Source organism: Christiangramia fulva (assembly GCF_003024155.1).
GTDB lineage: Bacteria > Bacteroidota > Bacteroidia > Flavobacteriales > Flavobacteriaceae > Christiangramia > Christiangramia fulva.
In genome coordinates this window covers 2881421-2938212 of record NZ_CP028136.1, presented here as the reverse complement: position 1 = coordinate 2938212, position 56792 = coordinate 2881421, and the positions used below count along the sequence as shown (strand labels likewise).

The 56792-nt window shown below is 39.6% G+C and carries 61 protein-coding genes (1 of these 61 cut by a window edge); 35 read left to right on the top strand and 26 right to left on the bottom strand.

Features of this window, described 5'->3' with window-relative positions; genetic code table 11:
- Window positions 1-271 precede the first annotated feature (271 nt).
- The 3 genes from C7S20_RS13115 (at window position 272) to C7S20_RS13105 (ending at window position 3856) form a co-directional block, all read left to right on the top strand.
- Window positions 272-694, top strand: coding sequence for a response regulator (locus C7S20_RS13115; protein ID WP_107012893.1), 423 nt, complete (start codon window positions 272-274; stop codon window positions 692-694).
- Window positions 695-792: 98 nt separating this feature from the next.
- On the top strand, window positions 793-3471 hold the full coding sequence (locus C7S20_RS13110; RefSeq protein WP_107012892.1) for a PAS domain S-box protein: 2679 nt from the start codon (window positions 793-795) through the stop codon (window positions 3469-3471).
- On the top strand, window positions 3458-3856 hold the full coding sequence (locus C7S20_RS13105; RefSeq protein WP_107012891.1) for a response regulator: 399 nt from the start codon (window positions 3458-3460) through the stop codon (window positions 3854-3856). Before C7S20_RS13110 ends, C7S20_RS13105 begins: the two co-directional genes overlap by 14 nt.
- Before the next feature lie 136 nt (window positions 3857-3992).
- Here C7S20_RS13105 and C7S20_RS13100 read toward each other — a convergent pair whose 3' ends face one another.
- Complete coding sequence (locus C7S20_RS13100) at window positions 3993-4637, bottom strand: gluconate 2-dehydrogenase subunit 3 family protein (RefSeq protein WP_107012890.1); 645 nt, start codon at window positions 4635-4637, stop codon at window positions 3993-3995.
- Between the two features lie 10 nt (window positions 4638-4647).
- Window positions 4648-6351: a GMC oxidoreductase gene (locus C7S20_RS13095; protein ID WP_107012889.1), complete on the bottom strand. Its 1704-nt coding sequence runs from the start codon at window positions 6349-6351 to the stop codon at window positions 4648-4650.
- A 146-nt stretch (window positions 6352-6497) separates the two neighbouring features.
- Between C7S20_RS13095 and C7S20_RS13090 the strand changes: the two genes are divergently transcribed.
- The 9 genes from C7S20_RS13090 (at window position 6498) to C7S20_RS13050 (ending at window position 15278) form a co-directional block, all read left to right on the top strand.
- Complete coding sequence (locus C7S20_RS13090; RefSeq protein WP_107012888.1) at window positions 6498-7505, top strand: sugar phosphate isomerase/epimerase family protein; 1008 nt, start codon at window positions 6498-6500, stop codon at window positions 7503-7505.
- A gap of 12 nt (window positions 7506-7517) precedes the next feature.
- Entirely contained in the window at window positions 7518-8756 is a 1239-nt protein-coding gene (locus C7S20_RS13085; protein ID WP_107012887.1) for an MFS transporter, read from the top strand.
- A gap of 12 nt (window positions 8757-8768) precedes the next feature.
- Complete coding sequence (locus C7S20_RS13080) at window positions 8769-9908, top strand: Gfo/Idh/MocA family protein (RefSeq protein ID WP_107012886.1); 1140 nt, start codon at window positions 8769-8771, stop codon at window positions 9906-9908.
- 14 nt (window positions 9909-9922) lie between these two features.
- A complete protein-coding gene (locus C7S20_RS13075; RefSeq protein WP_107014237.1) occupies window positions 9923-10984 on the top strand; it encodes a sugar phosphate isomerase/epimerase family protein in 1062 nt (353 codons plus the stop codon).
- A 2-nt stretch (window positions 10985-10986) separates the two neighbouring features.
- The gene (locus C7S20_RS13070) at window positions 10987-11748 is read left to right on the top strand and encodes a 3-keto-disaccharide hydrolase (protein WP_107012885.1); all 762 of its coding nucleotides are present in this window, start codon (window positions 10987-10989) and stop codon (window positions 11746-11748) included.
- A 165-nt stretch (window positions 11749-11913) separates the two neighbouring features.
- The gene (locus C7S20_RS13065; protein ID WP_107012884.1) at window positions 11914-13134 is read left to right on the top strand and encodes a bifunctional alpha/beta hydrolase/OsmC family protein; all 1221 of its coding nucleotides are present in this window, start codon (window positions 11914-11916) and stop codon (window positions 13132-13134) included.
- Window positions 13135-13242: 108 nt separating this feature from the next.
- Window positions 13243-13860: a superoxide dismutase family protein gene (locus C7S20_RS13060; RefSeq protein ID WP_107012883.1), complete on the top strand. Its 618-nt coding sequence runs from the start codon at window positions 13243-13245 to the stop codon at window positions 13858-13860.
- Window positions 13861-13945: 85 nt separating this feature from the next.
- Window positions 13946-14485, top strand: coding sequence for an RNA polymerase sigma factor (locus tag C7S20_RS13055; RefSeq protein ID WP_107012882.1), 540 nt, complete (start codon window positions 13946-13948; stop codon window positions 14483-14485).
- Entirely contained in the window at window positions 14478-15278 is an 801-nt protein-coding gene (locus C7S20_RS13050) for an anti-sigma factor (RefSeq protein ID WP_107012881.1), read from the top strand. The genes C7S20_RS13055 and C7S20_RS13050 overlap by 8 nt, the downstream gene beginning before the upstream one ends.
- A 54-nt stretch (window positions 15279-15332) precedes the next feature.
- On the opposite strand, the gene C7S20_RS13045 is transcribed toward C7S20_RS13050, so the two are convergent.
- Genes C7S20_RS13045 through C7S20_RS13035 form a run of 3 tightly spaced genes read right to left on the bottom strand, consistent with a single transcriptional unit; the run spans window position 15333 to window position 17711 of the window.
- Window positions 15333-16085, bottom strand: a complete 753-nt coding sequence (locus tag C7S20_RS13045; protein WP_107014236.1) for a LytR/AlgR family response regulator transcription factor — start codon at window positions 16083-16085, stop codon at window positions 15333-15335.
- Entirely contained in the window at window positions 16085-16378 is a 294-nt protein-coding gene (locus C7S20_RS13040) for a 2TM domain-containing protein (RefSeq protein WP_107012880.1), read from the bottom strand. Before C7S20_RS13040 ends, C7S20_RS13045 begins: the two co-directional genes overlap by 1 nt.
- 1 nt (window position 16379) lies before the next feature.
- Window positions 16380-17711 (bottom strand): 2TM domain-containing protein, encoded by a 1332-nt coding sequence (locus C7S20_RS13035; RefSeq protein ID WP_107012879.1) that lies wholly within the window; start codon window positions 17709-17711, stop codon window positions 16380-16382.
- Between the two features lie 180 nt (window positions 17712-17891).
- Between C7S20_RS13035 and C7S20_RS13030 the strand changes: the two genes are divergently transcribed.
- A complete protein-coding gene (locus tag C7S20_RS13030) occupies window positions 17892-18326 on the top strand; it encodes a hemerythrin domain-containing protein (protein WP_107012878.1) in 435 nt (144 codons plus the stop codon).
- A gap of 12 nt (window positions 18327-18338) precedes the next feature.
- Here the strand turns inward: C7S20_RS13030 and C7S20_RS13025 are convergent, their stop codons facing one another.
- Window positions 18339-19646, bottom strand: a complete 1308-nt coding sequence (locus C7S20_RS13025; RefSeq protein ID WP_107012877.1) for an NAD(P)/FAD-dependent oxidoreductase — start codon at window positions 19644-19646, stop codon at window positions 18339-18341.
- A gap of 123 nt (window positions 19647-19769) precedes the next feature.
- Between C7S20_RS13025 and C7S20_RS13020 the strand changes: the two genes are divergently transcribed.
- Complete coding sequence (locus C7S20_RS13020) at window positions 19770-20264, top strand: RNA polymerase sigma factor (protein ID WP_107012876.1); 495 nt, start codon at window positions 19770-19772, stop codon at window positions 20262-20264.
- Between the two features lie 5 nt (window positions 20265-20269).
- Window positions 20270-20908 carry a hypothetical protein gene (locus C7S20_RS13015; protein ID WP_107012875.1) on the top strand — a complete coding sequence of 213 codons (639 nt, stop codon included), beginning with the start codon at window positions 20270-20272 and terminating at the stop codon, window positions 20906-20908.
- 43 nt (window positions 20909-20951) lie between these two features.
- Here C7S20_RS13015 and C7S20_RS13010 read toward each other — a convergent pair whose 3' ends face one another.
- Window positions 20952-21758: a lysophospholipid acyltransferase family protein gene (locus C7S20_RS13010; RefSeq protein ID WP_107012874.1), complete on the bottom strand. Its 807-nt coding sequence runs from the start codon at window positions 21756-21758 to the stop codon at window positions 20952-20954.
- Window positions 21759-21821: 63 nt separating this feature from the next.
- Window positions 21822-22460 carry an NUDIX hydrolase gene (locus tag C7S20_RS13005; protein WP_107012873.1) on the bottom strand — a complete coding sequence of 213 codons (639 nt, stop codon included), beginning with the start codon at window positions 22458-22460 and terminating at the stop codon, window positions 21822-21824.
- On the opposite strand from C7S20_RS13005, the gene C7S20_RS13000 reads away from it, so the two are divergent.
- Window positions 22459-23232 (top strand): peptidylprolyl isomerase, encoded by a 774-nt coding sequence (locus tag C7S20_RS13000; RefSeq protein WP_107012872.1) that lies wholly within the window; start codon window positions 22459-22461, stop codon window positions 23230-23232. The two genes, C7S20_RS13005 and C7S20_RS13000, sit on opposite strands and share 2 nt — an antisense overlap.
- On the opposite strand, the gene C7S20_RS12995 is transcribed toward C7S20_RS13000, so the two are convergent.
- Window positions 23233-23946, bottom strand: a complete 714-nt coding sequence (locus C7S20_RS12995; RefSeq protein ID WP_107012871.1) for an RDD family protein — start codon at window positions 23944-23946, stop codon at window positions 23233-23235. It abuts the gene before it with no gap.
- Window positions 23947-23980: 34 nt separating this feature from the next.
- Between C7S20_RS12995 and C7S20_RS12990 the strand changes: the two genes are divergently transcribed.
- The 8 genes from C7S20_RS12990 to C7S20_RS12955 all read left to right on the top strand — a co-directional run bounded on the left by C7S20_RS12990 (window position 23981) and on the right by C7S20_RS12955 (window position 31678).
- Complete coding sequence (locus C7S20_RS12990; RefSeq protein WP_107012870.1) at window positions 23981-24961, top strand: stage II sporulation protein M; 981 nt, start codon at window positions 23981-23983, stop codon at window positions 24959-24961.
- Window positions 24936-25793, top strand: a complete 858-nt coding sequence (locus C7S20_RS12985) for a hypothetical protein (RefSeq protein ID WP_107012869.1) — start codon at window positions 24936-24938, stop codon at window positions 25791-25793. Before C7S20_RS12990 ends, C7S20_RS12985 begins: the two co-directional genes overlap by 26 nt.
- A gap of 3 nt (window positions 25794-25796) precedes the next feature.
- A complete protein-coding gene (locus C7S20_RS12980) occupies window positions 25797-26552 on the top strand; it encodes a DUF4129 domain-containing protein (protein ID WP_107012868.1) in 756 nt (251 codons plus the stop codon).
- Window positions 26549-27754: a DUF4350 domain-containing protein gene (locus tag C7S20_RS12975; RefSeq protein ID WP_107012867.1), complete on the top strand. Its 1206-nt coding sequence runs from the start codon at window positions 26549-26551 to the stop codon at window positions 27752-27754. The genes C7S20_RS12980 and C7S20_RS12975 overlap by 4 nt, the downstream gene beginning before the upstream one ends.
- Window positions 27735-28736, top strand: a complete 1002-nt coding sequence (locus C7S20_RS12970) for an AAA family ATPase (protein ID WP_107012866.1) — start codon at window positions 27735-27737, stop codon at window positions 28734-28736. The genes C7S20_RS12975 and C7S20_RS12970 overlap by 20 nt, the downstream gene beginning before the upstream one ends.
- Window positions 28736-30067, top strand: a complete 1332-nt coding sequence (locus tag C7S20_RS12965; RefSeq protein WP_227009009.1) for a DUF58 domain-containing protein — start codon at window positions 28736-28738, stop codon at window positions 30065-30067. The genes C7S20_RS12970 and C7S20_RS12965 overlap by 1 nt, the downstream gene beginning before the upstream one ends.
- Before the next feature lie 103 nt (window positions 30068-30170).
- A complete protein-coding gene (locus C7S20_RS12960; protein ID WP_107012864.1) occupies window positions 30171-30593 on the top strand; it encodes a DUF2141 domain-containing protein in 423 nt (140 codons plus the stop codon).
- Between the two features lie 125 nt (window positions 30594-30718).
- A complete protein-coding gene (locus C7S20_RS12955) occupies window positions 30719-31678 on the top strand; it encodes a hydrogen peroxide-inducible genes activator (protein WP_107012863.1) in 960 nt (319 codons plus the stop codon).
- A 29-nt stretch (window positions 31679-31707) separates the two neighbouring features.
- Here the strand turns inward: C7S20_RS12955 and C7S20_RS12950 are convergent, their stop codons facing one another.
- From C7S20_RS12950 to C7S20_RS12940, 3 genes are all read right to left on the bottom strand, one after another.
- Window positions 31708-31905 (bottom strand): hypothetical protein, encoded by a 198-nt coding sequence (locus tag C7S20_RS12950; protein ID WP_107012862.1) that lies wholly within the window; start codon window positions 31903-31905, stop codon window positions 31708-31710.
- 131 nt (window positions 31906-32036) lie between these two features.
- Window positions 32037-32837 (bottom strand): TIGR00266 family protein, encoded by an 801-nt coding sequence (locus tag C7S20_RS12945; RefSeq protein ID WP_107012861.1) that lies wholly within the window; start codon window positions 32835-32837, stop codon window positions 32037-32039.
- 90 nt (window positions 32838-32927) lie between these two features.
- Window positions 32928-33383, bottom strand: coding sequence for a DUF4442 domain-containing protein (locus C7S20_RS12940; protein WP_107012860.1), 456 nt, complete (start codon window positions 33381-33383; stop codon window positions 32928-32930).
- Window positions 33384-33705: 322 nt separating this feature from the next.
- Here C7S20_RS12940 and C7S20_RS12935 point away from each other — a divergent pair, with 322 nt between their 5' ends.
- Genes C7S20_RS12935 through C7S20_RS12915 form a run of 6 tightly spaced genes read left to right on the top strand, consistent with a single transcriptional unit; the run spans window position 33706 to window position 38239 of the window.
- Window positions 33706-34518, top strand: coding sequence for a nuclear transport factor 2 family protein (locus C7S20_RS12935; protein WP_107012859.1), 813 nt, complete (start codon window positions 33706-33708; stop codon window positions 34516-34518).
- A 15-nt stretch (window positions 34519-34533) separates the two neighbouring features.
- Window positions 34534-35013, top strand: a complete 480-nt coding sequence (locus C7S20_RS12930; RefSeq protein ID WP_107012858.1) for a DUF4870 domain-containing protein — start codon at window positions 34534-34536, stop codon at window positions 35011-35013.
- A 53-nt stretch (window positions 35014-35066) separates the two neighbouring features.
- Window positions 35067-35411: a PadR family transcriptional regulator gene (locus C7S20_RS12925; protein ID WP_107012857.1), complete on the top strand. Its 345-nt coding sequence runs from the start codon at window positions 35067-35069 to the stop codon at window positions 35409-35411.
- Entirely contained in the window at window positions 35404-37185 is a 1782-nt protein-coding gene (locus tag C7S20_RS12920; protein ID WP_107012856.1) for a PspC domain-containing protein, read from the top strand. The genes C7S20_RS12925 and C7S20_RS12920 overlap by 8 nt, the downstream gene beginning before the upstream one ends.
- Window position 37186: 1 nt before the next feature.
- Window positions 37187-37339, top strand: a complete 153-nt coding sequence (locus tag C7S20_RS19565; protein WP_159039934.1) for a hypothetical protein — start codon at window positions 37187-37189, stop codon at window positions 37337-37339.
- A 60-nt stretch (window positions 37340-37399) separates the two neighbouring features.
- Window positions 37400-38239, top strand: a complete 840-nt coding sequence (locus C7S20_RS12915) for a GIN domain-containing protein (RefSeq protein WP_107012855.1) — start codon at window positions 37400-37402, stop codon at window positions 38237-38239.
- 187 nt (window positions 38240-38426) lie between these two features.
- Here C7S20_RS12915 and trxB read toward each other — a convergent pair whose 3' ends face one another.
- Complete coding sequence (trxB, locus tag C7S20_RS12910; protein ID WP_107012854.1) at window positions 38427-39419, bottom strand: thioredoxin-disulfide reductase; 993 nt, start codon at window positions 39417-39419, stop codon at window positions 38427-38429.
- 157 nt (window positions 39420-39576) lie between these two features.
- Between trxB and C7S20_RS12905 the strand changes: the two genes are divergently transcribed.
- Window positions 39577-40206, top strand: a complete 630-nt coding sequence (locus C7S20_RS12905; RefSeq protein ID WP_107012853.1) for a trimeric intracellular cation channel family protein — start codon at window positions 39577-39579, stop codon at window positions 40204-40206.
- On the opposite strand, the gene C7S20_RS12900 is transcribed toward C7S20_RS12905, so the two are convergent.
- The 4 genes from C7S20_RS12900 to dinB all read right to left on the bottom strand — a co-directional run bounded on the left by C7S20_RS12900 (window position 40203) and on the right by dinB (window position 45507).
- A complete protein-coding gene (locus tag C7S20_RS12900) occupies window positions 40203-40622 on the bottom strand; it encodes a YeeE/YedE family protein (protein ID WP_107012852.1) in 420 nt (139 codons plus the stop codon). The two genes, C7S20_RS12905 and C7S20_RS12900, sit on opposite strands and share 4 nt — an antisense overlap.
- 2 nt (window positions 40623-40624) lie before the next feature.
- Entirely contained in the window at window positions 40625-41182 is a 558-nt protein-coding gene (locus C7S20_RS12895; RefSeq protein ID WP_107014235.1) for a YeeE/YedE family protein, read from the bottom strand.
- Between the two features lie 126 nt (window positions 41183-41308).
- Window positions 41309-44284, bottom strand: a complete 2976-nt coding sequence (locus C7S20_RS12890) for a DNA polymerase III subunit alpha (RefSeq protein WP_107012851.1) — start codon at window positions 44282-44284, stop codon at window positions 41309-41311.
- 2 nt (window positions 44285-44286) lie between these two features.
- The gene (dinB, locus tag C7S20_RS12885; RefSeq protein ID WP_107012850.1) at window positions 44287-45507 is read right to left on the bottom strand and encodes a DNA polymerase IV; all 1221 of its coding nucleotides are present in this window, start codon (window positions 45505-45507) and stop codon (window positions 44287-44289) included.
- A 151-nt stretch (window positions 45508-45658) separates the two neighbouring features.
- Here dinB and C7S20_RS12880 point away from each other — a divergent pair, with 151 nt between their 5' ends.
- Both C7S20_RS12880 and C7S20_RS12875 read left to right on the top strand, forming a co-directional pair.
- Window positions 45659-45952 (top strand): type II toxin-antitoxin system HigB family toxin, encoded by a 294-nt coding sequence (locus tag C7S20_RS12880; protein ID WP_107012849.1) that lies wholly within the window; start codon window positions 45659-45661, stop codon window positions 45950-45952.
- Between the two features lies 1 nt (window position 45953).
- Window positions 45954-46310, top strand: coding sequence for a helix-turn-helix domain-containing protein (locus C7S20_RS12875; protein WP_107012848.1), 357 nt, complete (start codon window positions 45954-45956; stop codon window positions 46308-46310).
- A gap of 8 nt (window positions 46311-46318) precedes the next feature.
- On the opposite strand, the gene C7S20_RS12870 is transcribed toward C7S20_RS12875, so the two are convergent.
- From C7S20_RS12870 to C7S20_RS12855, 4 genes are all read right to left on the bottom strand, one after another.
- Window positions 46319-47221, bottom strand: a complete 903-nt coding sequence (locus C7S20_RS12870; RefSeq protein WP_227009008.1) for an NAD(P)-dependent oxidoreductase — start codon at window positions 47219-47221, stop codon at window positions 46319-46321.
- Window positions 47222-47464: 243 nt separating this feature from the next.
- Entirely contained in the window at window positions 47465-49006 is a 1542-nt protein-coding gene (locus C7S20_RS12865; protein ID WP_107012847.1) for an acyl-CoA carboxylase subunit beta, read from the bottom strand.
- A 24-nt stretch (window positions 49007-49030) separates the two neighbouring features.
- Entirely contained in the window at window positions 49031-50479 is a 1449-nt protein-coding gene (gene accC / locus C7S20_RS12860; RefSeq protein WP_107012846.1) for an acetyl-CoA carboxylase biotin carboxylase subunit, read from the bottom strand.
- A gap of 43 nt (window positions 50480-50522) precedes the next feature.
- A complete protein-coding gene (locus C7S20_RS12855) occupies window positions 50523-51008 on the bottom strand; it encodes an acyl-CoA carboxylase biotin carboxyl carrier protein subunit (RefSeq protein ID WP_107012845.1) in 486 nt (161 codons plus the stop codon).
- 59 nt (window positions 51009-51067) lie between these two features.
- Here C7S20_RS12855 and C7S20_RS12850 point away from each other — a divergent pair, with 59 nt between their 5' ends.
- The gene (locus C7S20_RS12850) at window positions 51068-51322 is read left to right on the top strand and encodes a hypothetical protein (protein WP_159039933.1); all 255 of its coding nucleotides are present in this window, start codon (window positions 51068-51070) and stop codon (window positions 51320-51322) included.
- 205 nt (window positions 51323-51527) lie between these two features.
- Here the strand turns inward: C7S20_RS12850 and C7S20_RS12845 are convergent, their stop codons facing one another.
- Window positions 51528-52865 (bottom strand): MBL fold metallo-hydrolase, encoded by a 1338-nt coding sequence (locus tag C7S20_RS12845; protein WP_107012843.1) that lies wholly within the window; start codon window positions 52863-52865, stop codon window positions 51528-51530.
- 27 nt (window positions 52866-52892) lie between these two features.
- Window positions 52893-53771, bottom strand: a complete 879-nt coding sequence (locus C7S20_RS12840; protein WP_107014233.1) for a sterol desaturase family protein — start codon at window positions 53769-53771, stop codon at window positions 52893-52895.
- A 176-nt stretch (window positions 53772-53947) separates the two neighbouring features.
- Here C7S20_RS12840 and C7S20_RS12835 point away from each other — a divergent pair, with 176 nt between their 5' ends.
- On the top strand, window positions 53948-54946 hold the full coding sequence (locus C7S20_RS12835; protein ID WP_107012842.1) for an aldo/keto reductase: 999 nt from the start codon (window positions 53948-53950) through the stop codon (window positions 54944-54946).
- On the opposite strand, the gene C7S20_RS12830 is transcribed toward C7S20_RS12835, so the two are convergent.
- The 3 genes from C7S20_RS12830 to C7S20_RS12820 form a co-directional block, all read right to left on the bottom strand.
- Window positions 54943-55356: a hypothetical protein gene (locus tag C7S20_RS12830; protein WP_107012841.1), complete on the bottom strand. Its 414-nt coding sequence runs from the start codon at window positions 55354-55356 to the stop codon at window positions 54943-54945. The two genes, C7S20_RS12835 and C7S20_RS12830, sit on opposite strands and share 4 nt — an antisense overlap.
- A 116-nt stretch (window positions 55357-55472) precedes the next feature.
- On the bottom strand, window positions 55473-56162 hold the full coding sequence (locus tag C7S20_RS12825; protein WP_107012840.1) for a nitroreductase family protein: 690 nt from the start codon (window positions 56160-56162) through the stop codon (window positions 55473-55475).
- 23 nt (window positions 56163-56185) lie between these two features.
- Window positions 56186-56792, bottom strand: the 3' end of a protein-coding gene (locus C7S20_RS12820) for a coniferyl aldehyde dehydrogenase (RefSeq protein WP_159039932.1). 794 nt of this gene lie beyond the right edge of the window; 607 of the gene's 1401 nt are visible here — the last part of the coding sequence; the start codon falls outside the window, past its right edge — the gene reads right to left on this strand; it ends in the stop codon at window positions 56186-56188.

Genomic DNA, 56792 nt, shown 5'->3' with positions numbered 1-56792 from the left:
TTGGGTATCATACCATAATCCTTAATTATATTTAATTAAACAATTCTTAAATAAAAAATACATTTTATTAAATTATTTTTAATAAAAACCCTCAAACACATATTTTTATATATATTTATTTAAATAAAAGCTGACCCAACCAGTTTTTTTTGATTAAAATAATGGTTTATAAAGGAAATTTATTTTTAAAATTACCTTTTTTTGAATCCCCAATCTGATAATAGTCAAAAATGATTATTACAAATTATGATTAAAGCTTAACCTATTTGTTATGGCTATACTTAAATTATATGTTATCGATGATGATGAAATCTTTCATTTCATGATAAAAAAAACTCTTTCATCATTAAACCAGGATTTACAGCTTGAAACATATAACAACGGCAAAAAAGCACTAAAGGCCCTTGAAAAAGATTGTCTCAATGAAAATACCCCAGATATCATCCTGCTGGATATAAATATGCCCATTATGGATGGGTGGGAGTTTTTAAAGATTTATGAACGCTTCAGTTCTAAGATTAAGAATGACATCTTCATTTATTTAATATCTTCTTCCAAAGATCCCGAGGATATTCACAAAGCCCAGGAAATCATGCACCTTGCAGGATATATCACCAAACCAATTAATAAGGAAGAATTAACCACAATCCTTAAAAAAACTCCAAAAGACTATTGGATGGTTTCTACCGCATAACGAAATTCACAGAAGCAAATTCAATTAAGACTATACCTAAATAATCTAAAACTACTTTAAGGATTAAAAAACCTTAAGGCTGAAAAAATTTAAGAACATTGTTGAAAAATACCCCCCAAAATGCATTTTATCAACTGATAAGTGAAGACATTTCAGCTTTTTATTTTCTTCAGGAAAATGCAAAAGACGGCATGTTTATCTATGACCCTGACGCTCCTGATAATCTGCAAATAGACCCTAAATTAAGCAAAACATTAGGCCTTGATTTTAATGAATTAACCAGGATCCGGAACTGGCAAAATCTTCTGACAAAGGAGGGTTTAGATAAGTTAAATTCTCTGATTGACTCAAAAAATCAGGAAATTAATAAGATGGAATTTCCGCTAAGGTTCAAACGTACCGATGGCACTGCTATTTCAATGATATGTCGTTTTAAAACTATCAGTGGAGAAGTTGGCAATCTTAAACTAATTGCTGCTCTAAAGAAAGTTAATAATAACGAGGTCGATTCAAATCCTGAACTGGTGAGATACCGCCATATCATTGAAGGGACAAATATTGGTTTATGGGAATGGAATATTCAAACCGGAGAAATGATTTTCCATGAACAGTGGGCTAAAGTTTTGGGTTACTGTCTGGCAGATTTAATGCCTACTACCACTGAAACATGGAAGGTACTCACCCATCCGGAAGATAACCTCAAAAGAAAGAAACTTTTACAAGAGCATTTTGCCGGAGCAAAGCCGTTTTATGAATGCGAATTACGAATGAAGCATAAAAATGGCCAGTGGATTTGGGTTGAAGATAAAGGAAAAGTAGTTTCCTGGACCGATGATGGACAACCGGAATGGATGACAGGATTTCACGAGGAGATTACCGAAACAAAGCAAAGACTTCATCTTAAAAAAACCTTTATAGACAATGCTCCTAGTTCTATTGCCATGTTTAATAAAAATATGAACTATATCGCAACCTCTCTTCAATGGGTTAAAAATTATGGCTTAGAAAAACTGGACGTGATTGGAAAAAACCATTATGAAATCTTTCCAGATCTCGATCAAAAATGGAAAGATATATTTCAAAAAAGTCTGAATGGAGAAATACTTAAAAAGGAAGCAGATCTTTTAACTTTAAAAGACGGCAGCAAAATATGGATTAACTGGGAAGTAAGGCCCTGGTATACCAGAGAGGAAGAAATAGCAGGTATTATTGTACGTACTGCGAATATTAGCCACATTAAAAAACTCGAACAGGTAGCAGAAGAAAAACAGATTTTTTTAGAAACGATTTTAGAGAGCATCGATGTTGGTATAATTTCCTGTGATGCAGAAGCAAAACTTACGATTTTCAATAATACGCTTCGCGATTGGTATGGAATTCCTGAAAGAGATATTCCTCAGTCGGAATATTCAAAATACTACGGACTTTATAAAGAAGATGGAATCACCCCGTTAAAGACAGAAGAAATTCCCCTGATTAAAGCTCTTCAAAATAAAACTGTAAAGAATGAGGTGGTGGTCATTAAACCCAGGAACAGTTCAGATAAAATTGTTTCGGTAACAGGTTCCCAGTTAAAAGATGATTCAGGAAATATAAAAGGTGCTGTAGTTGCGATACATGATATAACCGAACGTAAAAAAGTAGAAGAAAAGTTAATAGAAACCATAGCGAAAATGGAAGCCGTTCTCAATGCAACCACAAGCACAATGCTTATTGGTACGGACGTAAATGGTATTATTACATTCTTTAACAAAGGAGCGGAAAAACTACTGGGCTATAAAAAAGAAGAGGTTGTGAATATAATGAAACCAGAGGTTTTTCATCATAAAGAAGAATTACTGGAATTAGGCAGGAATTTATCACCAAATTCCAAGCCTCTTAAAGGCTTTGAAATATTTAAGGAACTGGTTCAAAGAGAACAGTCGGTTCGGGAATGGAACATGATTAAGAAAGATGATACCCGGTTTCCGGTACATTTAGTTATAACTTCTATAAAAGAAAAGGGTGGAATTGTAGGTTATTTAGGTGTTGGGATAGATATAAGCGAATTTAAAAAAGCTGAAAAAGAACTAAAGTCTATTGTGAAGATCACTAAAAATCAAAATGAACGCTTAAAGAATTTTGCACATATTGTTTCTCATAACCTAAGGTCCCATTCTGGAAATATTGAGATGCTTCTTCAATTATATCTTGAAGAAAACCCAGATGCTGCGAAGGATAGCATGATGATTCACCTAAATAAAGCAAGTGACAATTTAAATGAAACGATTGCTCATTTAAATGAAGTGGTAGTAATGAATACCAGTATCAAAGAAAGTCTCACTGAATTGAAACTTTCACAATACGTGAATCATGCAATTGAGAATAATAAAATTTTAGCTGAAAAAAATTCTATTAAAATTGAAAATAAAGTACCAAAAAATTTAAAAATCCTTGGAATACCGGCTTATCTGGACAGCATCCTGCTGAATCTTATTTCCAACTCTATTAAATACAGTTCACCAAAAAGGGCCGGTTTTATACAAATTCGAGCTACCCGGCTACCAGATTTTGTTCTCCTTGAAATTGAAGATAACGGACTGGGAATTGACCTTAAAAAATACAGAAGAAAACTCTTCGGAATGTATAAAACCTTTCACAGTAAAAAAGATGCACGAGGCATTGGACTTTTTATCACAAAAAATCAAATCGAAGCCATGGGAGGAAAAATAGATGTGGAAAGTAAATTAAACAAGGGTACCACCTTTAAAATTTATTTTAGAAATGAAAAAAATTGACCTTGCCTGTATTATTGATGACGATCCTGTTTTTGTGTTCGGAGCTCAGAAAATAATGGAACTCGGGAATATTTGCAAAAACTTTATGATTTTCTCTGATGGTGAGGAAGCTTTAAATGGTCTTAAAGCTATTATTTCTTCAAAAGAAGTACTTCCCGATTTCATTCTTCTTGATCTCAATATGTCAAAAATGGATGGCTGGGAGTTTTTAGATGAGTTCATAAAAATTCCCATTCATAATCAAATAACAATTTTTATTACTACCGGATCAACAGATCCAATTGATATTGCCAAAGCTAAAACTTATACTCAGGTAAGTAATTATATGGTAAAACCAATTAGTATAAAAAGCTTAAAAGAAAGAATCCTCAAAACAGATAATTAAAACTTCCTATAAAAGAATAAAGAAGATTTGAAAAAGGCCATTTTGGCTTATTGCCAGAAATTCCATTTTCAGGTATAGCCAAAATATACTTAATTAAAAAAGGCTGTTTGAAAATTTTTTTAAACAGCCTTTTATTTTAAAGAGACATTGCTTTTCCGTTCCCTAATTCTGAAACAGGTCCACAAGGAATATATTCTCCTGGAATGGGATCATACCACATCACGTTTTCTCCAATCTCTTCACTGTTTTTCCAGGCCCAGATCCCCAGCTCCCTTACCGTGGTGAGATAGGCAAAAGCGCCGGCATCGGGATCTATATGCATTTTAGATTGCTGCTTTTGCGCATCCTGGGTTTCAGTATTCTTTTTGATATACTGATCCTGCTCTGCAGGTGTAGCTTTCAAATATTTTTCAATTATCTGGTCAAATTCTTCATCAGATCCTTCGTTGTTACTTTTATTGAACTTGTTCTGGAAAGCTTCAGCAAAAGCATCTGCAGATTGTTTGAATTTATCCCGTCGGTCTAAATCAGCAACCTCATCCATATAAGAATCTATAAACTGTGCGATATTAAGATCAGAGGCTCCCGGTGTTTCGGTTTTTGGAATAATCACATCGAGTATTCTCTTTAGAGCAAAACCCTGCCCGGCAGTTAAAAATACCGGTTGCCAGTCATATTCAGGTTCATTTTTGCAACTTTGAAGTAAACTTAGAGTGGTAGGGCCTACTACAAGCATTCCTGCACCCAATCCTAAGTTTTTTAATGCTTCTCTCCTGTTCATAATTCTTTAATTAAGCGTTAGATTTTTTAAAGTTCTTTGATGCATGGTCTGCCGCGCGTGCGGTAAGAGCCATATAGGTCAGCGACGGATTAACACATGACGAAGAAGTCATACAGGCACCGTCGGTCACATAAACGTTTGGAACAGCATGTAGCTGGTTATTACCATTGAGAACAGAAGTTTTTGGATCTCTTCCCATTCTCGCGGTTCCCATCTCATGGATCCCAAGTCCGGGCGCTCCTAACTGATCATAAGAAGTGATATCTTTAAATCCTCCTTTTTCGAGCATGGCTACGGCCTGTTCGCGCATATCCTTTCTCATCTTCAGCTCATTTTCCTTGAACTCAGCATCGAAGGTGATGGTTGGTAATCCCCAATCATCCAGTTTATCATAGTCCAGGGTCATTTTATTTTCATGATGTGGAAGTGTTTCTCCAAATGCAATAAGACCCATAGTCCAGCCACCCGGTTCGGTAAGTTTTTCCTTAAGTTCTTTTCCATAACCTAATTCAGCAATGGTATCAGACCAGTTTCCACGACTTGCTCCACCCTGGTAACCATATCCTCTGATAAAATCAAGATTATCATTATTGCCGGGAAGATTTCGGAAACGAGGAAGATAGATGCCATTAGGTTTTCTTCCTTTATAATAGGAATCCTGGAAACCATCATATTTACCAGATGCACCTACGCGGAAATGATGATCCATAATATTATGGCCAAGTTCCCCGCTATCATTCCCCAATCCGTCGGGAAAACGATCAGATTTAGACTGCATCAAAATGCTTGTAGAAGCCATTGAAGAGGCACAAAGGAAAATCACATTGGCATAATATTCAAATTCTTCTTTAGTTTCAGTATCAATAACTTTTACACCTTTAGCCCTTTTGGTATCAGGATCATAAATAACCTCTGATACAATAGAGTAAGGACGAAGATCCATATTTCCAGTCTCACTTGCCGCAGGTAAGGTGGAAGCATTACTGCTAAAATAGCCTCCATAAGGACAACCTCTAATACACCTGTTTCTAAACTGGCATTTGGTTCTACCTTCAAATTTCTTATCTCCGGTTATATGAGCCACTCTTCCTGAAGTCATTACACGACCATTAAAATTATCGGCAATGCTTCCACGCAAATAGTCTTCTACACAATTCAGCTCCATGGGAGGCAGAAAATTTCCATCAGGCAATTGGCTTAGTCCTAATTTCTCACCACAAACACCAATAAAAGATTCTACTTTGCTATACCATGGCTCAATATCCTTATAGCGTATTGGCCAGTCTACAGCGATTCCATCCCTTTTATTCGCGGTAAAATCGAGATCGCTCCAGCGATAACTATGCCTTCCCCACATGATAGAACGTCCTCCTACATGATATCCACGCATCCAGTCAAAGCGTTTTTCTTCATTATATGGATGTTTGATATCATCTACAAACCAGTGACTACTGGGTGCAGTGATGGTATAACCTGTTCTGGCCTGCTTATATTTTCTTTTAACTTCTTCCCTAGGAAGTTGTCCTTTATATTTATAATCCCACGGATCATCATTCATAGTAGGGTAGTCTTTGACATGCTCTACCATTCGCCCTCTTTCAAGAACAAGAGTTTTAAACCCTTTCTCGCATAATTCCTTAGCAGCCCAGCCTCCGCTGATACCGGTTCCAACAACTATGGCGTCATAATTGTCTTTTTCATAATAATTGCTCACAATAATTTATTTTATAGATGAAAATACAGTTCGAAGTATGTCAAATATATAAATTTATGGTTATAATTTTACATTCTTGAAAAAAAGGCTACATTTAAAATTCATTAATTTTCGCAGTAATAGTAACCAATCACCTAATCTTAAAAATGAAATTTATTTCTGGAAAAACAACTTTAACACTGATAGTCAGTGTTTTATTTTTGAATTTTTCTTTGATCTCCTGTAAAGACAACAGGGAAGAAAAAAATTCAAAAAAAATTGAAAAAATAAGCTCAAATTCAGAAGATTCGCTTTTTTTTAAAATTTCCCTGGCCGAATGGTCTCTTCATGAACCCATTCAATCTGGAGAAATGGATCCCATGGACTTTGCCAAAAAAGCCAATGAGATGGGTTTTCCTGCCATTGAATATGTCACCAGTTTTTATGCCGGCAGAATTAAAGAAGCTGAAGACCCTAAAGCCGAAATGCAACAGGTTCTGGATACCCTCCTTGCAAATAGCAAAAAATATAATGTAAGAAACTGGTTGATGATGGTTGATGATGAAGGTGATCTTGCCGTACAGGATTCTGTGGTGAGAAACAAAGCGGTTGAAAATCATAAAAAATGGGTAGATGCGGCGAATTTCCTGGGATGCAGTGCCATTCGCGTAAATCTTTTTGGAGGCGACGAGCCGCAGGTTTGGAAAAATGCTTCTGCAGATGCCCTTAAAAAACTCTCTACCTATGCCAAAGATAAAAACATCAATATTTTGGTTGAAAACCATGGTTATTTATCTTCCAACGCCGATTTACTTGCTGAAGTTATGGAAAAGGTAAATATGGAGAATTGTGGAACGCTACCCGATTTTGGAAATTTCTGTTTAAAAAGAAAAGATAATGCCCGTTGGGATGCCGAATGTATTGAAGAATATCCGCGCTATGAAGGTGTTCGAAAAATGATGCCCTATGCCAAAGCAGTGAGTGCCAAATCTTATAGTTTCAATGATGAAGGCTGGGAAGAACTCATAGATTATAAAAAAATGCTTCAAATAATTAAAAATGCGGGTTATGATGATTATATAGGGATCGAATACGAAGGAACCGGTCTCACTCCCGAAGAAGGGATCATGAAAACCAAAAATGTATTAATTAAAGCCGCCAATCAATTAAATTAACCTTTACTACCAATGAAAAAATTAGTTAGATTTCAGCTTTCCCTAATGATGTTTCTAGAATTCTTTATCTGGGGGGGCTGGTTCGTAACCCTCGGGACCTTTCTTGATTACAATTTAGAGGCATCAGGAGCACAAATCGCCACCGCTTTTTCAACCCAATCATGGGGTGCCATTATCGCTCCTTTTATTATAGGCCTTATTGCCGATCGTTTTTTTAATGCCGAAAGAATCCTCGGGGTGCTTCATTTAATAGGAGCAGTTCTTATGTATTTAATGTATACAAGTACCGATTTTGGGGCATTTTACCCATTGGTACTCGGATATATGATCGCTTATATGCCTACGCTCGCCCTGGTAAATTCGGTGAGCTTCAACCAAATGGATGATCCCGCGAAAGAATTCTCTTTTATCCGCGTATTTGGTACCATAGGATGGATTGTCGCCGGACTCGTGATCAGCTACATTTTCTTTTGGGATTCTCCCGGAGCACGGGAAGATGGAATGCTGAAATATACATTCCTTATGGTAGGTATTGCTTCGGCTTTTCTTGGCCTTTTTAGCTTTACACTGCCCAAAACACCTCCGAAAGTCGATCGTTCTAAAAAAGTTAGTATCTCAGAAACGCTGGGCCTTGATGCTTTAAGTCTATTAAAAGAAAAGAATTTTCTCGTTTTCTTCCTGGCCTCTATTTTAATTTGTATTCCACTTGCCTTTTATTACCAGAATGCGAACCTTTTCCTTTCAGAAATAGGTGTGGAAAATCCAACAGGACTTATGACCATTGGCCAGGCTTCTGAAGTATTATTTATGTTGCTCCTTCCCTTTTTCTTTAAACGCTTCGGCTTTAAATTAACAATTATCGCAGGTATGCTGGCATGGACGGTTCGATATCTTTTATTCGCTTTTGGAGATACCGGAGAACTTATTTTTATGCTTATTATCGGTATAGCCCTGCACGGGCTTTGCTATGACTTTTTCTTTGTTGCCGGACAAATTTATACCGACTTCAAAGCCGGGGAAAAATTTAAAAGTTCAGCCCAGGGACTTATCACTTTAGCCACCTACGGTGTTGGAATGCTGATTGGTTTTTATGTAGCCGGGCTTATTAGTGATATTAACCTTCTGGGAGAGAAACTCCATAATTGGAAATCGATCTGGATTTTCCCTTCAGCTTTCGCTTTTGGAGTAATGATACTTTTTGCCCTGTTTTTTAGAGATGAGAAAATTGACAAAAAGAATATTGAAATTTAAAATCCTTTATTTATGAGTAAAATAAAACTTGGAATTCTTGGTGGCGGGGAAGATTCCCTTATAGGTATTCTTCACAGAGTGGCTGCTTCCATGTTTGACAGGTATGAAATTGTTGGCGGAGTATTTGATATTGAACATGCCAGGAGCTTGTCTTTTGGAGAAAAACTCCAGCTGGATTCCAAAAGAATATATCGTGATCTTGACCATTTGATCAAAGAAGAAGCCCAACTCCCTGAAAATGAGAGAATGCAGGTAATTTCAGTTCTTACACCTAATTTTCTTCATTTTCCCATGGCCAAACAGCTTCTGGAGAATGGCTACAATGTAATTTGCGAAAAACCTCTCACCACGACTTATGAAGAAGCAAAAATTCTTCAGAAGACGCAGGAGAAATCAGGAAGTATTTTCGGCGTTACCTATACTTATACAGGATATCCCATGGTACGCCAAATGAAGACCATGATCTCTAATGGAGAAATAGGGGAAATACAAAAAGTAGATGTGCAGTATTACCAGGGATGGATCAATCCGCTGATACATGATAAAGAAAAAAGATCCAATACGTGGCGATTAGATCCTGAAAAATCGGGTATTAGCTGCTGTATTGGAGATATTGGTACACACGCTTTCAATATGGCCGAATATGTTACCGGCATGCGAATTAGTTCAATTCTTGCCGATCTTAATTACCTCTACGAAGACAATCCTATGGATATTGACGGCACGGTACTTCTGCGTTTTTCAGAAAAAGTAAAAGGTGTGATCCGCGCCAGCCAGATCGCCACCGGAGAAGAAAATAATTTTACGGTTAAGATCTACGGAAATAAGGGCGCGTTAAAATGGGAACAGGAAAATCCCAATTACCTGTATCTTTTAAAGGAAGATCAGCCTTTACAGGTCTTAAAACCGGGTCATAGCTATAATAGTGATTTTTCGCTTGAAGGCACAAAGCTTCCTCCGGGACATCCTGAAGGCATCTTCGATTCCATGGGAAATATTTACCTTGGAATTGCCAATGCCATAGAGAAGAATACGAAATTTGAGGGAGCCTTCCCTCCTCTGGCCGAAGGATTACGCGGAATGAGCTTTATTGAAAAAACCGTTGCCTCTCATAAAAAAGGAAATGTTTGGATAAAAATGAACGACAAATAAATAAAAAAGTACAAATGAAAACGATAAAAGGACCTGCAGTTTTTTTAGCGCAGTTCATGGATGACAAAGAACCTTTTAATTCACTGGAAGGCTTATGCAAATGGGCTTCAGAATTGGGCTATAAAGGAATACAGATCCCCACCTGGGAAACCAGGTTGATCGACCTTAAAAAAGCTGCTGAGAGTAAAACCTATTCTGAAGAATTAAAAGGAAAAGTTGAATCATACGGACTTGAGATCACCGAGCTTAGTTCCCATTTACAGGGACAACTGGTCGCGGTGCATCCTGCTTATGATATTATGTTCGATAATTTTGCGCCAGACGAGTATAAAAATAATCCGAAGGAGCGCACCAAATGGGCGGTACAGCAACTAAAATATGCAGCCAAAGCCAGTAGAAACCTTGGATTGGACGTGCATGGAACTTTTAGTGGAGCTCTGCTCTGGCATACAGCCCATCCATGGCCCCAACGACCTGACGGCCTCCTGGAATTAGGATTTAAAGAACTGGCCGATCGCTGGATACCTATTTTAAATGAATTCGATGAGTGGGGAGTAGATGTATGTTATGAAATCCACCCGGGGGAAGACCTTCATGACGGGGTGACCTTTGAGAGATTCCTTGACGCTACCAACCATCATAAAAGGGTAAATATTCTTTATGATCCCAGTCATTTTATCCTTCAGCAACTGGATTATATTCAATATATCGACTTTTACCACGATTATATTAAAATGTTCCATGTTAAGGATGCCGAATTCAACCCAACAGGAAAAAAAGGAATGTTCGGCGGATATGCCGATTGGCGTGACCGCGCCGGAAGATACCGACATCCTGGAGACGGGCAGGTAGATTTTCAGACAATTTTTTCAAAACTTACGGAATACGGCTGTGATGTTTGGGCGGTTCTGGAGTGGGAATGCTGCATAAAATCTCCAGAGCAGGGTGCTCGTGAAGGAGCTCCATTTATTCAGAAACACATCATAGAAGCAACTCAAAAACGCTTTGATGATTTCGCAGGCTCAGAAATTGACGAAAATAAATTAAAACGAATCTTAGGATTAAAAAAAGACTAATTATGAAAAAACAGTTCTTAATATTAGCGTGCTCAGTTTTGGCCCTTACCGCCTGTAAAAACGAGAATAAAGAAAAAGAAGAGGAGAAATCACCTAATGAAAACAAGGAAATGGCTCAGGAAAACAATGAAAATAATGAATGGATAAGCCTCTTCAATGGTAAGAACCTTGAAGGCTGGAAGGTTTATGGGAAAGACAGTATTTCAGATCAATGGCAGGTTAAAGATGGTGCTATTGTTTTTGTACCTTCCGAAAAAGAAAAATCTGCAGAAAATCTTATTACAAAAGAACAATTTACCAGTTTTGAACTTTCTCTTGACTGGAAGATTTCCGAAGGAGGAAACAGCGGTGTTATGTACGCCGTTCAGGATAATCCTGAAAAATATAGTGAACCCTATATGACCGGCCCTGAAATCCAGATCCTCGATAATCAACGTCATCCAGATGCCAAAAACGGACCAAATCGTACTGCGGGAGCCTTATATGACCTTTACCCGCCAAGTAAAGATGTTACTAAACCGGCAGGAGAATGGAACCACGAGGTCATTAGAATAGATCATGAAAATAACCAGGGATCTGTGACGCTTAACGGCACCAAAATAGTTGAATTTCCGGCGCATGGTCCAGATTGGGATAAGCAGGTAGAAAATTCAAAATTCAAAGATTGGGAAGGTTTTGGAAAAAACCGAACAGGACATATTGCCTTACAGGATCATGGCCACAAAGTGTGGTTTAAAGACATTAAGATCAAACCTTTAGATTAATTAAATAAGGTTTTAATCGCTTTGCCTCCAACGAGTTTGATACTTTTTGGAGGCATTTTTATTAGTAGAAAAACCAGATTAAATTTAAAGAGTTCGAAGTTCAAGAGTTCCTGAAATGAGCGATTTCTACAAAAAAAGCAGTATTTTCAGGCAAAGAATATTTCCATGAATAGAATTAACATCAGCTTCAAAAATAACCGGGATCAGGTTTTAAAAGGTATCCTGGAATTACCTTTACATCAAAAACCTGAAAATTTTGCAGTTTTCGCTCATTGCTTTACCTGTAATAAAAATTTTCATGCGCCGGTTAACATCAGTAAAAGCCTTGCCTCAAGAGGCTACGGCGTGTTGCGCTTTGATTTTACCGGATTAGGAGAAAGTGAGGGTGAATTTTCAAACAGCGATTTTTCGGCAAATATCAATGATATAATTGCAGCCGTAAATTATCTCACCGAAGAATATTCTGCACCTTCCCTTCTTATTGGCCATTCTTTAGGAGGAGCCGCCGCACTTCTGGCTGCCCTGCAATTACCTTCAGTCAAAGCTGTGGTGAGCATTAACGCTCCGTCAAATCTGGAACATGTGAAGAATCATTTTCAGGGTAATATTGAGGAAATTAAAAAGAACGGATTTGCAAAGGTGAAGATTGGGGGAAGAGACTTTAAAATCACTTCAAATTTCGTAGAGGACCTGGAAAACAACAATAACCTGAGTAAAATCAACAACCTTCATAAAGCCTTATTGATCATGCATTCTCCACAGGATAAAATTGTTTCAATAAAGCATGCTGAAAGTCTATATATGGCGGCAAAACATCCAAAATCCTTTATTTCGCTCGACGGAAGTGACCATATGATTTCTTTAAAAAATGATGCTTTATATGTTGGGAATGTCATTTCAGCATGGGCTGAAAAATATATCGAATTTGGCTTAGAAAAAGTTGAGGCGCATGAACACCAGATCACGGCAAACCTTGGAAAAGATGGATATACTACTCAAATTTCCACAGGAAAGCATCATTTTATTGCCGATGAACCGGAAAGTTTTGGAGGTGAAGACCTTGGACCCAATCCCTACGAATTCGTTTCTGCCGGACTTGCAGCCTGCACTTCCATGACCGTGCAAATGTACGCAAGACATAAGGGATGGCTTCTGGAAAATATTGAAACAAAGGTGAGTTATGCGAAAGAGCATGCTGAAGATTGCCAGCATTGCGAAGATAAAAACACCAAATTAGATACTTTTCGAAGGAAAATAAAATTGGAAGGAAAGCTTGAAAAAACACAAATGGAAAAATTACTGGAAATAGCAAACAGGTGCCCGGTACATAAAACATTGAGTTCAAGTTCACAGATTATAACTACAAGCTCAGAAGCGGAAACCTAATATTAACGGCATTTTCGCAATGTTAAGCTATACTTAAAACTTTGGTGTTGGGGAGTTTTAGACTTAATTTAGTCCTTTAATTATTGAATTAAAACTAATCGAAACACTATGAAAAAAATCAGTTTATCTCTTATTTTTTGTGCGGGCCTACTTTTTATGGGTTGCAAAAATGAGAACAAAGAGAACAACGGAATGGAAGATCAATCAGATGTCGAAATGTCGGCTACTGATATGACTGAAGGCGCAGGCGCTGAAGCTGAAGCCGAAGTAAAAAAGGCTACCGCAGACCTTCAGGCTAAAAGCGGTTCCAACTTAAGCGGAACAGTAACTTTTACCCAGCAAAACGGAGAAGTAACAATGAAAGCTACCGTTAAAGGATTAAAAGAAGGCAAACATGCCATTCATATTCATGAAGCAGGAGATTGTTCAGCCGATGATGGAACTTCAGCAGGAGGACATTGGAATCCAACCAACGAACAGCATGGAAAATGGGGAAGCTCTGAGGGTTACCACAAAGGAGATATAGGAAATATTGAAGTTGGTGCCGATGGAACAGGAACTATAACCAGAACTACAGATGAGTGGTGTATTGGTTGTGATGATCCTAATAAGAACATTGTAGGTAAAGCTATCATCGTTCACCAGGGTGTTGATGATTTCACATCCCAGCCTTCTGGGGCAGCTGGAAAACGCGTAGGTTGCGGAGTGATCAAAAAAACAGAATAACAAGAATTATTTAAAATGAGAAAGGCGGCTTTTTGCCGCTTTTTTTATTTGCTTTTATCGCATATCTTTATTTTAAATAACCTCTATGCAGCAGGACGGCCTTATTTTGGCACTACAAAATAAAAATGAAAAAGCTTTTGAGCGCATTTATGAATTATATTCTGAAAGTATTTTTGGAATTATTTACAGTATCGTAAATGATGAAAAAATAGCCGAAGAAATTCTTCAGGATGTTTTTCTAAAAATTTGGGAAAATGCTTCTTCTTATAATTCTAAAAAAGGACGCTTCTTTACCTGGATCCTGAATATTGCACGGAATGCTTCCATAGACCAGTTAAGATCAAGAGGACATAAAAATTCATTGAAAAACCTCAAAGCTGAAACTTTCGTAGATATTTTAGAAAGCAGAAGTCATTTTATGGGAAAAGCCGATGCTATAGGCCTCGAAAAATATATAAATATTTTAAAACCGATTTGTAAAAAATTAATTGACCTGCTTTTCTTTAAAGGTTTTACTCAAAAAGAAACCGCAGAAGAGCTTGATATCCCCCTGGGAACCATAAAGACAAAAAATCGGGCGTGTATTAATAAACTTCGGGAAATGCTGAATACTTCAAATGGATAATATAGAAGAATACATATCATCTGGCATACTCGAATTGTATGTGTACGGCGCCCTGGACGAAAAGGAAAGCCGCGAGGTCTCTGAAGCGCTGGAGCAAAATCCCCAACTTAAGAAGGAAGTAGAAGAAATAGAACGTTCTTTACAGCAACTTTCCGCAGGAGTGGCCCCTCACAATCCGGCATCCCTACTAAAAGAGATCAGGCGTAAGCTTTCAAAAAATGACGTAAAAACAATTCCGCCAGAAAGAAAAACCCCATGGCCTTCATATATTGGGTGGGCAGCCAGTATTTTATTGTTTGTAGGCCTGTTTTTTATGATTAAAGAGAACAATGAATTAAGAGAACAGCTGAATTCAGAGCAGATCAAAAACACAAGAATAGAGCAACAAATTGTGGATGCCCGCGAAGATGCAGAAAATGCGAAAAATCTGCTTGCAGCCATTCGCAGCCGGGAAATTAGCAGGATCTCTTTGCAGGGACAAAAAGCTGCGCCGAAGGCTTTTGCAACGGTTTACTGGAATAAAGAAGAAAACAAAGCTTTTATAGATGCGAAAGAACTACCTCCTCCTCCTCGAGGAAAAGTTTACCAGGTCTGGTCTTTAAAGCTGAATCCGCTTACTCCAACAAGCATTGGCCTGCTGGAGAATTTTCAGAGTGATGAAAACAAAATTTTCAGCCTTGAAAATCCAAATGAATCGGAAGCATTCGGAATTACTCTGGAACCGGAAGGTGGAAGTAAATCTCCCAGCATGGACCAGTTATATGTACTAGGTACGGTAGCTTCGAATCCCTGATCAACAAATCGAAAATGGGGGATTTTGACCAGGCCGGAGAAATCTATTCAGATTTCAGGAATCCAGCCATTTCTTAAAATCCTTTACCCTTTCCCGGCTAACGATAAGCTGAAAATCATTAAAATCGGCAAGTTTTATTTCCAGACGTGAATTGGTAAAATGAACAATGTCTTTTATCGCTTCAATATTAATGATACACTTTCTATTTATGCGAAAGAATTTAGAAGGATCCAGTTCTTTTTCTACATTTTCAAGTGATATTTCCACCGGAAAATTCCTCCCTGAAAAACTATGGATAAACGAAGATTTATTTTCAGAATAAAAACACGCAATTTCCCTGACTTCCACAAGCCGAATATGCTGCCCTACCTGGGCCATAAAACGGGTTTTATAGGTTGAGCCATTCTGAAGTTTAAGAAGTGAACGAAGTTCGGCTACGGGAATGCCATTCTGGTCCTTCTGCTGTTCCCTGAATTTGTTTACAGCGCTTTCAAGCTCTTCCTCATCAATAGGTTTAAGTAAATAATCAATGCTATTCAGCTTAAATGCCTTTAAGGCATATTCATCATAAGCAGTAGTGAAAATTATCGGACTTCTAACCTGTACAAAATCAAAGATTTCAAAAGAAAGTCCGTCGCCTAGCTGAATATCGAGAAAGATAAGATCAGGATCAGGATTTTTATGGAACCATTCCACAGCTTCTGCTACCGAATGCAACATGGTTCCCGCCGAAATATCTATTCGCTCCAGCATTCTTTGCAATCGTCTAGCTGCCGGCTTTTCATCTTCAATGATAACTACTTCCATTATTCCCAGCGTTCGCGATTCTCTTTTTCCATATATTCCCTGATCTTTCTTTCTTCCCATTCCTTATTATAAAAAGGATTTATCCTGAAGACCTTTAAAGCCGAGAATAACATACCTATTCCCCAGCCAAAAGTAACCCACAGAAACCAGGGATAGGCCCATTTATTTGTGTAGTAATTGAGACCTGCCAAAAATAGATTAATGATCACGAATGAGAATAAATGCGTATAGAATTCGCGTAGTTCCTCTACCCTTTTTTTAGCATTTGAATAAGAATCTTGTGAATTTTCCATTTTAAAAATTTTTTGAATGTTCTTTTTCTATGATTTCCTTTATTTTTCGTTCTTCCCATTCTTTGCTAAGGAACGGGTTCCAATCAAAAACTTGTACTGCATGAAGGGCAAGGCCTAATCCCCAGCCGATTGCAGGAAAGATTACCCATACAAAATCAACGGTAAGATAATTGAAAACCGCCAGCGCCGGAATGACAATGAGATAGGCGATGAGATTCCCGTAAAAACCTTTTTCCTTTTTTACCTGTTCCCGGGCCCGGAGATAGGCGTTGTTGGTAATTTCGTCTTCATGCTTTGTTTTGACCTCCCTGACCTTTTTTGTTAATAGGGGCAATCGAACTTTAAAAGCACTTTTTGTTTTCAGTATTTCCAGTTTTCTTTCAGTGACAAGTGCATAGCGCTGGGTAATGTTTTTTAAGCCAACACCGCTGCCGCCATTCAAAATTTCCCGTGCTTGAAGATTATTTTCGACGATCAGGAAATTTCCTTCCTCGTAAATGCTAACAATCAACGGATTCTCTTTAGACACGCGGTTGTGCTTGATAGTATTTTCCAGGAGCAGTTGTAAGGAGAGCGGTACAATTTTGGCTTCAGAATTTTTCACATTTTCAGGAATATTAAAGACCAGGCCTTCTTCAAAGCGCACCTGCAAAAGTTCAGCATAGATCCTGGCAAATTTCAATTCCTCTTCCAGAGAAACCAATTCTTTATCTTTCTTTTCAAGCACATAACGATAGATTTTTGAAAGTGACCCGGTAAATTTCTGGGCCATCATAGGATTCTCTTCAATAAGGGAACTAAGAACATTCAAACTATTGAAGAGAAAATGAGGATCGAGTTGATTCTTTAAAGCCTCAAATTTTGCCGAAGCCGTACCTGCAATGATTTTCTGTTCCTTTACCTCTTTTTCCTGTAATGCCTTATAGAAATAAACCAAATGGAAGAAAAGAGAAACTATGGTTGTAAAAAGAAGTGGAAACAGATAATAACTTATATGCTCATTTTCCAAAAAACTTTCCAAGCTCTTGCCCTGGAAAATGGTCTCATCGACCATTCGGCAAAAGAAAAAACCTATCATCGTGAGCACGATCGAGCCTCCGGAAGCAAAAAATACTTTTTTTAAATTGGCATTTTCCCAGCCTATTTTCCTGCCGAAAATTGAAAAGAAGGTAGAGTTGATGAGAGTGAGCACAAAGCAATAGAAAAAATAAACTCCCCAGTAAATGGGATCTAAAAACTGTCTGAATTTAATACCCTTAAAAAGCGTGTCAATAAAAATGACCACCAGACAAATTATGATACTTATCTTTAATATTTTCAGAAGCGTTTTCATACATTTTTAATTTCTATTTCAAATTTGCACCATTAAAGAAATCTTACAAAAAATTAGATTCTGAACTGTCAAAATCATTTTCTGAACTGTATTTTCCTTTCTTCAGAAATCCTTCTGAAATTTAAATAATCTTTAACATAAAAATGAATATCTTAAAGGCTAAACCTTAAATTAAAATTAATGACCATTTTTGAAGCCCTGAGACAGGAACATGAGATCCAGCGAGATCTGATTGATAAATTATTAAAAACAGAAGGTAAAACTGAAGAGCGGGATAAAATTTTTAAACATTTAAAACACGAATTAAAGATACATGCTGAAGGGGAAGAACGCTTTTTTTATATTCCACTTATGAAAAAAGACCGCACACAGGAAAAAGCACGTCATAGCATCGCTGAGCATCATGATATGGACGAATTGGTAGAAGACCTCGAAGATACCCAAATGGATGCATCAAACTGGCTTAAAATAGCAAAAGACCTGGAACACCAGTTAATACATCATCTTGATGAAGAAGAACATGAAGTGTTTCAAATGGCGGGAAAAGCCCTTACCGAAAATCAGAAAACCGAACTTGCAAGTCAGTATAATAAATATATAAAGGAGAACAGGTAATCAAACCTTAGTTTACACCTTATCTTTCTCTATTTCCATGACTTTTTCGTGGCCTTTAAACGGACGGATAATTAACCTTGCGGCTTTTTCAAAATTGATATAATTATAGGTCCAGTTGAAGAAAGTTACGATCCTGTTTCTAAACCCTATTAAGAACCAGAGGTGCACGAACATCCAAACAAACCAGGCAAAAAACCCGGAAAATCGCCACTTATGAAGGTCTACCACTGCTTTGTTACGTCCTACGGTGGCCATAGTACCTTTATCTCTGTATTCAAACGGTTCTAATTTTTCGCCCCTGATAAGGTGTTTTAAGTTTTTTGCCAGGTGTTTTCCCTGCTGAATGGCAGGTTGGGCGACCATGGGATGGCCTTTGGGATAAGCTTCTGTTTTCATCAGCGCAATATCCCCGATGGCAAAAATATTTTCATACCCATGTATTTGATTGAAAGCATTGACGTCATAGCGATTTGCCTTTGCCACAATAGCTGAATCCTCCAGCCCTACAACAGGAGATCCCGTTACCCCCGCAGACCATATAAAAGTTTCAGTTTTTAAGGAGAGATCGGTATTGGTGGTCACCAAATGGCCATCATAATGTTCCACCATAGTATTCAGGTGGATTTTAACGCCCAGCTCTTCCAGGAATTTATGAGCTTTTTTTGAGGCATGTTCGCTCATGGGCGGCAAAACACGACCTAAACCCTCCAATAAATGAATATTCATTTCATTGGGATCTAGGTCAGGATAATCACGAGGAACAATATTGTTACGCAGCTCCGCAATAGCACCGCTGAGTTCTACACCTGTAGGACCTGCACCAACAAGTACAAAATTCAGCAAAGCCTTCCGTTTTTCAGAATCTTCAGTAATTGTGGCCTGCTCAAGGTTCTCCAGAATAAGACTTCTAATGTTGAGTGCCTGTGGGACGGTCTTCATCCACATTCCATGTTCTTCAATACTTTTATTTCCGAAGAAATTCGTTTTGGATCCGGTGGCAATAACCAGGTAATCATATACAAGGTCTCCAATACTTGTATGAATGGTATTGATTTTTGGTGATATAGATTTTACTTCCGTAAGCCTGAAAAAGCATTTTTTGCTGTCGCGGGTGATCTTTCGCAGCGGATATGCAATTGAATCCGGTTCCAGGCCTGAAGTGGAAACCTGGTACAGCAGCGGTTGGAAAGTATGATAGTTATGCCTGTCAAGCAAAACCATTTGCATATCTTCCTTCATAATTTTACGGGCAAGGGCCATACCTGCAAACCCTCCTCCAATTATCACAACTCTCGGCAATTCGGTTTTTGGTATATTCATTATCGTCGGGTTTGTTTCAAATTTAAGATTAAATAAAGGAAAGCGTTTCTCCTTAACTTTATATTAAAGATTTTTGTAACATAGCGAAGTTTTCAGCTACCTATAATAGCCTAACTATTTTTTGTGGATAAGGAATTAGAACATCAGTTTGTTACAAATCTGGAGAAACACCAGAATATTGCTCACAAGATCTGCCGTATCTATACCAATGACCAGGACTCGCATAATGATCTTTTTCAGGAGATCACTATTCAGCTGTGGAAGGCCTATCCCAAATTTAGGGGTGATTCAAAATTCAGCACCTGGATGTACCGGGTTGCTCTTAATACTGCCATTACTCTGTATAGAAAGAAAAAGCGCGGAATTAAAACACAGGATTATGAGTCGGTTCATTTTAAAATAAAGGCTGAAGATTATAACGACGAGGCCGAACAGCATTTAAAGCTAATGTATGACGCCATTCGCGAGCTCAATGACATTGAAAAGGCACTTGTTTTCCTGTACCTGGAAGATAAAAATTATGCCGAAATTTCAGAAACATTAGGTATAACCGAGGTGAATGCCAGAGTAAAAATGAATAGGATAAAAACAAAATTGAAAAATATTATTAATCCCTGAGTGCTATGGATGAGTTAGATCTTTTAAAGAGGGATTGGAAAAAGCAGGAAAAAAACCTGCCTCATCTTTCCTATGATGAAATCTACCGGATGATATGGAAGCGGTCTTCTTCTATCGTTAAATGGATCTTCATTATAAGTATTATTGAATTTTTGCTGGGTACTGTTTTGAATATTGTACTGGCCGATGATGACTACTGGAAGCGCATTGAAGAATTTGACCTCAAGGAATTTACCATCTGGGGTTATGTGATCAATTATATCATTACTTTTTATTTTCTCTATATCTTTTACCGCAATTATCGCCGGATTTCTGCCAACGATACCGTAAAAGGTTTGATGAAAAATATCCTGCACACCCGTAAAACTGTAAAATATTATATAGGGTTCGTATTGATCTCCAGCGGTCTCACTTTCCTGGTGGGACTTTATATAATCTTACATCACCATGCACTTACGGCAAATACTGAAACAGTATCAAATATGCATTTTGATACCCTTCAATGGTTCCTTTTTATCGGTGTTGTTATCCTGATTCTAGGCTTGGTTTTAGGAATAATTTGGCTCATATACCGCGTGATATACGGAATTTTATTGAAAAAGCTTTTAAGAAATTACCGGGAACTCAAAAACCTGGAAATGTAAAGGAAGTTTTTAAAGAAATTACAGTATCAGAAATTTTACTATTCTAGTATCCTCCCCAGCGGCGTTGCTCGTTGAGTTCCTCCATTGCGTCAAGTTCTTCGGCTGGAATGACTTTTAGGAAAGATGGATGCTGTTCAATGGCGTATTCTAATTTTTCTACGATCTCTTCGATACTTTCGTTCTCGTAGTCAATATTTAGCGGCTCTTTGATCTGAAATGTCTGCAGAATTCCTCTTTTTTTTATGCGCAGGCCTTTTCTGTCAAAAGATCTCCTGAAGCCATCAATAACAATGGGGATCACAATAGGTTTATGATTTTTGATAATATGGGCAGTTCCTTTGCGTATAGGTTTAAAGGGCCTGGTAGTTCCCTGCGGAAAAGTAATGACCCAGCCATCTTCAAGGGCCATACCTATATTTTCAGTATCATTTGGGTTGACCTTTCTTTTTATTTCTTTACCTTTTTCCCGCCAGGTTCTTTCTACAGTAACCGCACCGGCATAGGCCATGATGCGCGCCAGGAGTCCAGCCCTCATCGTTTCTTTCGCGGCTACATAATAGATATTGAGTTTTGGGTGCCAGATGTAACCTATATTTTTAATACTGTCTACCCTGCCGCTAAGGCTGGCGTTGAACACATGGAACATTGCTGTTACATCGGCAAAATAGGTCTGGTGGTTAGAAACGAACAGCACATTGGTATCGGGAAGATTTTTGATGATCTCTGAACCTTCGATTTGCAGTTCATTAAAACCGCGGTAGCGCCTATGGGTTAACAACCCAAAAATGCGGATAAGCCATTTTTTTAAAATGAGATAATGGCCAAACGGATTTTTTCTGAACAAGCCCATATATTATCTACAGTTTTTTTGCTTTAGCTAAGGCAATTTGAAAACCGGCAGCAAATATAGCGATTAAATTTTCTTCAATAATTCCCTAATTTCGCTTAACATCATTCCGGTAGCTCCCCAAACGATATGACCGTTGAGCTTATAAGCCGGAACCTCAATATCCACGGCATATGAAGTGGTTAAATTTTGGCTTACAAGGTTAGATTCATCAAGAAAATCGCTCAATTTCACTTCCAGGATCTCTTCCACTTCGGCTTCCTGCGGAATAAGTTTGGGAGTTTCTTCCATGATCCCGAGAAAAGGCTGAACCCAAAAGTTGGAAGGCGGAATATACAACCTGCTGAGTTCCTTTATAATTTCAATTTGCTCTCTTGGAATTCCCACTTCTTCTTCAGTTTCTCTCAGTGCGGTTTCCGCAAGATCAATGTCTTCCGGCTCTACCCTTCCGCCGGGAAATCCCACCTGGTTGGAATGTACGCCGCGGTAGGTCTTCCTCAAAATTAAAACAAGCCGCGTTTCTCCCTGAAGCCCCGGATAAAAAGTCGCCATGACACCGGCTTTCTGCGGATTTCTCTCATTTATATTAATAGCTTCCAGTTCTTTTATACGCTGCATCGGTGCCATTTTTTGATGAGCGGCTTCTCCCGGTAGCTGCATTTTTTTTATTTTTGGAATCCTGGTCTTAAAAATTTCAAATTCCATGTTCAAACGTCTTTCTGTAATTGCAATATTGATTTTTTTGCTTTGCGCAAGCTGTGAAGATAAGGATTCTTCTTCAAAAAACGCTGCAAAACCTACTCCCGAAGAACTGGCCGCACAACGTAAACAGGATTCCATCAAAAGAGCCCGGGACAGTATTTTTGAGTTGAGAAAAAAGGAACTGCAAAAAGAAGAAAAAAAGAACAAATTTGAGGAAAATCCCATGTTTCCAATAAAGCAGGAAGAGCTTATTCCCACTTTAAAAGAATATGGAAAGAAAAATCCGGAAACCAAGATTCGCATCAGGACGAGATTTGGTGATATTATTGTCCAGCTTTATAAAGATACGCCCCTGCACCGGGCCAATTTCATCATGCTAACTAAAAATGACTATTTTGATGACACCTATTTTCATCGTGTAGCTGAAGGATTTGTGATCCAGGGTGGAAATTCTGACAACCAGTCCACCGCCAGCATGCGTGCCGACGTGGGCCATTATTTGATCCCCAGTGAATTTAGTGCGGGCCATAAACATGATTACGGTGCATTTTCAATGGCCAAATATTCAGAACAGAATGTAAGCAAGGCCTCCTCACCGTTCGAATTTTTTATCGTGATGGACAAAAATGGCGCTCATCATCTGGACAATGAACACACCGTTTTTGGGCATGTTATTGAAGGAATGGATGTCGCGGAAAAGATCTCGAAAGTGAAAACTGTACAATCTGAATGGCCGCTCAAAAATATTGAAATGGACGTTGATGTGATTGACTAACTACTGCTGTGTATAGTAATTGTAATCGGTGATCACGCGCTGCACAAAATCAAAGGGTTTTTCTTCAGCTGAAACATCCATCAGTTCTTCAAGTTTTTTTCCTAAAGAAATGATGATATGATGATGGCCTGAAATTCGGGCTTTTTGAAAAAGATTCTTCACCTCCTGCATATCATTATCATTTAAAATGGTGACCTGCGGATATTTGGGTTGGTAATTTTCCGGAAGATCCACCATCAGCGTATGTTGAATGCCGGTTTTGCGTTTTTCAGAAATAACCGTGGTGCCTGCTGCGATATCCCCGAGACGTTGCCCTTTTCCGTTAAAAAGAATAGTGACAACAGCCACTCCCCCGCTACTTAAGCTAATATCGATAATTCTTAAAATCCATCTTACCAGGTAACTCGAAAAGGAAGGCCTGCTGCCATCTAGTTTTACTACTCTTAATTGTAAAAGTGCTTTTCCCGGCGTACGTCCGTCCCAGAAAGTTTCCCATAGTAAAAAGTACAAAAATGTGGGCAGCCCCAACACCAGATAGTTCATCCATTCCGCACCACGGCTTCCCGTAATTCCGGCAAGGATCATCCCTGCGAAAATCATATAAACCACATTGATGGCAAGGTCAACAAGGAAGGCTAGTATTCGCTCCCCTATTCCCGCCGCATTCTGTTCAATATTTATATTTTGAGCGGTTTCAATTTGAAAGTTATTCATTAAATATGTTTCTTTGAGTATTAATCAAACAAGAATGCGCGAGGCTGCTTTTCTACGGCAAAATAAAGATAAATGGGTTAAGTATGAAAGCCTCCTGGAAAATTCTAATGCCGTCTCCCCGCAACAAATTTCTGATATTTATGTGGAACTAAGCGATCACCTGAGCTACTCCAGAACCTATTACGGCTCGAGTAATACCACAAAATATCTTAACGGACTTGTTTCTGCAGCGCATCAAAAAATTTACCGGTCCAAAAAAGAGCCCGGGCACCGGATCATCAATTTTTTCACCAGGGAATTTCCCAATGAATTTTATCATTATCAAAAACAGTTGTTATTAAGTTTCCTCATTTTTCTTCTTTTTGGGATAATTGGAGCTTATAGTTCAGCTACCGACGGTGCTTTTGTTAGGTCGATTATGGGGGATGCCTATGTGAATATGACCCTCGAAAACATCGCGAACAATGATCCCATGGCGGTTTATAAACAGGCAGCCAATACCGATATGTTCCTTGGTATCACCATCAATAACATCAAAGTTTCACTGATGGTCTTTTCATTAGGTGTTCTTGCCGGGCTGGGGACCGTCCTGCTGCTCATACAAAACGCGATCATGCTGGGAAGTTTTCAGTATTTCTTTTTCGATAAAGGATTGCTGTGGGAATCGGCCAGGACCATATGGATCCATGGAACCATTGAAATTTCGGTGATCATTGTGGCCGGTTGTGCCGGATTGGTGGTAGGAAAGAGCATTCTTTTTCCAGGTACCTATTCCCGGCTGAATTCTTTTACCCGTGGTATTAAAAGCGGGCTCAAAATAGTGGTAAGCACTATTCCTTTTTTTGTCATTGCGGGATTTCTGGAAGGCTTCGTGACCCGAATTACCAATATGCCGGACTGGCTGGCTATTTTGATCATCGCTGCTTCCATGGTTTTAATCCTTTTTTACTACGTATTCTATCCAATATATCTATTTAAAAAAAATAATAATGCACGGGGAATTTATTCAGTTTAAAAAAGAACGCGAACTTGGGGAGATCCTGAGTATTATCTTCAAATTTGTGAGGGAGAATTATAAAGAAATGGGCAAAATGCTGCTGAAGTTTTCGGGACCCGCGTTCTTAATTCTTGTTGCTGCCCTGGCATACTATTCCTGGTCTGCAGTAGGACTTTCCCTGTTCGCGATCTCTAACGAGGGCTCCGGATTTATATTTTCACTCATTATTCTCCTCATCGCTTATTTGCTATACGTCACTTCCATAACGGGCACTATTTACCATTCCATCCTTTCTTATATGAATAATGAAGGGCAAATTAAGAGTTCAGATGTTGCGATAGGAATGAAAAGCGATTTTGGAAAATTGCTGATACTTCTCCTGATCTCCTGGATCCTGATATTCGCAGGAATAATGCTTTTTTTAATACCGGGAATTTACATTGCAGTTCCTTTAAGCCTCGCCCCGGCAGTTCTGGTTTTCAGAAGACAAAGCCTTAGCGACAGTATCTCTGATTGCTTTCAGCTGGTAAAGAATAACTGGTGGATGACTTTTGCCACCATTTTATGCATAGGATTACTGGTGTATCTTATCGGATTGGTTTTTCAAATTCCGGCGATCATCTATTTTGTTATAAAAATGATCACCATGGCACAACAGGGTTCTGCAGCAGATCCTACAGCAATGTTGGGTACAGGTTACATCGTTATAAGTGTCATTTCTTCCATGATACAGTACATCGTTTACAGCATCATGCCAATCGGCTTCGCTTTTGTCTATTTTAATCTGAATGAAAAAAAGCATTTTACAGGCACTTATGAAAGCATTCAGAATTTGGGAAATAACCAGTAGATCTTGAGAAATTTTCTTTATATAAGTATTCTTTTTCTTTTTTTTCTTGATGCACATTCACAGGAAAAAGATTCCCTTGCTCCTGCTGAAATCAGAATCGACAAAACAGAAAATCTCTCGCCGGTAAGCTTTAATCAGGAAAAACTGAAAGAAATTAAAAAAGATAATGCTTTCAATTATCTGAATGCCCGGGAAAAAGAAAACTGGTGGACCCGTTTTAAAAGTTGGGTAAATGCAAAATGGAACCAGTTTCTCGGCTGGCTTTTTGGAGAATACAGCCCGGGAAGCTTTATGAGTGTTCTGTTTGAAATTTTACCTTATCTGCTTTTACTGTGCTTTTTTGCACTGGTAATCTGGTTGTTCTCAAGGTTAAATCCCGGCCGAAAAATGATGCAGACTTCTGAAAAAAATGAGGTTTTTTTATCAAAGGAAGAAGAACTTGTAAAAAGTAAAGATTTGCCTTCTTTGCTTAAAGAAGCTGTTAAAGCCGGCAATTTCAGACTTGCCGTAAGGTATTATTTTCTGAATGAACTTCGGAAAATGGATAATCTCGGCATCATTAATTATGAATTTCAGAAAACCAATCATGATTATTTCAAAGAAATTGAAGATCCCGCACTGAATGCCGAATTTGTTCTTATTACCCGATTTTATGAATTTATCTGGTACGGAAGTTTTAAAGTTACCGAGAAAGATTTCAGAATAGCTGAAAAAGAATTTCAGAAAATAGATCGAACGCTACAAACTTTCCGTCCTTGAGCAAAACCTATAAAATAGCGCTGGTCCTCTTCCTTTTACTGGTAATTTCCCTGGTATGGCTGGAAACAAGCGAGCCCGAACCGGTAAACTGGAATCCAAGTTATACTGCGGTAGACAAGATTGCCCTGGGCTCCTATGTGTTCTTTGAAAGCTGGAAAGAAGCAACAGACAGCCTGGAAAAGATAAACATTCCGCCTTACGAATACCTGAATAACAAACCTGATAACGGAACCTACTTTTTCCTCAATGATTTTATAGATTTTGATGATGCTGAACTCGATGATCTTTTAAACTGGGTTTCAAAAGGAAATAAACTTTTTATTGCTTCCAACGGATTTTCAACCAATCTTTTGGATACGCTTAAGTTGAAAGTTTCCAATTATTACAGTAAAGAAGGATTTACCTCCAGGCCGGCGCTTAACCTTTCCAATGCTCATCTTAAACTTGATTCGCCTAAACTTTTTGACCAGGATCTTTCGGGGATCTATTTTTCAAAAATTGATACCCTGAAACAGGTGGTTTTAGGAACGGCCAGTTTCGGAAAAAAAGAAAAGGAAGAAAAGGTCAATTTCATAAAAACCGGTTTTGGAGATGGGGAAATCTACCTGCATACAACTCCACAGGCTTTCAGTAACTATTTTTTACTGAAAAATTCAAATTTTGAATATGTGCAGTCTCTCCTTGCCTATCTTGCCGGGGATCACATACTCTGGGATGCCTACTATAAATCGGGGAAAACCTTTTTTACTTCGCCGCTTTACATGCTTTTGAGCAATCGTTCGCTTCGCTGGGCTTACTATTTTGTCATTATCGCGGCCATACTTTTTGTGCTTTTTGAAGGTAAACGCCGTCAACGGCCAATTCCAGTAGTCGAGCCTTTAAAGAACAAATCTTATGAGTATACTGAAACTATTTCGCAGTTGTTTCTTGAAAGAGGAAAATATTACGAACTGGGAATGAAAAAGATCAATCTGTTCCTTGAATTTATCAGGACAAATTACCAGATCAGCACCAGGGAGCTGAATGAGGATTTTTACAGGAACCTCGCTTCAAAAAGCGGAAATACCTATAAAGAAACACAGGCCCTTTTCGAAAGAATCTTTAATTTTCAGCAAAATACAGATGCTGATAAAGATGAATTTCACGAGCTAAGCAAAAGCATCAATAATTTTAAACAAAAAGATGGAAAAACAGGAGAATAGTCCTAAGGAAGAACTGAATTTCGAAAACAGAATTCCCCTTGACCAGTTAAAAGAATCTGTAAATAAACTCAAAGATCAGCTGGCAAAGATCATTGTTGGCCAGGAAGAGTTCGTGGAACTGCTAATTGCGGGGCTGCTTTCCAACGGCCATGTTTTGATCGAAGGAGTTCCCGGTGTGGCTAAAACAATTACGGCCAAACTTTTTGCTCGCTGTTTAAAAACCGGTTTCAGCAGGATCCAGTTTACCCCGGACCTCATGCCCAGTGATGTGCTTGGAACCTCTGTTTTTAATATGAAAACATCAGAATTCGATTTTAAATTCGGACCGATTTTTTCGAATATTATCCTCATTGATGAAATCAACCGGGCTCCTGCAAAAACACAGGCGGCACTTTTTGAGGTTATGGAGGAAAGGCAGATCACCATCGACGGCAAAATGTATAAAATGGAGCAGCCTTTTATGGTGCTTGCCACTCAGAATCCCATCGAGCAGGAAGGGACTTACGCCCTGCCCGAAGCGCAACTGGATCGTTTTCTCTTTAAAATAAAAGTTGATTATCCCAATAAAAAGGATGAAATTAAAATTCTGCAGACGCATCATGAACGAAAGGGCAGGCTTCCGGAAGAAGAGATCGGGGCGGTCCTGGATCCGCAAAAAATAGCTGAATTGCGCTCACAGATTTTCGAAATTGTCGTCGAAGAAAAGCTGCTGGGTTATATTGCCGAAATTGTGACAAAAACCAGGTCGCATCCACATCTTTACCTTGGAGCCAGCCCGCGTGCTTCAATTGCGGTTATGAATGCTTCCAAGGCTTTTGCCGCAATAGACGGCCGCGATTTTGTGATCCCGGAAGACATTAAAAAAGCTTTGAAACCGGTTCTCGCACACAGGCTCATTCTTTCCCCCGACCGGGAAATGGAAGGAATGACTACTGCAGGCGTGATAGATATGATTGTACAGTCAGTTGAAATCCCGCGCTAGTGATCAATTTCATCAAATCATTATATCTGGGAAAAAGGCTTTTTTATGCACTCTTTGGTATATCAATGCTCTTCCTTTTTTCCTTCTGGTTTGAAATTCTTTATAGCATTTCCTGGGTCTTAATTGTTGTTCTGGGACTTATTTTTCTTACCGATCTTGTCATGCTTTACCGCACTGGAGGAGTAACTGCCAGCAGGATTCTTCCGGAAAAATTCTCGAATTCTGATGAAAACCGGGTAGAAATTATCATTACGAATCTGTATGATTTTCCATTAAATTCTGAAGTAATTGATGAGATTCCTGTACAGTTTCAGAAAAGGGATTTTTTAAAACAATTATACCTTCCGGTCTCGAAAAGAGTTGTTTTTGACTATTATTTGAAGCCTCTGAACCGCGGGGAATATACTTTCGGAAATTTGAACATTTTTGTCTTCACAAAGATCAGACTGGTAAAAAGGCGTTTCGTTTTCAGTAAAGATCAGATGGTGAAGGTTTATCCTTCTTTTATCCAGATGAAAAAGCTCGATTTTCTGGCTCTCGACCGCAAAATTTCCCTTCAGGGACTTAAGAAAATCAGGCGCATTGGTCATACCATGGAATTTGAGCAGATCAAAGAATACGTGAGGGGCGATGATGTGCGCACCATCAACTGGAAAGCCACCGCCAAGAAAAAAGACCTGATGGTCAACCAGTTCCAGGATGAACGGGTACAGCCAATTTATTCGGTTATCGATGCGGGAAGGGTAATGAAAATGCCTTTTGCAGGCTTGAGTTTACTGGATTATTCTATTAACAGTTCACTGGCTTTTTCAAATGTTGCCCTTAAAAAGAAAGATCGTGTGGGACTGATCTCATTTTCGAGAAAAATAGATTCTTTTTTAAAAGCCAATGCCCGACTTCCGCAGCTAAACCGGATCATGGAAAGCCTGTATAATATCAATACCGGATTTTACGACAGTGATTTCGGAATGTTGTATGCTCAGCTTAAAAAGCATGTGACTCAACGAAGTCTTGTTATGCTTTATACCAATTTCGAACATATTTCGGCTTTGCAACGCCAACTGCCATTTTTAAAAGCCATTGCGAAAAATCATCTGCTTGTGGTGATCTTTTTCGAAAATACCGAGGTAAAAAAACTCACATTAAGCGATCCGAAGAATCTCAGCGAAAGTGCGCGTCAAACCCTTGCTGAGCAGTTTACCCATGATAAAATATTCATGGCACGGGAATTTCAGAAACACGGGATTCAGGCTGTTCTCACATCACCTCAGGAGCTTAGCGTAAGTGCAATAAATAAGTATCTTGAAATTAAAGCCAGGGGACTACTTTGACAATTTTACAGTTCAGAGAAAGAAAATTACAGTTCGGTTAGAATTTTTTTATTTATAACCGAACCGGGAATATGTTTGTTTCATAATCTTAAAACTAACACTTATGAAAACGCTTATTCTACTTCTGGCAATGTTAATGGGTTCCTTATTATACTCTCAGAATTCCGCAGAAAACACCGGAAATATTACCGTAAATGTTCCCAATGCTCAAACTGATGAAGGTGCAGTACTCTTTGCTTTATATTCCGAAGACAATTTTTTACAGGGAAAACCGGTTTATTCGGCATATTCAGAAATTACTGACGGAAAAGCAACCGGTATTTTTGAAAATGTTCCTTCAGGAACTTATTCCATTGTGTTCTTTCACGATGAAAACAACAATAAAAAAATGGATTTCGACGAAAACGGCATGCCTTTGGAAAATTATGCTACCAGCGGTGAAACAGCCTCGTATGGTCCTCCAAACTGGGACGAATCGAATTTTATTTATGACGGAAGTGATCGGCTTTTTGAAATAAGATTCTAAACTGAAAATTATTTTAATTCTTTTAAAAGATCCTCCAAAAGGATCTTTTTTGTATAGACAAAACAAAGAATAATTATGTTTTAAATAAGAAATATCTATACATTTGCAGGAGATAAAATCTTACAATGACGATAACACAGTTAAATTATGTCCTGGCTGTAGCCGAACATAAGAACTTTACCAAGGCCGCTCAAAAGGTTTTTGTGACCCAGCCTACGCTGAGCATGCAAATTCAAAAACTTGAGGAAGAGCTTGAAATAACGATTTTCGATAGAAGTAAAAAACCCATTCAACTTACTGAGGTGGGCCAAATGATCGTGCAACAGGCTCGAAATATTGTAAATGAAAGCGACCGGATCCAGGATATTGTTGATCAGCAAAAAGGATTTATTGGCGGTATCTTCCGCCTTGGCGTCATTCCAACGGTGATGCCAACCCTGCTACCGATGTTCATTGGGAATTTCATGAAAAAATACCCGAAGGTAAAACTGAAGATCGAGGAACTTCATACGGAAGCCATCATTGAAAAATTAAAAGAAGGCCATTTAGATGCCGCCATTGCTGCAACTCCTCTGGAAATGGAAGGAATCAAAGAAAATGCCCTTTATTACGAACCTTTTGTGGCCTATGTTCCCCATAACCACAAACTTTCTTCAGCCGATAAACTGGAAATTAATGATCTCGAGATCAATGACCTTTTGTTACTGGAAGACGGACATTGTTTTAAAGACGGAATTTTAAACCTCTGCAAAGCCGCCAGAAATTATGAAGGCGATCAATTACAGCTGGAAAGCGGCAGTTTTGAAACGCTTATAAAACTTGCTAATGAAGGATTGGGAATGACCCTTCTCCCCTATTTGCATACGCTCGACCTGAAAGAGTCTGAAAAACAATATTTAAAAATGTTCAAAGATCCTGTACCCGCTCGCGAAGTAAGCCTTATCTACAATCGAAGTGAGTTGAAAATGCAAATAATAGAAGCACTACGAAGCACCATTGCCGGCGTAATAAAAGGAGCGATAACTTTTCAGAATGTGCAGATCATAAGTCCGCTGAACAAGAAAAAAGAATACCAGGTAAATTAAAAAAAGCGGCCTTTTGAGCCGCTTTTTCTTTAGGTATTTAAATAGATTAGACATTGATTTAATTCCGGATTCTGCCTGGTTAGTGCGATGATCCAAAGTCTTAATTCCTCGATCTCATGAGGAAGTAAACGTTGAATCGCTTTTTTAACCTCCTTGCAGAACAAGTTTGCATCAAAACTCACTTTGTCAAGTACCGTTTTGGTGTATTCAAACATCGCTCTCGCCATAATTTGAAGTTATTTAAGTTAAAGTTAGGTTGAAATAAAAGTGTAGAAATAATATATAGGCAGCATTTTTTGGTTAATTAAATATAGTAAACTCAATTCTTATTTAACACCTAAATTCCAAATTTAACATTCTAGAACCTGTTATCTCCACTTATAATATCTCCAATTCCCCCGAGAATACTGCCTTCTCCCTTGTCTTTTCCTCCCTGTTGAGGAGCGGCCTGGTGAATTCTGCTGGCCAGCCTGCTGAAAGGCAGAGATTGGATATAAACAGTTCCCGGCCCCGTAAGTGTAGCGAAGAAAAGTCCTTCGCCGCCAAAAATGGTATTTCTTATCCCGCCAACGAATTCAATGTCATAATTCACCGTTTGGGTAAATCCGATAATACAGCCTGTATCAACTTTCAATTTTTCACCTGGCTGAAGCTCTTTTTTAGCCATGGTGCCGCCAGCATGAACAAAGGCCATCCCGTCACCTTCAACTTTCTGCATGATAAAACCTTCACCTCCAAAGAAACCTCTTCCCAGTTTTCTGCTGAATTCTATACCGATTGAAACTCCTTTCGCGGCACATAGAAAGGCGTCTTTCTGGCAGATGAATTTTCCGTTAAAACGGGTTAAATCAATAGGAATGATCTTTCCTGGATAAGGTGAAGCAAAACTGATCCTTTTCTTCTCCTGACCGTCATTGGAAAAAATAGTCATAAACAGACTCTCTCCGGTAAGTAAACGTTTTCCGGCACCCAGGACTTTTCCCAGGAAACCTTCATTTTCTTTCGAACCATCACCAAAAATAGTATCCATGGTAATACCATTATCCATCATCATAAAGTTTCCTGCTTCAGCGATCACCGCTTCCCGCGGATCCAGTTCAAGTTCTACATATTGCATTTCTTCCCCGAAGATATGGTAATCTATTTCATGTGCATTCATATTTTTAGCTTTAGGCCTAAAGCGATAAGCTCTAAGCATGGGTTCAATAATATATGTAGTCTTTTACCGCTTACTGTTACTACCAAAAGCCTACTTTTTCACTTTCACAGTCCATTCAAATTCAAAAACCGAAACCTCCACTCCTTCTTCATTGGTTCCTACCGATTTCATCCAGAAGGTTTGGCCGTCACCGCTTTCTAAAGTCTTTTGTATTGCTTCATCAGCTTTTTTACCATCATAACAGTTAAAACTTATCTTTCCGGTGGCTTTTTTTGAAAATACCGATTTATTCCGGGCTACCAGCATGGAGATCTTTTTATCAGAATTTTGGATTTTGCTCATCACAAGGGCTCCTGTGCTCAGTTCGGCTGCCATCGCCTGCACCGCGAAATACATCGATTTAAACGGATTCTGATTGATCCACCGGTGCTTCACTCCTACTTCACATTGGGTTTTATCGATATGTTTCACCCTCACTCCACAAAACCAGGCGCTTGGAAGCTTAATCATTAAAAAATTGTTGAGTTTAGCAGGAGAAAGCTTCATAAATAAAGGATTCTATTGATTTTCAGCATAAAAGTAACAAATATAGCCGAGTATTTAAATCTTAAATATTTGTTAATTTTAGGTACTTTGTTTTGCATAATACCTTCTTTTAGATATATATTTGTATAAGATTCTAATAGGTTATATAATCATCAATCAAAATAATCATGAAAAATTCATCTCAAAACCAGGTAATTGCGATCTCTCATCAGGAGAATGCACGAATTCATCGAATAAAGTTCTATTTAGCCATAGCCTTTATTTACATCTCATTTTTAACCATAGTTTTCCTATAAGGTTTACTAAAACATCAATCAAAAAAATGATCAAACTACATCAAAAAATTTCTAAATCAATTTCGAAAAGAGCATTTTCCTTAAAAGGATTTCTTACGCTAATTATCGGTCTAACTTCCTTGTATGTTCTGAATGCCCAGGAAAAATCTGTAAAAGAAACCATTCTTGAAAAAGATTCCATCTTCTGGAATGCCTATAATGAATGTGATATTGCAAAAATGGAAAATTTTCTCGCGGCTGACCTCGAGTTCTATCATGACAAAAGTGGTGTTCTAAATGGCTCAGACAAACTAAATGAAAGTATGGAAAAGGGCTTGTGCTCCACCGGGAAAAATAAGCTTCGACGAGAAGCGGTTCCGGGAACAGTTGCTGTTTTTCCACTTAAGGATAAAGATTCGGTTTACGGAGCCATTATTACGGGAGAGCATCTTTTTTACCTTGTAAACGCTAAAACTGAACAAGCCGATGGAAAAGCAAAATTCTCAAATCTCTGGCTTCTCAAAGACGGAAAGTGGAAAATGCATCGAGTATTCAGTTATGATCATCAACCAGCACCCTACAGTAATGAAAAAGAAAAGATCACCCTTAGCCCGGCTCAACTTCAGGAATTTGCAGGAAACTATTTAATGCCTTCTAAGGATGCCATTATCGTTAAAGCTCTGGAAGACAAACTGGAATTAAAAGCAATGGGTAAAATGTTTACTCTGTATCCCGATTCTGAAAACAGTTTTTTTACTGAGGAAAGGGATCTGACATTTACTTTTTCTGAAGAAAAACCACGGAAACTGACAATTTTCGAAGCTAATACTAAAGTAGCTGAAGCTACCTGTACTGAATAATTATAATTCAAAATTATGACAACAGAAACCATCAATCAAAATAGAACCCTGGCTACCGTGCTCCATCTCTCGGTATTCACAAAGTATTTTATTCCAATGGGCAATTTTATTTTTCCGCTGCTTTTATGGCTGGCAAAAAAGGAAGATCCCTTTGTGGATAAAAACGGAAGAAACGCGATCAATTTCCAGATCAGCCTTTTTCTCTACACCATTTTCCTGGTTACTGTGGGAGCCGCATTATTCCTGTTTTTTGGAATAAGGTTCAGTATGATCGAACCATTTTTTTTCGAACATGATCATTTCGAGGTTCACGAATTTAGCCATGCCATTCCTTTTATTGTGAGTGCCGTCATCCTTGGAATAATCTTTTTAGGACTCTTTATTCTTGAAATTTTTGCGGTGATCATGGCCTCCATCAGGGCCAGCGAAGGAGAAATTTATCATTACCCGCTAACCATCAATTTCATCGGCTCTGGAGAATCTGGAGCAAATTAATCATCAAATCAATCAAAAAATGAACAGTTTAATGTTATTCAAAAACACACAACATGAAGATTGAAAATACAAAAGCTCAGATGCGCAAGGGTGTGCTGGAATACTGCATCCTCTCTGTTTTGAGAGATGAAGATGCCTATGTGGCAGAAATTCTTGAAACACTCAAAGACGCGAAGTTACTGGTGGTAGAAGGTACTATTTATCCGCTGCTCACCAGGCTTAAAAATGCTGGTTTACTCAACTATCGTTGGGAAGAATCATCCAGCGGGCCACCAAGAAAATATTATGGCCTTACCGAGACTGGAAAAATTTTCCTCAGGGAACTTACCGTGACCTGGGACGAATTACAAACGGCAGTTAACATTGTAACCACACAAAAAAAGAAAAATCATGAATAAGACAGTTAATATAAATCTTGCCGGCATTTTCTTTCATATAGATGAGGATGCTTACGCCAGGCTGCAACGCTATCTTGAGGCGATAAGGCATTCATTCTCCAATACACAAGGTCGCGATGAGATCATTTCAGACATCGAAGCCCGTATTGCTGAATTATTTAATGAAAAGATCAAAAATGACCGTCAGGTAATCAGCCTTAAAGAAGTAGAAGAAGTCATCGCCATCATGGGGCAACCCGAAGATTATATGGTAGATGAAGAGATCTTTGAAGATGAACCAAAAGCCGAAAGAAAATCGAAAACTACCAAAACCATTGGTAAACAACTTTTCCGTGATACCGAACACGGGTATGTGGGCGGTGTTTCATCAGGTCTTGGCCATTATCTTAGTATTGAAGCCATCTGGGTGAGATTACTCTGGATCCTGCTTACCATCTTTTCAAGTGGTGCATTTATAGTGATCTATATAGCTTTCTGGATCTTTGTCCCTGAAGCCAAAACCACAGCCGATAAGCTGGCAATGCGCGGAGAGGAGGTAACCATCAGTAATATCGAGAAAAAGATACGTGAGGGTTTTCAGGATGTTTCAGATAGTATAAAAAATGTAGATTACGAAAAATACGGAAATCAGGCTCGTTCCGGCGCCAGTTCGGCCGCTACAACCCTCGGTAATATTATCAGGTTCTGTCTGAAACTATTTGTAAAATTCATTGGCGTTCTTTTATTGCTCATCGCAGGCTCTACACTTATTGGCCTTTTTGTAGCCTTATTCAGCGTGGGAACTTTTGGACTTGTGGATGCTCCATGGACAGATTATATTGAAATGGTTAACAGCGGCGCCCCGCTTTGGGTGATCTCAATCCTGGCATTTTTTGCCATCGGGATTCCTTTCTTCTTCCTGTTTGTCTTAGGGCTCAAGATCCTTGTTAGTAACCTGAAACCTGTGGGAAGAATTGCTTCCCTTACTTTACTGGGCGTTTGGTTGCTATCAGTGATCGGTTTGAGCGTCATAGGAATTTCACAAGCCACCAACAGGGCTTTTGACGGTGAAGTTGCTACTACCGAAAGGTTGGATATTACTCCTAACGATACCATTTTCCTGGAGATGAGAAGCAATCCTGATCATTCGGGCAGGAGTTACCGTAATTCAAATTTTCAGGTGATCTATGGTGATCAAAACGAAAAGATGCTTTACGGGCAGGATGTTCGCCTGATCGTAAAATCTACCAAAGATTCCGTTGGGAAGATAGAGGTGGTGAAATCGGCAGAAGGCAGGAATTACGACGATGCACGTGAAAGAGCACAGAATATCAATTATTCAACGAGCCTTGTTGGAAACAGACTTTTTTTGAATGACTTTTTCACTACAGACGCAAGTTACAAATACCGTGACCAGGAAGTCCAGGTAACTTTGTTTATCCCGGTAGGAACAGTTCTTTATGCTGAAGATAACACTTCTTCTTTCCATAGAAATTCATCTCATTATGATGATATTTTAATCAGTGGCCAGGAAGGCCATTTCCTTCAAATTATGGATGGAGAAGCCTCCTGTGCAGATTGCCCTGAAGAGGACAGCTGGGATGAGAATGGCGACGAATGGCAAGATTCTGATGAAGATAATGACTGGGATACCTCAGACGATTTTAATGCGAGGATAGATGTAAATGGCGATGAAATGAAGGTAAAGGTCAATGACAAGGGAATAGAAGTTAAAAAGGAAAATGGACAAAGTGCCAAAATAGACAGTAACGGAATTGAGATAAACAACAACTAAAATGAGCTCACTAATCAACCTTTTATTAAGCTTTTTCATGGGTTTGTTTTTTGGTCAACAGCAACAGGAAATGAAAACAGCTCAAAATGACCTCAAATTTCCGGTTGAAATTATTCAAAAACTGGAATGCCGGCAGCAGATATTAGAATGTTAGCAATGATAAAAAGCCTCCTCTCGGGGGCTTTTGCTATATTTGAGTAATTATAAATAACTTATGGTCAAAAAATTACCATTTATTTTGCTTTTAATCATGATCTCCTGCGGCGCGCAGGAAAAGGTTAAAGGCAGCCGAAACGTGAAAACTGAAAAATTCAACCTTACTCCTTTTCATTCTATTCAGATAGCAGGTGAATTCGAAGTTAGTATTGTAAAGGGTTCCCGGCCAAAACTGGAAATTAAAGCCGATGATAATCTAATTGATCTTATTCAAAGTGAAGTAATTGACGGCGTTCTGTATATTAAACCCATAAAAGAAATTTCGCGGGCTAAATCTCAAAAGATCCAAATCACTTTTCAGGATACATTGAAAAGTATAAACATTTCTGATAAAGTGGAGCTGGAATCTGAGGAGGATCTTTATGTGGAAGATTTTCAGCTGGAAACAAAGAATAAATCAAAAGCTTTTCTTAGCCTAACGGCGAACAGCTTCAATTTAATTCATGGTGATGATGCGAAAGCAGAACTAAATGTGACCGCAAAGGAAAGTTATTTTCAGTTAAATCAATCTTCAGATGTAAAGGCTTTGGTAAATGCACCGCTTTTTAAAGTCGATATATACGAAAAGGCTTCGGCAAGAATTGAAGGAGAAATCCAGGATTTTGATTTAAGGGCAGGCCAGTCTTCAAAGTTTGACGGTGAAAAGCTAACCGCTGAAAATGCAACGGTGCTGGCGCAGGGAAGATCAGACAATAAAATAAATGTTTCTGAAAAACTTGAAATTTCAGCCACGGGCAATTCAAAAACCGAAATTTATAACTCTCCACAGATCAATCTTACCCAGTTTACCGATGAAGCGGTGATCGCGAAAAAAGAGTCTAAAAAAGGACTGTTTTAGATGTGATAGATTTTAGAACTTAGAGTTTAGAACAATGAATGGACAATTGAAAATTGATAATTGAAGTCATGAATTGTCTTTGCGAGCTTCCGCCTAAGGCGAAAGAGAATCAATCTCTTGGTTAAAAATCCAGCATAAAAAAAGTCCCACATTTCTGTGAGACTTTTTCATTGGTTTTCTTATTATTTTAAACCGTTTCAGGTCTTGTTTGCGGTTTTTGAATATCCTCTTCGGTTTCAATTTCGGCGAGGTAACGCTCGGCATCAAGCGCGGCCATACATCCTGTGCCCGCAGCTGTAACCGCCTGGCGATACACTTTATCCTGCACATCTCCCGAAGCAAAAACACCTGGAATATTTGTTTTCGTGGTCTTTCCCTGTGTGATAAGGTACCCGGTATTATCCATATCTAATTGTCCCTGGAAGATTTCGGTATTTGGTTTATGCCCGATAGCAACAAAGAAACCTGTGATTTTGATCTCTTCTTTCTCACCGGTTTGATTATTGACCATTCTCAAACCTTCTACTACCTGATCACCAAGAATTTCATCAACCTCAGTATTATAGCGAACTTCAAGATTTTTGGTATTATTCACCCGGTGCTGCATAGCTTTGGAAGCTTTCATATAATCTTTCCTGATCAACATGGTCACTTTATTACAAATATTGGCCAGATAGGTAGCTTCCTCGGCAGCGGTGTCTCCACCACCAACTATCGCCACATCCTGACCTTTATAGAAAAAGCCGTCACATACTGCGCAAGCAGAAACCCCGCCTCCACGTAATCTTTGTTCACTTGGAAGTCCGAGATATTTAGCTGTAGCACCTGTAGATATGATGACGCTATCCGCCTCTATCCATTTGGCGTTATCAACGCAGGCTTTATGAATTCCACCAACTTTTTTTGACAATTCAACTTCGGTGATCATCCCGATCCTTACATCGGTTCCAAAACGTTCGGCTTGTTTTTGTAGATCCATCATCATTTGAGGACCATCAATACCATCGGCATATCCCGGAAAGTTATCTACTTCAGTAGTAGTTGTAAGCTGTCCGCCTGGTTCCATTCCCGTATACATTACCGGTTTAAGATCGGCTCTGGAAGCGTAAATTGCAGCAGTATAACCTGCAGGACCGGAACCTATGATCAAACATTTTACTCGTTCTATATTTTCGCTCATGTTTCTTAATTTATTCAGCTATAAAAGTAGGCAGTTTTGATAAAACCTTACGTTTATTTTCATTAAGATCGTCTATTTGTTAATAATCAATGGAAATAAAGGCTGAAAATTATTATATAACCACCAAATTTAAAAGATAAAATTACCTTTGCCAAGCATGGAACTTAGTTTATTCAACATCCTGGATGTGCTTGGAACGGTGGCTTTTGCGATTTCGGGTGCTCTCGCAGCCATGAATCGCAGGCTGGATCTTTTCGGGATTTTCATCATTGCCTTTGTAACAGCTATCGGCGGAGGAACTCTCAGAGATGTTCTTATTGGCCAGACTCCTGTCTCCTGGATGGAACATATCGTGTATGTTTATTTAATTGGAGTCGTGACCGTTTTGGCTATTATTTTCAGAAATAAACTCTATTACCTGAAAAAATCACTATTCCTTTTTGATACCATCGGGCTAGGGGTTTTCACCATTACCGGCGTAGAAACGGGTATTCAGCATAATCTCGACCCCATTATTTCCATAGCGCTGGGTGCCATGACCGGAACTTTTGGTGGTGTGATCAGGGATATATTATGTAATGAAATTCCCGTTATTTTCCGAAAAGAAATCTATGCTACGGCCTGTATCTTAGGTGCTCTCGCCTTTGTGATTCTTCATAGGTTACAGGTGAATACAGATCTCATTTATATCATCACCACCCTGATCGTTATTGGTATTCGCCTGGTTGTGGTAAAATATCATATATCACTGCCGGCTTTTATCTTACATGACAAAAGCGAGGATTAATGCGGAAGTTTTTCCTTTAAAAGTCCGTATACAAAAGTTCCTAAAATAGCCGAAACGAATACCACAAGCATTGAAACATAACCCGCGCCTATAAGGGTGTAAATCGGTCCCGGACAGGCTCCGGCAAGGGCCCAGCCCAATCCGAAAATAGTTCCGCCGAAAATATAACGGCTAAAGGTTTTTGTTTTTTCCTTGGGAATAAAAATGATGGGGTGTCCGGTAAAATCCTTCATTTTCTTTCTTTTTATAAACTGAATTCCCAGGATTCCTAAAACCAGAGCCGAACCAATAATTCCGTACATATGAAAAGATTCAAAGCGGAACATCTCATATATTCTGAACCAGGAAGCCGCTTCCGATTTAAACATTACGATTCCGAAAAATATTCCTATTAAAAAATAACCTGCTACTCTCATATCTAAAAAATTAAAGGAAATAATAAATGAACCATGATCAGGCCACCTATGAAAAATCCGATCACCGCGACCAGCGAGGGCAATTGCAGATTGCTAAGACCTGAAATCGCGTGCCCTGAAGTACAGCCACCGGCCCAACGCGTACCAAAACCTATAAGAAAACCGCCTATGATGAGAAGGCTCAAAGATTTGATATTTCCAAGAGCATTTATACTATAAAGTTCATCGGGCAGGTATGCGGCACCGGCACTTTCGAAGCCAAGCTGCTTTAAGTGGGTAACCGTTTCCGGATTAATTTCCACCGCAGGATCTGCCGAAAGAAAATTCATGGCAATAAAACCGCCCACCGCGGCTCCCAGGATCACGATAAGGTTCCAGCGTTGTGAACGCCAGTCGTAGCTAAAATAACCTGCGCTCTTACTTGCACCGCACATGGTACAGAGGGTTCGTAGGTTTGAAGACATTCCAAATTTCTTACCCATGAAAATGAGCAAAAACATGATCAAAGCTATTAATGGTCCTGAAACGTACCACGGCCAGGTTTGTAAAATTATTTCCATTTTCAATCAATTTTTAGGTGCAATTAAGCAAAACAGAAAAGCTTTTCCACAATTTTCTGCTGCTTTTTAACTATTTAAGTATTGCCGTTTATTATGCAACAATATGCAAAGGTATAAAGTCGAATATTAAGATACTTTAAAATTTGCTCCCACCAGCCTGGGATCGGGTGCGGTATGCTGACGGGAGATCCATTTAATAGTGATGGATATATAGCCCAGTTCTTCTACCACCGTTCCATAACAGAGATAAATCCCTTTATTGTGAAGCGGATATTTTTCAGCGGCATCGGGAAATATCACAATATCGAAAATTTCGCCTTTCTGATCGTAAAAAGTTCCAAAATACATGTATTTTCCGTTAGAAGTACCAGTTTTTCTCGCGTTGACGAGATTTCCGTAAATGCGAATCTCCTTTCCAACATTTTCCTTCAGATCACAGGCATAAATAGAATCTTCCATCGGGTTTTTTAATAATTTAAAATGGCTACACAGCGGGAAACCCAGCAATTCCATTTGGTCATAAGCTTCGGTAAGTTTGGAATCTTCAAATTCGGGAAGTTCAAAATCCCGCTGTTTTGGCTTGAACAAAGCCTTCTGCCAGTCATTTCTTTTATTTTTACTGATCTTGAAATAGGCTTTCCAAAGCAGGGTATATTTATCAATTTTGGTAAAGCGGAAAGCATCGATTTTCAGCAGTAAGCTTAGCTGTTCAATGGAAATGGAAATACGATCTATAAAATCTTCAAAAGACCGAAATTCCCCAAAAAACTGTCGGTTTTCAAGGATCTGCTGAATGGTTTTGGTTTCGAGCTCTTTGATATACCCCAGACCCAGATACACATCCCTGCCATAGATCACCGTGGGGTGATCGCTTTTATTGATGCAGGGCGCGTGCACGATCCCGCCGCAACGACGAATTTCCTGGATATAGGTTTCCACGGAATAGAATCCGCCGCCGTTATTGAGCGCGGCCACCATAAATTCCAGCGGAAAATATTTTTTCAGGTATAAACTCTGGTAACTTTCCACGGCATAAGAAGCCGAATGTCCCTTCGGAAAGGCATAGCCGGCAAAAGAAGATATCTGCTCCCAGACTTCCGAGATCAGCTCATCCTTATACTCCTTTTTTTGGCAATTTTCCCTGAAGGTTTCTTCGATCTTTTGCATCTGGTCTTTAGAAGTCTTTTTACCACTCATCCCGCGTCGTAACACATCGGCATCGTCAAAACTAAGTCCGGCAAAGAAATGCGCCACTTTCATCACGTCTTCCTGGTACACCATCACTCCATAGGTATCGGGCATGATCTCGAACATTACCGGGTGCGCCTGTTTTCTGCGTTCAGGGTCGCGATGGCGTTTGATAAATTCTTCTTTCATGCCTGCGCTGGAAACTCCCGGCCGAATGACCGAACTTGCCGCCACCAGGTTCATATAATCGCTGGTTTGAAGTTTGGTGAGCAAGCCTCGCATGGCAGGCGATTCCACATAAAAAACTCCCATACAGTCTCCGGTTTTAAGCAGATTGTTGATCTCCGGGTCATTTTTAAAAATTGAAATATTTTCCATGTCTTCTATATAGGCTTCCGGCTGATTTTGCCTTATGATCTCAATGCTATCGGTGATCTTGGAGAGTCCGCGCTGAGCAAGGATATCGAATTTATGAATGCCAACTTCTTCGGCGATATTCATATCGATCTGAATTGTTCTGAAACCCTTAGGCGGCAAAAATGTACCCGCATAATTGTACACCGAATCGTTCAGAATTAAAATTCCGCCGGAATGAACACTGAGGTAATTCGGAAATCCTTCAATTAACCCGCTGTAACGCAGCACCAGTTTTTCGAGGTGGTCCAGGTCTTTATATTGAAAATGTCCGTCTGAAAGTTTATCGATATTTTCTTTGGGAAGTCCGAATACTTTTCCAAGTTCCCGCGCCACTGCCCGTCGTTTAAAAGTCACATAAGTTCCCATCAACGCGGTATGTTCATAGGTTTCAAAAATATACCGCGTCACATCATTGCGGTCTTTCCAGGAAAAATCGATATCAAAATCGGGAGGCGATTTACGATTGGGGTTGATAAAACGTTCAAAATAAAGATCGAGTTCAATGGGATCGACATTGGTAATCCCCAGAATATAGGCAACCATAGAATTGGCGCCACTTCCCCGCCCCACAAACGGATAATTTTGTGAACGGGCATAGTTCACGATATCAAGATTGATAAGAAAATAGGAGACAAAACCGAGGCTGATGATCGAATTCAGCTCCTTTTCAAGCCGGGCGTGCACCTTCTCCCCGGCTTCAGGATATCTTTTGTGAAGATTCTGGTAACAGAGATCCTTCAGTTTTTTTTCGTCTTTTTCTTTACTCTCGCCGGCAACGAGCAAATTCCGGTTCTGATTTCTGCCAAAACCAAAACTCACTTCACAGGCATCAATCAGTTTTTGAGTATTTTTCACAATATGCTGAAAATCTTCAAATTCTTTTTCAATTTCTTCCAAAGTCAACATCTGATGTGAAAAATCGCCCTGTTCGCTCTCAGGAAGTTTGCTCAAAATCATGTTGTTATCGATCGCCCGTAAAAGCCGGTGAGCGTTGTAATCTTTCTTGTTTCTGAAACTCACCGTTTGCAGCAGCACCAGTTTATCCCTGAATTCTTTATAAGCTGAAAACTTCAGTTTACGCAGACTTTTTATTGAAATTCCGATAAATTCATTGCCCTCAAAATGAGTCTTTTTTGAAGCCACCACCTTTTCCAGCGGATAAATGATAAAAGAATTGTCAAATTTTGGAGCTTCTGAAGGAAAAGTCTTCTGTTGATGGAGATGCTCAGAAAGATACGCGTTGAGCTCACGATACCCTTCATTGTTTCTGGCAATTCCCCCGTATTGCTGCTCTGTGCCATTTCTGAAATCAATCCCCACCAGTGCTTTTAGATCAAATTCCGGAGCCATTTTAATAAATTCCAGGCAGGCCGAAGTATTATTGATATCGGTCACCGCCAGCTGTTTCACCCCCATTTTTTGGGCAAGCCTGCAAAGCTCTTCCGTAGAAAAAGTGCCGTAGCGAAGGGAATAGTATGTATGACAATTGAGGTACATTTTTACTGTTTTCGATGCGCCAAAACCACCGGTGGTTCCCCGTTAAAGGGATTTCCCATTCTCCCGATTGTTTTCGCGCCCATGCTCACCGCCCGCATCACGCTATGTTCGCCATACCTGTTTTTGATCTTGTCCAGCGAATTGTAGAGGCTCAGCATTTCTTCGGAATCGTCGAAAAGATTGATCTGATAATTTCCGCCCACGAGTCCGCTGAATTTTACACCGATCAGCCTGATGAGCAAGCGGCGGGTGTAAAGCTGACGGAACAATTCTTCCACCTTTGGAATAAGAATATGATCGGCACTGGTATAGGGAATTTTCGCCTGTTTGCTCTGCGTCTGGAAATCGGAATACCTGATCTTCACGCTCACATTCGAGGTAAGCTTATTTCCTCTTCGAAGCTGATAGGCAAGACTTTCGGCCATTGCCACCAAAGTAGCATGCAGCCGAACCATATCGATGGTGTCGCGGTTAAAAGTCCTTTCAGTGGAAATTGATTTTCGTTCATGGAAAGGAATAATAGGAGAAAAATCGATTCCATTCGCGCGTTTCCATATAAGTCGGCCGTTTTTCCCCAGCACGCTTTCCAGCATTTCCACCGGCATATTCTGAATGGTTTCCACTTTTCGCACACCCAAATTCAGCAGCTTCTGAAAGGTCTTATTCCCTATCATGGGAATTTTATTGACGCTAAGCGGAGCCAGGAACTGCCTTTCGGTTCCCGCCTGTATCACTTTTTCGGCATTGGGTTTGGCTTCACCGGTAGCGATCTTGGAAACCACCTTGTTTTGGGAAAGTCCGAAAGAAATAGGCAGTCCGCTTTCTTTGATAATGGTTTGTCTTAACTCTTTTGCAAACTGATTGATACCGAAAAAACGATCCATCCCGGTGAGATCGGCATAAAATTCATCCACACTTGCCTTTTCAAAAGAAGGAACCTTACTCTTGATGATTTCGGTAACCTCGTGGGAATGTTTGGTGTAAGTACCGGCATTCCCTTTGATCACGATAGCCTGCGGACAAAGTTGGCGGGCGACTTTCATAGCCATTCCCGAATGAACTCCAAAAGGCCTGGTTTCATAACTGCATGCGGCTACTACTCCCCGATCGCCCACCCCGCCTACAATGACGGGTTTTTCCATAAGACGGGAATCAAGCCTTCTTTCAACCGATACAAAGAAGGCATCCAGATCAAGATGAATAATCGATTTTTCTGTTTTCATTCGGAATAAATCCTATTAATTGGATATTTTCCAAATTTAAAAAGAATTTGAATCCCTTTAAAAAGACGAGTGTTAAAAATGAAATTGAGTTATATTAGTAAAATTACCAATATGGTAACTTTTGCTTATTTTTGTTTGAAATTAGCGTAAAGTGAGAATTATTGCAAAACGAACCTTACGGGATTTTTGGATAAAACATGCTGACGCTGAGCAACAATTAAAATCCTGGTACCGGGAAACCGAAAAAACGGAATGGGAAAATATAAATGAGTTAAGGAAAGATTATCCCAGTGCAAGCATTTTACAGGACAACCGAATCGTTTTTAATATCAAAGGAAATAATTATCGGCTAATTGTAAAATTTAACTTTGAGTATAAAATTTGCTGGATAAGATTTATTGGAACTCATCCAGAGTATGACAAAATAGATTCAAATACCATTTGAGATGAAAATAAAACCTATAAAAACCGAAAAAGATTATCAAAATGCTCTTCATCGTCTTGATGAAATCTTTGATGCTAAAAGAGGAACAGAAGAAGCTGATGAGTTAGAGATTTTATCTATCCTGATTGACAATTATGAAAATGAAAATTTCCCAATAGAAATGCCAGATCCCATTGAGGCCATAAAATTCAGAATGGAGCAAATGGGAATGAAACAAAAAGATTTAGAAGAAGTTTTTGGATTCAAAAGCAGAGTAAGTGAAATATTAAGCAAAAAGAGAAAACTTACCTTAGATATGATAAGAAATCTTAATACAAAACTGCATATTCCAACCGAAGTTCTAATTCAGGATTATTAATGTAAAAACTAAGACATCAGATAATCCTTCACATTCTTTACCACTTTAGCAGAGCGTCTTTGCTGCGTCTGAGCAGACCAGCCTGCACTTTTATCGGAGGTGATAATATTGGAATTATCAAGTATGTCTTTGGAAAGAGATGCTTTCCCATCGGCATCGAAAATGGCAAAATTACCATCTTTCTTTATCCATTTTTGAAAGGCCTTTTCATCAAAGGGAAGTCCCAGTGAAGTGTTGATAAGGATCTTGCCATTTCCAAATTGGAAAAACTCCTTTTCGGTTAAAAGGTTTACATTTTTCGGAAGATGAAAAGAAACAACCTCAACAGTATTTAGAAGTTCTCCAAGCTCCAGGTATTTTACACCTTTCGCTTCATAATCCTTTTTGGGGCTACGGCTGAAATAATAAAGATCAGCCCCAAAAGGCAGCAGACAGTCGGCAAGCAATTTACCCGTAACTCCAAGTCCGATAATGCCTATTTTCAGATCTGTCAATTCATGCTGATCTTCTTTCCATTGTTTTCCTTTATACCCGTTAAGCAATTGGATCAATTCAGAAATAATAAACTCAGCCACCCCGGGATCACCATAATCAAAAATTCCTGTTACTTTAATATTCTTTTCGCGAGCATAATTCACCGCCACGTTAACCGATTCATCGTCATAGAGACTGCAGGCCATCCCGATATATTTCAGGTTGGGACAGGCATCGATGATCTCTTCATTTATTTGAGTATGCCAGGAAACAATAATGGTATCGGCATCGCCGATCCTTTTGATGATTTCCTCTTTCTTTTCAGGATAATCGGAATATACTCCAATCTCCTGCTCGCTCAATTCCTGAAGCTCTTTTAAAGCTTCTTCGTTGAGTTTGGTTTGATCTATGACGACTATTTTGTTGAATTTCATCATATCAATTAACAATAAACAATTATCAATAATCATATTGAAAAGTCACAGCCTGTGTGTCATTTAGTAGAAAAAATGGAGCAATAATTTAGATAAACTCCTCCTAACTCTAAACTAAAATAGAGATTGCTTCTCCGCCTAAAGCGGATCGCAATGACAATTAAAATAAGAATTTAGAAGTACGAAATACGGAAATCTGAACTCTTTACTATAAAAAGCTTATCCCTTATAACTTAGAGCTTAAAGCTAAAGGGGAATATTTCCATGCTTTCGGTTTGGCCTTAAAACCGATTTCGTTTCGAGGGCACTAAAGGCTTTGATCAGTTTTCTTCGTGTATCTCCTGGCATGATCACCTCATCGATGAATCCGCGTTGGGCTGCTTCAAAAGGAGTGGCGAATTTTTCGGCATATTCGGCTTCTTTTTCGGCTAGCTTTTTCTCGGGATCATCTGCCTCCTGGATCTCCTTTCTGAAAATGATTTCAGAAGCTCCCTTAGGTCCCATTACCGCGATCTCTGCTGTTGGCCAGGCAAAATTAAAATCGGCGCCGATGTGTTTCGAATTCATCACATCGTAAGCGCCACCATAAGCCTTCCGGGTAATAACCGTCACTTTCGGCACGGTGGCTTCGCTTAATGCATACAGAAGCTTGGCGCCGTGAAGGATAATTCCATTCCATTCCTGGTCGGTTCCCGGAAGGAATCCCGGCACATCAACCAATACCAGCAACGGGATATTGAAACAATCACAAAAACGGGTAAACCGGGCCGCTTTTTTGGAAGAACTCACATCCAGCACTCCTGCAAGGCTCATCGGCTGATTGGCGATAATCCCAACACTTCTCCCGCCTAACCTGGCAAAACCTACGATGATATTCTCGGCGTAATTCTTATGAATTTCAAAGAAAGAATCCTCGTCGATAATTCCCTTTATCACCTCGTGCATATCGTAAGGTTTATTGGAACTGTCGGGAACGATATTTTCCAGCACCTCACGATGCTCATCGCCGAGTTCATACGGAAGCTTTTCGGGAGCATGTTTATTGCTCTGCGGCATATAAGAAATTAACTGTTTGATATTCTCCAGGCAAACGATATCATTGGCAGCAGTAACATGAGTCACTCCCGATTTGGTAGAATGCGTGCTCGCTCCCCCAAGCTCTTCTGCCGTAACTTCTTCATTGGTCACCGTTTTCACCACGTTCGGGCCGGTCACAAACATATAGGAAGTATCTTCCACCATCAGCGTAAAATCGGTCATCGCGGGAGAATACACGGCACCACCGGCGCAGGGACCCATGATGGCTGAAATTTGCGGAACCACTCCCGAAGCTTTTACATTTCTGTGGAAAATATCGGCATAACCGCCCAGGGACTTCACCCCCTCCTGGATTCGCGCGCCACCGGAATCGTTCAAACCGATCAGCGGTGCTCCCACTTTTACCGCCATGTCCATGATCTTGCAGATCTTTTCGGCGTGAGTTTCAGAAAGCGATCCTCCGAAAACGGTAAAATCCTGGGCAAAAACGTATACGAGTCGTCCATTGATGGTTCCATAACCTGTTACCACACCATCGCCGTAGAATTTCTGCTTATCCATTCCAAAATCGCTGGTACGGTGAGTCACCAGAATACCTATTTCTTCAAAAGAATTTTCATCCAGCAGGTAATCGATTCGCTCCCGGGCGGTGAGCTTTTTCTTTTCGTGCTGTTTGGCAATGCGTTTTTCGCCTCCGCCTTTGTGGGCTTCGGCAATCTTTTCCTTTAACTTATCGAGATTTTTGCTCATTTTTTGTCGTTCTGAATTTGAATCCTAAGCCTGGTTATGCGGCAGGCGAAGTTGTTCCTTATCTTTCAAATATTGCTTCAATGCAAGAATGGCTGCGAGCCTTGCTTCCTGCTCGGTGGCTTCTTGCAGTTTTTCAGGAGAATAATAGTTTTTCACGAAATGGGTGTCGAAATTTCCACTTCGAAAAGCTTCATGCTGAAATACAAATTTTCCGAAAGGCAAAGTCGTACTTACCCCTTCCACGATATAATCATCGATGGCTTCGATCATCAGCTCAATGGCTTCCTCACGGGTCTTCCCGTAAGTGATCAACTTGGCGAGCATGGGATCATAATAGATCGGGACTTCCATCCCTTCTTCAAAGCCGTTATCAAGGCGGATATTCTTTCCGGAAGGCGTCTGGTATTTTTCCAGTTTTCCGGTACTGGGCATAAAATCTTCAAGCGGATCTTCGGCATACACCCGAAGCTCCATAGCGTGCCCGGTAATACTAAGATCCTCCTGAGAAAAGCTCAATTTTTCGCCACGAGCGATCCTGATCTGTTCTTCAACGAGATCGATTCCCGTAATGTATTCGGTGACCGGATGTTCCACCTGAAGTCGCGTATTCATCTCCAGGAAATAAAAATTCCGGTCCTGATCAAAAATAAACTCTACAGTTCCCGCACCCACATAATCACAGGCTTTAGCCACTTTTACCGCGGCTTCTCCCATTTCTTTACGGAGCTTTTCGTCAAGCACTACCGAAGGCGCCTCTTCCACCACTTTCTGATGTCTTCGCTGAATACTGCATTCCCGCTCGAAAAGATGCATAAAATTGCCATGTTTATCGCATAACACCTGGATTTCGATATGTCTTGGCGAAGTCACATATTTTTCGATAAAGACAGAACCATCGCCAAAAGCCGATTCAGCTTCGCTGATGGCACGTTTCATCTGGTCGTCGAGATCCTTTTCCTTTTCCACGATACGCATTCCCTTTCCACCACCTCCGGCAGAAGCTTTGATCAAAATTGGAAAGCCGATCTCCTTTGCTATTTCTTTCGCTTTTTCGGTATCGGCAATCGCTTTATCGATACCGGGTACCATCGGAATATCATATTTTTTTACCGCGTCTTTGGCGGCAAGTTTGCTTCCCATAATCTTGATGGCATTTGAGCCCGGACCTATCCATGTGATTCCATTCTTCTCGACCAATTCAGCGAATTCAGCATTTTCACTAAGGAATCCGTAGCCGGGATGAATGCCATCCACCTTCAGTTCTTTAGCCACTTCGACGATATTTTCTCCGCGCAAATAGGATTCACTGGAGGGAGCTTTTCCAATACAAACCGCTTCATCGGCAAATTTTACATGTGGTGCATTGCGATCGGCTTCTGAAAAAACGGCCACGGTAGCGATTCCCATTTTCTTGATGGTCTTCATCACCCTTAAGGCAATCTCCCCGCGGTTGGCAACTAATATTTTCTTCATTTTATATTTTTCTGACTTCGTACTTCTAAATTCTAACTTCAGCTTATTCCATTTCTATGAGCAGCTGATTCTTATCAACCGTGTCTCCTTTAGAAACGCTAACCGATTTCACTACTCCGTCTCTTGGAGCGGTAAGTGTATTTTCCATTTTCATGGCCTCGAGAACCAGTAAATAATCGCCTTCTTTCACCTCAGTGCCTTCCTCTACGCTTACCTCGAGAATCAGACCCGGCATAGGCGCTTTGATATCGTTGATCTGCTGCGCACTTCCCAGAGAAAGTCCCATCTCATCGATGAGCTGATCCAGTTCATTATTGATCTTTACCCGGTAAATCCCGGAGTTTATTTTGATCTCATAATGCCGGTGTAGAAAATCAGATTTGAAAATGTCCGCTTTGAAAGAGCGATTTTTCTGAAGAAGATGAAAATGAGTTTTATTGAGTTGCCGGGCATCCAGCGCCTCGATTTCTTCTTTAGTGAATGTAAAGTCAAATTGGCCATTTACGCTGACCTTGTAAGTTTTATCCATAAACTTCTGTTTATTTCTGAATGCTGAAGCGTAAATATAGAAAAATAAAGAGGTTTAAAATGTTGAAGAAATCTGAAAATATGAGAATTTATCAGGTTTTAAGGCCAATTTTAATTCAGACTTCAATAAAAATTAATTTTTACAAAAGACAATTGAAATATTCTTATTCGGGAGATTGCTTCTTCTCCGCCTTAGGCGGAGATGCAATTATGTTGTTGACGATTTACGAATTTAGAAATACAATACTGGAATTCGAGAGCCAGGAAACAACAAACAAGAGGCAGGAGCTTAGAGCAATGAATTACGATTCTTGAAGTTAGAAGTACGGATTTTTGAATTTTGAATCTTCAATTGATTAAGCCTGGTTCTTGATTCTCAAAAAAATCATTTCCAAATTTCCGAATTGCCACATTTTCAAATTGAATATGAGATTGCTTCTACACCTGCGGCGGATCGCAATGGCGATCATAAAAAAACCTGCCAGGAAACCGGCAGGCTTAAGATCAAATATTAAAAATATTACTGAAAGTCTTTTATAGCTTCACCTAGGTCATACACTTTCGTATTCTTACAATGGTTCTCCAGAATACTTGCACCGGCTGAAGAACGGTAGCCACCTGCGCAGTGCACCACTATAGGTTTGTCTGCAGGAACCTCGTCGACACGGTCGCGAAGTTCATTCAGTGGAATTCCAATCGCGCTATCGAAAATCTTACCTTCGGCGAGTTCACTGTTGTTGCGAATGTCAACAATCGTGTAATCATCCTTATTCTTTTTGAATTCTTCAACGTCCAACTGATCAGATTTTGCAGAAACTTCAGCACCTAAAGTGATCACGGCTTTTATCTGTTTTTCATACCCGATCTTGGCAGTTCTCTCCAGAATTTCCTCCAGTTTGTCTATTGATTCCACAACCAGGTAAAACTGTTCTTTCGGCTCAATGATCGCTCCCAGCCAGGTCTCATATTTATCATCTTCAGTTCGTGCCATGATATTGATACTATTAGGCAGATGAGCCTTTTTATATGCCTTTCCGTCCCGGGTATCTACAACGAGTATATCCTTCTCAACCGAGTTCACATTGAGCAAAAGATCATTTGCCCATTTTGTTCTCTGAACATTTTCGGGACCTGTTTTATTTACATCCACATTAAAACCGAAATAAGATGGAATAAAAGGCTGATCTTTCAGGATTTCCTCCACAAATTCTTCTTCGGTTTGCTCTTTAAAGGCCCAGTTTCCCTGACGTTCATTTCCAAGGGTACTCGAGGAAGCGTCGCTCATGTTTTTTCCGCAAAGCGAACCGGCACCGTGAGCCGGATAAACAAGCGCATCGTCTGGAAGATCGTTAAACTTGGTCTTCATGGTGTTGTACATCTCTTTGGCCAGTTCCACCCTTTTTGCACGCATATTTCCTGCATTTTCACGAAGATCGGGTCTTCCCACGTTTCCGATGAAAAGCGTGTCTCCGGTAAAGAGCGCCGTTTCATCACCGTCTTTAGCGACAATGGTTATACTGTCGGGAGAATGGCCCGGAGTATTGAGCGCGCTAAAGCGGACTTTTCCCATTTCGGTAAACTGTCCTTCATCAAAAGCCTGATGCTCATAATCGGCACCTAATAGTTTGCTCACATATATGGTCGCTCCTGTTTCCTGACGTATCTGCAAATGGCTACTTACAAAATCGGCGTGCGGATGCGTTTCAAATACCGCCACGATCTTCGCGTTTTGCTCTTCTGCATACCTGTAGTATTGCACGGGATTACGCGAGGGATCTACCAGCGCCATCTTTCCTTCACTTACAATCGCATAGGAATAATGGGCAAGCGGAGCATCTTTAAATTGTTTTATAGTCATTGGTTATGTTTTTTGTGTTAATTCTGTTTAATCTCGTTTTCTTCTGAAAGGAAACAATACCTGATTGCCAAAATCTTCGGGGAAATCATCGTCGCCTTTAAAGCCAAGTTCAATATTCTGTCCGTTCTTCGGAATATAAGCCGTTCCGAAGAGATAATCCCAGATACTTAAACTTAATCCGAAATTCATTCCGTAAGGATGTTCTTCCGGGAAATCTTTTGAATGGTGCCAGATATGCATTTTCGGATTATTGAAAACATACCCAAAAATACCATAATTCCAGCCAACATTGGCGTGGTTAAGATGCCCTACCAGGACGGTAAACATATGCACCACGAAAAATTCCTTTATTCCGAAACCTATCATCGCCAGCGGGATGTACTGCACCGATTTATAAATAATGGTTTCCATAAAATGGAAGCGAAACTGCGCGGCAAATCCCATTTCTTTCACACTGTGATGAACTTTATGGAATTCCCACAACCAGGCTCTGCGATGCAACTGCCGGTGAACATTCCACTGAATGAAATCGGCGATCACAAACATAACGAGCAGTTGCGTCCAAACCGGCAAAGAATCTACCTTAATAGCAACGATATTTGTAATTCCAAAGAGCGACAAAAAATCATTAAAAAGCTCAACCCCCACATTGCTCAGGGCGTTATAGCCGATAAGCGAAAAAAGGAAGAAATTAAAGAGAATATAAAAAGAATCCAGCCAGAAGCCTTTTCTGAATATCTCCTGATTTCTTCTCCAGGGATTGACAATCTCCAGCATCCATACCATAAACGAAAGTGCAATTAGCCAGTAAAAATAGCTGGTCCACGAGGGATGCACTATTTCGTTATAGAGATAATTGAAATATCCCGTAAACGAATCGATGATGATATGTAGGTATTTTTCCACGTTCAAAATTGCGATAGCAAAAATATAAATATACCGCGGTTAAGGCAGTAACTTTTGTTACAGATTCCTCACCTGCTTCTAAAAATAATATTAATGCAAAAAACCTATTTGTTAGAGTTCGTTAAACCCCTGCTGATTATAATCCTTTCTTGGTAAATTAAGAAAAACGAAGACTTATGAGCAGAGAAGTATTAAAAGAAAAAATAGGAATTGGTGGTGTAGCCATTGGTAATTGCTTTGAAGTAGTAACCGATAAAAGAGCTGAAGAAACGCTGGAAGCAGCCTGGGAAGGAGGTATCAGGTATTACGACACTTCCCCATGGTACGGCCTGGGACTAAGCGAACGTCGTTTTGGTCATTTTTTGCATAACCAGAACCGCGACGACTATATTCTCAGTACCAAAGTAGGCAGAATCCTGAAAGTGACCGGCAATATTCCCAAAACCATGTGGAAAGAACCGCCAGCCTTCGATTATGAATATGATTACAGCGCAGAAGCGGTGAGAAGATCTATTGAAGACAGCCTGCAGCGATTAGGGATAGAACGTATTGATTATGTTTTCATTCACGACCTTTCGCCAGATCACAATGATGAATATAAAGATGGGGTTAGCTGGCTGGACCATTTTGAAGTAGCCCGAAAAGGCGCTATGCCAGAACTTACCAAAATGCGTGAAGAAGGTATTATAAAAGGCTGGGGGCTTGGTGTGAATACCATTGAACCTATCGTAAAAACGCTGGAGGAAACAGATGCCGATCCCGATATTTTTCTTTCGGCTATTCAGTATTCCATGGTCAATCACAAAGAATCTATTGAGAAACTGTTCCCGGTTATTGAGAAACACGATGTGGGACTTATTGCCGCGGCGCCTTTCAACGCCGGACTGCTGTCTGGCAAAGATCGCTACAACTACAGTGGAGAAATGCCTGAAGATAAGCTAAAGAAATTTGAGAAAATCAGAGATATTGCTAAAAAACATGAAGTTGAACTTAGCACTGCTTCCCTTCAGTTTTCCCAGGCGCCAAAAGTGGTGAATACTGTACTTGCCGGAGCCAGTAAACCGGAACAGGTAAGGGAAAACGCGAAGGCTTTTGATGTGAAAATCTCATCTGATTTCTGGAAAGAGCTGAAAAATGAAGGACTTATTGATGAAAGGGCTGAACTTCCAGGTTAATTCAGCTCTTTTAACTGCAGAAAATGCTTTCTGCCAATGCTAACAAAGTACAGCAGGTAGCCGAAAAAAACCATCATAAGAGTGGCCAGAAAAAGGCTGCTCTTTTGGTATATTACCCTATAGCCCAAAAATAGCAAGACGCAACCAATAGCGGCGGGAAAAAAATATTCTGAAAATACAAATCCGGTGACCTCAATTCTCTTTTCTTCTGTTTTTTCAAGCTTAAAATCCAGTGACTGACTTCCGCACCACCTCATTTTCGCTTTCAAACAATAATCGCCTTCCGGCAGCGAAAAAGATTTTTCCTGCTGGTCCTTAATTTCTGAAAGTTTTTTGTCATTAAGGTATAGTGAGTAAGACAGGTTCTTATTAGCCCATTCTGAATTTCGATAAACAATTAATTTCGCCATACTTCAGCTTTGTAACATAAGTTACACTCCCTTAATTTCTAATGATATAATTTTGTCAATTTTTAGCAGGAAAGGCACATCGTATCGCCCTACAGGTACAGGTGCCTTTTCCTCTTTTAAAGATAAAAATCAGCTATTTCTCCCAGGTCTTTTCTGAAAATATTAGGAACATATACCTCTTCTGCGGGATATCCTACGGGAAGCAGTAAGAAGGCTCTTTCGTTCTTTGGCCTTTCCAGGATTTCCGAAAGAAAGTTCATGGGGCTTGGAGTGTGCGTTAAAGTGACCAGGCCGGCATTATGAATCGCCGAGATCAACATTCCGCAGGCAATTCCTACCGATTCATTCACATAATAATTCGTCTCTTTTTCACCATTTTCGCCCAACCCGAATACTTCTTTAAAAACTATAATTAACCATGGAGCAGTTTCCAGGAACTCCTTATTGCTGTCGGTGCCCAATGGCGCCAGATCTTCCAGCCAGCGCTCGCTCATTCTCGTGGCGTAGTTTGTTATTTCTTCAATTTCGGCGGCTTCCCTGATCTTGGCTTTCAATTTATTATTTGAAATGGCGCAAAATTTCCAGGGCTGTTTATGAGCTCCTGAAGGCGCTGTTCCCGCTGTTTTGATGAGATTCTTTATCACCTCTACCGGTACTTTTTCATCAGAAAAGTGCCTGACCGATCGGCGCTCATTCATCTTTTCATAAAAGTGCCGACTTTTCAGGATCATTTCCTTATCGGAAAAACGCTCCTGCCGATAGCGAATATGTTCAAAACCGTTGATGATTTTTTTATCAGAAGACATTACTACAAGATTGAATTGTAAAACTACACTTTTGAAAACTTTTCCACCCAGCCAAGCAGCTTTTGTTTAAAGCCTGTATAGGGAGGTTGCAGAAAGTCGGAAGCTGCCAGGCGCCCCTGCTCCATCACCGCTCTTTTTTTGGAGAAGGTCTTGAAACCATCAAAACCATGGTAGTGACCCATGCCGCTATTACCCACTCCTCCAAAAGGCAATCGATGTTGCGCCAGGTGATAAATGGTATCATTTACAGTCACTCCGCCAGATTGGGTAAATTTAAGCAGATGTTTTATTCGTTTAGAATTATTGTCGAAATAATAAAGCGCAAGGGGCTTGTGATGATCGTTGATGTAATTAATAGCCTCCTCTACAGTTTCAAGATTAAGCACCGGTAAAATGGGACCAAAGATCTCTTCCTGCATGACCTTCATCTCATCGTTTACATTGAAAAGAAGTTTAGGCGTCAGGAGTTTATGCTCATCATTCCCTGAAATTTCTACTATTCTCGCGCCTTTATTTTTCGCGTCTTCAAGTAAAGATTTAAGCCTTTGGAAATGTTTTTCATTGATTATCGAAGTGAACTTACCCTCTTTTTTTAAATCGGGATACAAGGTATTCACGATACTTTTGGCG

Excerpts from the sequence above, each read along its gene's own strand:
- C7S20_RS13115 (WP_107012893.1), top strand. The coding sequence starts at position 272 with ATGGCTATACTTAAATTATATGTTATCGATGATGATGAAATCTTTCAT.
- C7S20_RS13105 (WP_107012891.1), top strand. The coding sequence starts at position 3,458 with ATGAAAAAAATTGACCTTGCCTGTATTATTGATGACGATCCTGTTTTT.
- C7S20_RS13100 (WP_107012890.1), bottom strand. The coding sequence starts at position 4,637 with ATGAACAGGAGAGAAGCATTAAAAAACTTAGGATTGGGTGCAGGAATG.
- C7S20_RS13090 (WP_107012888.1), top strand. The coding sequence starts at position 6,498 with ATGAAATTTATTTCTGGAAAAACAACTTTAACACTGATAGTCAGTGTT.
- C7S20_RS13085 (WP_107012887.1), top strand. The coding sequence starts at position 7,518 with ATGAAAAAATTAGTTAGATTTCAGCTTTCCCTAATGATGTTTCTAGAA.
- C7S20_RS13080 (WP_107012886.1), top strand. The coding sequence starts at position 8,769 with ATGAGTAAAATAAAACTTGGAATTCTTGGTGGCGGGGAAGATTCCCTT.
- C7S20_RS13075 (WP_107014237.1), top strand. The coding sequence starts at position 9,923 with ATGAAAACGATAAAAGGACCTGCAGTTTTTTTAGCGCAGTTCATGGAT.
- C7S20_RS13070 (WP_107012885.1), top strand. The coding sequence starts at position 10,987 with ATGAAAAAACAGTTCTTAATATTAGCGTGCTCAGTTTTGGCCCTTACC.
- C7S20_RS13065 (WP_107012884.1), top strand. The coding sequence starts at position 11,914 with ATGAATAGAATTAACATCAGCTTCAAAAATAACCGGGATCAGGTTTTA.
- C7S20_RS13060 (WP_107012883.1), top strand. The coding sequence starts at position 13,243 with ATGAAAAAAATCAGTTTATCTCTTATTTTTTGTGCGGGCCTACTTTTT.
- C7S20_RS13055 (WP_107012882.1), top strand. The coding sequence starts at position 13,946 with ATGCAGCAGGACGGCCTTATTTTGGCACTACAAAATAAAAATGAAAAA.
- C7S20_RS13050 (WP_107012881.1), top strand. The coding sequence starts at position 14,478 with ATGGATAATATAGAAGAATACATATCATCTGGCATACTCGAATTGTAT.
- C7S20_RS13045 (WP_107014236.1), bottom strand. The coding sequence starts at position 16,085 with ATGGAAGTAGTTATCATTGAAGATGAAAAGCCGGCAGCTAGACGATTG.
- C7S20_RS13040 (WP_107012880.1), bottom strand. The coding sequence starts at position 16,378 with ATGGAAAATTCACAAGATTCTTATTCAAATGCTAAAAAAAGGGTAGAG.
- C7S20_RS13035 (WP_107012879.1), bottom strand. The coding sequence starts at position 17,711 with ATGAAAACGCTTCTGAAAATATTAAAGATAAGTATCATAATTTGTCTG.
- C7S20_RS13030 (WP_107012878.1), top strand. The coding sequence starts at position 17,892 with ATGACCATTTTTGAAGCCCTGAGACAGGAACATGAGATCCAGCGAGAT.
- C7S20_RS13025 (WP_107012877.1), bottom strand. The coding sequence starts at position 19,646 with ATGAATATACCAAAAACCGAATTGCCGAGAGTTGTGATAATTGGAGGA.
- C7S20_RS13015 (WP_107012875.1), top strand. The coding sequence starts at position 20,270 with ATGGATGAGTTAGATCTTTTAAAGAGGGATTGGAAAAAGCAGGAAAAA.
- C7S20_RS13010 (WP_107012874.1), bottom strand. The coding sequence starts at position 21,758 with ATGGGCTTGTTCAGAAAAAATCCGTTTGGCCATTATCTCATTTTAAAA.
- C7S20_RS13000 (WP_107012872.1), top strand. The coding sequence starts at position 22,459 with ATGTTCAAACGTCTTTCTGTAATTGCAATATTGATTTTTTTGCTTTGC.
- C7S20_RS13005 (WP_107012873.1), bottom strand. The coding sequence starts at position 22,460 with ATGGAATTTGAAATTTTTAAGACCAGGATTCCAAAAATAAAAAAAATG.
- C7S20_RS12995 (WP_107012871.1), bottom strand. The coding sequence starts at position 23,946 with ATGAATAACTTTCAAATTGAAACCGCTCAAAATATAAATATTGAACAG.
- C7S20_RS12990 (WP_107012870.1), top strand. The coding sequence starts at position 23,981 with ATGCGCGAGGCTGCTTTTCTACGGCAAAATAAAGATAAATGGGTTAAG.
- C7S20_RS12985 (WP_107012869.1), top strand. The coding sequence starts at position 24,936 with ATGCACGGGGAATTTATTCAGTTTAAAAAAGAACGCGAACTTGGGGAG.
- C7S20_RS12970 (WP_107012866.1), top strand. The coding sequence starts at position 27,735 with ATGGAAAAACAGGAGAATAGTCCTAAGGAAGAACTGAATTTCGAAAAC.
- C7S20_RS12960 (WP_107012864.1), top strand. The coding sequence starts at position 30,171 with ATGAAAACGCTTATTCTACTTCTGGCAATGTTAATGGGTTCCTTATTA.
- C7S20_RS12955 (WP_107012863.1), top strand. The coding sequence starts at position 30,719 with ATGACGATAACACAGTTAAATTATGTCCTGGCTGTAGCCGAACATAAG.
- C7S20_RS12950 (WP_107012862.1), bottom strand. The coding sequence starts at position 31,905 with ATGGCGAGAGCGATGTTTGAATACACCAAAACGGTACTTGACAAAGTG.
- C7S20_RS12945 (WP_107012861.1), bottom strand. The coding sequence starts at position 32,837 with ATGAATGCACATGAAATAGATTACCATATCTTCGGGGAAGAAATGCAA.
- C7S20_RS12940 (WP_107012860.1), bottom strand. The coding sequence starts at position 33,383 with ATGAAGCTTTCTCCTGCTAAACTCAACAATTTTTTAATGATTAAGCTT.
- C7S20_RS12935 (WP_107012859.1), top strand. The coding sequence starts at position 33,706 with ATGATCAAACTACATCAAAAAATTTCTAAATCAATTTCGAAAAGAGCA.
- C7S20_RS12930 (WP_107012858.1), top strand. The coding sequence starts at position 34,534 with ATGACAACAGAAACCATCAATCAAAATAGAACCCTGGCTACCGTGCTC.
- C7S20_RS12925 (WP_107012857.1), top strand. The coding sequence starts at position 35,067 with ATGAAGATTGAAAATACAAAAGCTCAGATGCGCAAGGGTGTGCTGGAA.
- C7S20_RS12920 (WP_107012856.1), top strand. The coding sequence starts at position 35,404 with ATGAATAAGACAGTTAATATAAATCTTGCCGGCATTTTCTTTCATATA.
- C7S20_RS19565 (WP_159039934.1), top strand. The coding sequence starts at position 37,187 with ATGAGCTCACTAATCAACCTTTTATTAAGCTTTTTCATGGGTTTGTTT.
- C7S20_RS12915 (WP_107012855.1), top strand. The coding sequence starts at position 37,400 with ATGGTCAAAAAATTACCATTTATTTTGCTTTTAATCATGATCTCCTGC.
- trxB (WP_107012854.1), bottom strand. The coding sequence starts at position 39,419 with ATGAGCGAAAATATAGAACGAGTAAAATGTTTGATCATAGGTTCCGGT.
- C7S20_RS12905 (WP_107012853.1), top strand. The coding sequence starts at position 39,577 with ATGGAACTTAGTTTATTCAACATCCTGGATGTGCTTGGAACGGTGGCT.
- C7S20_RS12900 (WP_107012852.1), bottom strand. The coding sequence starts at position 40,622 with ATGAGAGTAGCAGGTTATTTTTTAATAGGAATATTTTTCGGAATCGTA.
- C7S20_RS12895 (WP_107014235.1), bottom strand. The coding sequence starts at position 41,182 with ATGGAAATAATTTTACAAACCTGGCCGTGGTACGTTTCAGGACCATTA.
- C7S20_RS12890 (WP_107012851.1), bottom strand. The coding sequence starts at position 44,284 with ATGTACCTCAATTGTCATACATACTATTCCCTTCGCTACGGCACTTTT.
- dinB (WP_107012850.1), bottom strand. The coding sequence starts at position 45,507 with ATGAAAACAGAAAAATCGATTATTCATCTTGATCTGGATGCCTTCTTT.
- C7S20_RS12875 (WP_107012848.1), top strand. The coding sequence starts at position 45,954 with ATGAAAATAAAACCTATAAAAACCGAAAAAGATTATCAAAATGCTCTT.
- C7S20_RS12870 (WP_227009008.1), bottom strand. The coding sequence starts at position 47,221 with ATGATGAAATTCAACAAAATAGTCGTCATAGATCAAACCAAACTCAAC.
- C7S20_RS12865 (WP_107012847.1), bottom strand. The coding sequence starts at position 49,006 with ATGAGCAAAAATCTCGATAAGTTAAAGGAAAAGATTGCCGAAGCCCAC.
- accC (WP_107012846.1), bottom strand. The coding sequence starts at position 50,479 with ATGAAGAAAATATTAGTTGCCAACCGCGGGGAGATTGCCTTAAGGGTG.
- C7S20_RS12855 (WP_107012845.1), bottom strand. The coding sequence starts at position 51,008 with ATGGATAAAACTTACAAGGTCAGCGTAAATGGCCAATTTGACTTTACA.
- C7S20_RS12850 (WP_159039933.1), top strand. The coding sequence starts at position 51,068 with ATGTTGAAGAAATCTGAAAATATGAGAATTTATCAGGTTTTAAGGCCA.
- C7S20_RS12845 (WP_107012843.1), bottom strand. The coding sequence starts at position 52,865 with ATGACTATAAAACAATTTAAAGATGCTCCGCTTGCCCATTATTCCTAT.
- C7S20_RS12835 (WP_107012842.1), top strand. The coding sequence starts at position 53,948 with ATGAGCAGAGAAGTATTAAAAGAAAAAATAGGAATTGGTGGTGTAGCC.
- C7S20_RS12830 (WP_107012841.1), bottom strand. The coding sequence starts at position 55,356 with ATGGCGAAATTAATTGTTTATCGAAATTCAGAATGGGCTAATAAGAAC.
- C7S20_RS12825 (WP_107012840.1), bottom strand. The coding sequence starts at position 56,162 with ATGTCTTCTGATAAAAAAATCATCAACGGTTTTGAACATATTCGCTAT.